53 protein-coding genes (2 of these 53 only partly in view) are annotated in these 55,309 nt (G+C 70.1%); 22 read left to right on the forward strand and 31 right to left on the reverse strand.

Going from position 1 to position 55,309, the window contains the following annotated elements:
• The 4 genes from KF892_04825 to KF892_04840 form a co-directional block, all read right to left on the reverse strand.
• Positions 1-329, reverse strand: the 5' portion of a protein-coding gene (locus tag KF892_04825; protein MBX3624316.1) for an AFG1 family ATPase. The gene continues 769 nt to the left of window position 1, outside the view; only the first 329 of its 1,098 coding nucleotides appear in the window; its start codon is at positions 327-329; its stop codon lies beyond the left edge, outside the window.
• Between the two features lie 10 nt (positions 330-339).
• The gene (lpdA, locus tag KF892_04830; protein ID MBX3624317.1) at positions 340-1,767 is read right to left on the reverse strand and encodes a dihydrolipoyl dehydrogenase; all 1,428 of its coding nucleotides are present in this window, start codon (positions 1,765-1,767) and stop codon (positions 340-342) included.
• Positions 1,768-1,777: 10 nt separating this feature from the next.
• Positions 1,778-3,046 (reverse strand): 2-oxoglutarate dehydrogenase complex dihydrolipoyllysine-residue succinyltransferase, encoded by a 1,269-nt coding sequence (gene odhB / locus KF892_04835; protein ID MBX3624318.1) that lies wholly within the window; start codon positions 3,044-3,046, stop codon positions 1,778-1,780.
• Between the two features lie 106 nt (positions 3,047-3,152).
• Positions 3,153-6,011, reverse strand: coding sequence for a 2-oxoglutarate dehydrogenase E1 component (locus KF892_04840; GenBank protein ID MBX3624319.1), 2,859 nt, complete (start codon positions 6,009-6,011; stop codon positions 3,153-3,155).
• A 231-nt stretch (positions 6,012-6,242) separates the two neighbouring features.
• Here KF892_04840 and KF892_04845 point away from each other — a divergent pair, with 231 nt between their 5' ends.
• Positions 6,243-6,554 (forward strand): hypothetical protein, encoded by a 312-nt coding sequence (locus tag KF892_04845; protein ID MBX3624320.1) that lies wholly within the window; start codon positions 6,243-6,245, stop codon positions 6,552-6,554.
• 14 nt (positions 6,555-6,568) lie between these two features.
• On the opposite strand, the gene KF892_04850 is transcribed toward KF892_04845, so the two are convergent.
• The 4 genes from KF892_04850 to KF892_04865 all read right to left on the reverse strand — a co-directional run bounded on the left by KF892_04850 (position 6,569) and on the right by KF892_04865 (position 11,207).
• On the reverse strand, positions 6,569-7,525 hold the full coding sequence (locus KF892_04850) for a nitronate monooxygenase (protein MBX3624321.1): 957 nt from the start codon (positions 7,523-7,525) through the stop codon (positions 6,569-6,571).
• A gap of 84 nt (positions 7,526-7,609) precedes the next feature.
• Positions 7,610-9,403 (reverse strand): acyl-CoA dehydrogenase, encoded by a 1,794-nt coding sequence (locus KF892_04855; protein MBX3624322.1) that lies wholly within the window; start codon positions 9,401-9,403, stop codon positions 7,610-7,612.
• Between the two features lie 88 nt (positions 9,404-9,491).
• On the reverse strand, positions 9,492-10,436 hold the full coding sequence (locus KF892_04860) for an FAD-binding protein (protein MBX3624323.1): 945 nt from the start codon (positions 10,434-10,436) through the stop codon (positions 9,492-9,494).
• Between the two features lie 21 nt (positions 10,437-10,457).
• Positions 10,458-11,207 (reverse strand): electron transfer flavoprotein subunit beta/FixA family protein, encoded by a 750-nt coding sequence (locus tag KF892_04865; GenBank protein MBX3624324.1) that lies wholly within the window; start codon positions 11,205-11,207, stop codon positions 10,458-10,460.
• A 163-nt stretch (positions 11,208-11,370) separates the two neighbouring features.
• Between KF892_04865 and murI the strand changes: the two genes are divergently transcribed.
• Complete coding sequence (gene murI / locus KF892_04870) at positions 11,371-12,171, forward strand: glutamate racemase (protein MBX3624325.1); 801 nt, start codon at positions 11,371-11,373, stop codon at positions 12,169-12,171.
• A 1-nt stretch (position 12,172) separates the two neighbouring features.
• Here murI and KF892_04875 read toward each other — a convergent pair whose 3' ends face one another.
• The 3 genes from KF892_04875 to KF892_04885 are packed head-to-tail and all read right to left on the reverse strand — an operon-like array spanning position 12,173 to position 14,548.
• Entirely contained in the window at positions 12,173-13,549 is a 1,377-nt protein-coding gene (locus tag KF892_04875) for a sensor histidine kinase (GenBank protein MBX3624326.1), read from the reverse strand.
• Positions 13,546-14,205, reverse strand: coding sequence for a response regulator transcription factor (locus tag KF892_04880; protein MBX3624327.1), 660 nt, complete (start codon positions 14,203-14,205; stop codon positions 13,546-13,548). The genes KF892_04875 and KF892_04880 overlap by 4 nt, the downstream gene beginning before the upstream one ends.
• Positions 14,206-14,218: 13 nt before the next feature.
• The gene (locus tag KF892_04885) at positions 14,219-14,548 is read right to left on the reverse strand and encodes a PepSY domain-containing protein (protein MBX3624328.1); all 330 of its coding nucleotides are present in this window, start codon (positions 14,546-14,548) and stop codon (positions 14,219-14,221) included.
• Positions 14,549-14,690: 142 nt separating this feature from the next.
• On the opposite strand from KF892_04885, the gene KF892_04890 reads away from it, so the two are divergent.
• From KF892_04890 to KF892_04920, 7 genes are all read left to right on the forward strand, one after another.
• Positions 14,691-15,074, forward strand: a complete 384-nt coding sequence (locus KF892_04890; GenBank protein MBX3624329.1) for a DUF1924 domain-containing protein — start codon at positions 14,691-14,693, stop codon at positions 15,072-15,074.
• Between the two features lie 15 nt (positions 15,075-15,089).
• Positions 15,090-15,599, forward strand: a complete 510-nt coding sequence (locus KF892_04895) for a diheme cytochrome c (protein MBX3624330.1) — start codon at positions 15,090-15,092, stop codon at positions 15,597-15,599.
• 29 nt (positions 15,600-15,628) lie between these two features.
• Positions 15,629-16,456 carry a cytochrome b/b6 domain-containing protein gene (locus tag KF892_04900; GenBank protein MBX3624331.1) on the forward strand — a complete coding sequence of 276 codons (828 nt, stop codon included), beginning with the start codon at positions 15,629-15,631 and terminating at the stop codon, positions 16,454-16,456.
• A complete protein-coding gene (locus tag KF892_04905; GenBank protein MBX3624332.1) occupies positions 16,453-17,055 on the forward strand; it encodes a hypothetical protein in 603 nt (200 codons plus the stop codon). The genes KF892_04900 and KF892_04905 overlap by 4 nt, the downstream gene beginning before the upstream one ends.
• A gap of 211 nt (positions 17,056-17,266) precedes the next feature.
• Positions 17,267-19,888: a diguanylate cyclase gene (locus tag KF892_04910; protein ID MBX3624333.1), complete on the forward strand. Its 2,622-nt coding sequence runs from the start codon at positions 17,267-17,269 to the stop codon at positions 19,886-19,888.
• Between the two features lie 80 nt (positions 19,889-19,968).
• Entirely contained in the window at positions 19,969-20,373 is a 405-nt protein-coding gene (locus KF892_04915; GenBank protein ID MBX3624334.1) for a DUF4148 domain-containing protein, read from the forward strand.
• 252 nt (positions 20,374-20,625) lie between these two features.
• On the forward strand, positions 20,626-21,345 hold the full coding sequence (locus KF892_04920; protein MBX3624335.1) for a universal stress protein: 720 nt from the start codon (positions 20,626-20,628) through the stop codon (positions 21,343-21,345).
• Here the strand turns inward: KF892_04920 and KF892_04925 are convergent.
• From KF892_04925 to KF892_04935, 3 genes are read right to left on the reverse strand one after another with little or no spacing between them, the layout of a single operon-like run.
• Positions 21,339-24,089: a response regulator gene (locus tag KF892_04925; GenBank protein MBX3624336.1), complete on the reverse strand. Its 2,751-nt coding sequence runs from the start codon at positions 24,087-24,089 to the stop codon at positions 21,339-21,341. The two genes, KF892_04920 and KF892_04925, sit on opposite strands and share 7 nt — an antisense overlap.
• 13 nt (positions 24,090-24,102) lie before the next feature.
• On the reverse strand, positions 24,103-24,759 hold the full coding sequence (locus KF892_04930; GenBank protein ID MBX3624337.1) for a response regulator transcription factor: 657 nt from the start codon (positions 24,757-24,759) through the stop codon (positions 24,103-24,105).
• A gap of 52 nt (positions 24,760-24,811) precedes the next feature.
• Entirely contained in the window at positions 24,812-25,513 is a 702-nt protein-coding gene (locus tag KF892_04935) for a hypothetical protein (protein ID MBX3624338.1), read from the reverse strand.
• Positions 25,514-25,664: 151 nt separating this feature from the next.
• Here KF892_04935 and KF892_04940 point away from each other — a divergent pair, with 151 nt between their 5' ends.
• The 4 genes from KF892_04940 (at position 25,665) to KF892_04955 (ending at position 28,135) form a co-directional block, all read left to right on the forward strand.
• Positions 25,665-26,201 (forward strand): hypothetical protein, encoded by a 537-nt coding sequence (locus KF892_04940; GenBank protein ID MBX3624339.1) that lies wholly within the window; start codon positions 25,665-25,667, stop codon positions 26,199-26,201.
• Between the two features lie 76 nt (positions 26,202-26,277).
• A complete protein-coding gene (locus tag KF892_04945) occupies positions 26,278-26,805 on the forward strand; it encodes a flavodoxin (GenBank protein MBX3624340.1) in 528 nt (175 codons plus the stop codon).
• Positions 26,806-26,819: 14 nt separating this feature from the next.
• Positions 26,820-27,293 carry a hypothetical protein gene (locus tag KF892_04950; protein ID MBX3624341.1) on the forward strand — a complete coding sequence of 158 codons (474 nt, stop codon included), beginning with the start codon at positions 26,820-26,822 and terminating at the stop codon, positions 27,291-27,293.
• A gap of 17 nt (positions 27,294-27,310) precedes the next feature.
• Positions 27,311-28,135: a universal stress protein gene (locus KF892_04955; protein MBX3624342.1), complete on the forward strand. Its 825-nt coding sequence runs from the start codon at positions 27,311-27,313 to the stop codon at positions 28,133-28,135.
• Between the two features lie 7 nt (positions 28,136-28,142).
• On the opposite strand, the gene KF892_04960 is transcribed toward KF892_04955, so the two are convergent.
• The gene (locus KF892_04960; protein MBX3624343.1) at positions 28,143-29,138 is read right to left on the reverse strand and encodes a patatin-like phospholipase family protein; all 996 of its coding nucleotides are present in this window, start codon (positions 29,136-29,138) and stop codon (positions 28,143-28,145) included.
• Positions 29,139-29,241: 103 nt separating this feature from the next.
• On the opposite strand from KF892_04960, the gene KF892_04965 reads away from it, so the two are divergent.
• Entirely contained in the window at positions 29,242-29,685 is a 444-nt protein-coding gene (locus tag KF892_04965; GenBank protein MBX3624344.1) for a universal stress protein, read from the forward strand.
• An 11-nt stretch (positions 29,686-29,696) separates the two neighbouring features.
• Here KF892_04965 and KF892_04970 read toward each other — a convergent pair whose 3' ends face one another.
• A complete protein-coding gene (locus tag KF892_04970) occupies positions 29,697-30,089 on the reverse strand; it encodes a TraR/DksA family transcriptional regulator (GenBank protein ID MBX3624345.1) in 393 nt (130 codons plus the stop codon).
• A 127-nt stretch (positions 30,090-30,216) separates the two neighbouring features.
• Between KF892_04970 and KF892_04975 the strand changes: the two genes are divergently transcribed.
• Positions 30,217-31,497 carry a DUF1298 domain-containing protein gene (locus KF892_04975; protein ID MBX3624346.1) on the forward strand — a complete coding sequence of 427 codons (1,281 nt, stop codon included), beginning with the start codon at positions 30,217-30,219 and terminating at the stop codon, positions 31,495-31,497.
• On the opposite strand, the gene KF892_04980 is transcribed toward KF892_04975, so the two are convergent.
• Entirely contained in the window at positions 31,480-33,093 is a 1,614-nt protein-coding gene (locus KF892_04980; protein MBX3624347.1) for an AAA family ATPase, read from the reverse strand. The genes KF892_04975 and KF892_04980 overlap by 18 nt on opposite strands.
• 154 nt (positions 33,094-33,247) lie before the next feature.
• On the opposite strand from KF892_04980, the gene KF892_04985 reads away from it, so the two are divergent.
• Positions 33,248-34,951 carry an AMP-binding protein gene (locus KF892_04985; GenBank protein MBX3624348.1) on the forward strand — a complete coding sequence of 568 codons (1,704 nt, stop codon included), beginning with the start codon at positions 33,248-33,250 and terminating at the stop codon, positions 34,949-34,951.
• 15 nt (positions 34,952-34,966) lie between these two features.
• Here the strand turns inward: KF892_04985 and KF892_04990 are convergent, their stop codons facing one another.
• On the reverse strand, positions 34,967-36,544 hold the full coding sequence (locus tag KF892_04990) for a diguanylate cyclase (protein MBX3624349.1): 1,578 nt from the start codon (positions 36,542-36,544) through the stop codon (positions 34,967-34,969).
• Between the two features lie 227 nt (positions 36,545-36,771).
• Here KF892_04990 and KF892_04995 point away from each other — a divergent pair, with 227 nt between their 5' ends.
• Entirely contained in the window at positions 36,772-37,233 is a 462-nt protein-coding gene (locus KF892_04995) for a host attachment protein (GenBank protein ID MBX3624350.1), read from the forward strand.
• On the opposite strand, the gene KF892_05000 is transcribed toward KF892_04995, so the two are convergent.
• The 3 genes from KF892_05000 to KF892_05010 form a co-directional block, all read right to left on the reverse strand.
• Complete coding sequence (locus tag KF892_05000) at positions 37,157-38,596, reverse strand: phenylacetate--CoA ligase family protein (GenBank protein MBX3624351.1); 1,440 nt, start codon at positions 38,594-38,596, stop codon at positions 37,157-37,159. The genes KF892_04995 and KF892_05000 overlap by 77 nt on opposite strands.
• A gap of 26 nt (positions 38,597-38,622) precedes the next feature.
• Positions 38,623-39,135: a CBS domain-containing protein gene (locus KF892_05005; GenBank protein ID MBX3624352.1), complete on the reverse strand. Its 513-nt coding sequence runs from the start codon at positions 39,133-39,135 to the stop codon at positions 38,623-38,625.
• 100 nt (positions 39,136-39,235) lie between these two features.
• Positions 39,236-40,954, reverse strand: coding sequence for a hypothetical protein (locus KF892_05010; protein MBX3624353.1), 1,719 nt, complete (start codon positions 40,952-40,954; stop codon positions 39,236-39,238).
• Between the two features lie 464 nt (positions 40,955-41,418).
• On the opposite strand from KF892_05010, the gene KF892_05015 reads away from it, so the two are divergent.
• Entirely contained in the window at positions 41,419-41,865 is a 447-nt protein-coding gene (locus KF892_05015; protein ID MBX3624354.1) for a universal stress protein, read from the forward strand.
• 22 nt (positions 41,866-41,887) lie between these two features.
• On the opposite strand, the gene KF892_05020 is transcribed toward KF892_05015, so the two are convergent.
• The 8 genes from KF892_05020 to KF892_05055 form a co-directional block, all read right to left on the reverse strand.
• Positions 41,888-42,079 (reverse strand): DUF2892 domain-containing protein, encoded by a 192-nt coding sequence (locus tag KF892_05020; protein ID MBX3624355.1) that lies wholly within the window; start codon positions 42,077-42,079, stop codon positions 41,888-41,890.
• An 86-nt stretch (positions 42,080-42,165) separates the two neighbouring features.
• Positions 42,166-43,527 carry a sensor histidine kinase N-terminal domain-containing protein gene (locus tag KF892_05025; GenBank protein MBX3624356.1) on the reverse strand — a complete coding sequence of 454 codons (1,362 nt, stop codon included), beginning with the start codon at positions 43,525-43,527 and terminating at the stop codon, positions 42,166-42,168.
• The gene (locus KF892_05030; GenBank protein ID MBX3624357.1) at positions 43,524-44,204 is read right to left on the reverse strand and encodes a response regulator; all 681 of its coding nucleotides are present in this window, start codon (positions 44,202-44,204) and stop codon (positions 43,524-43,526) included. The genes KF892_05025 and KF892_05030 overlap by 4 nt, the downstream gene beginning before the upstream one ends.
• 69 nt (positions 44,205-44,273) lie before the next feature.
• Positions 44,274-44,882, reverse strand: coding sequence for a hypothetical protein (locus KF892_05035; protein ID MBX3624358.1), 609 nt, complete (start codon positions 44,880-44,882; stop codon positions 44,274-44,276).
• Positions 44,883-44,944: 62 nt separating this feature from the next.
• Complete coding sequence (locus KF892_05040) at positions 44,945-45,754, reverse strand: SDR family oxidoreductase (GenBank protein ID MBX3624359.1); 810 nt, start codon at positions 45,752-45,754, stop codon at positions 44,945-44,947.
• A complete protein-coding gene (locus KF892_05045) occupies positions 45,751-46,419 on the reverse strand; it encodes an iron-containing redox enzyme family protein (protein MBX3624360.1) in 669 nt (222 codons plus the stop codon). Before KF892_05045 ends, KF892_05040 begins: the two co-directional genes overlap by 4 nt.
• Positions 46,416-47,846 (reverse strand): AMP-binding protein, encoded by a 1,431-nt coding sequence (locus KF892_05050; GenBank protein ID MBX3624361.1) that lies wholly within the window; start codon positions 47,844-47,846, stop codon positions 46,416-46,418. The genes KF892_05045 and KF892_05050 overlap by 4 nt, the downstream gene beginning before the upstream one ends.
• Positions 47,843-48,499 (reverse strand): thermostable hemolysin, encoded by a 657-nt coding sequence (locus tag KF892_05055; GenBank protein ID MBX3624362.1) that lies wholly within the window; start codon positions 48,497-48,499, stop codon positions 47,843-47,845. Before KF892_05055 ends, KF892_05050 begins: the two co-directional genes overlap by 4 nt.
• A 128-nt stretch (positions 48,500-48,627) precedes the next feature.
• Here KF892_05055 and mgtA point away from each other — a divergent pair, with 128 nt between their 5' ends.
• Complete coding sequence (gene mgtA, locus KF892_05060) at positions 48,628-51,192, forward strand: magnesium-translocating P-type ATPase (GenBank protein MBX3624363.1); 2,565 nt, start codon at positions 48,628-48,630, stop codon at positions 51,190-51,192.
• A gap of 7 nt (positions 51,193-51,199) precedes the next feature.
• Here mgtA and KF892_05065 read toward each other — a convergent pair whose 3' ends face one another.
• A complete protein-coding gene (locus KF892_05065) occupies positions 51,200-51,976 on the reverse strand; it encodes a L,D-transpeptidase (GenBank protein ID MBX3624364.1) in 777 nt (258 codons plus the stop codon).
• A gap of 184 nt (positions 51,977-52,160) precedes the next feature.
• Here KF892_05065 and KF892_05070 point away from each other — a divergent pair, with 184 nt between their 5' ends.
• The 3 genes from KF892_05070 (at position 52,161) to KF892_05080 (ending at position 54,124) form a co-directional block, all read left to right on the forward strand.
• A complete protein-coding gene (locus tag KF892_05070) occupies positions 52,161-52,580 on the forward strand; it encodes an Hsp20 family protein (protein ID MBX3624365.1) in 420 nt (139 codons plus the stop codon).
• Positions 52,581-52,596: 16 nt separating this feature from the next.
• The gene (locus tag KF892_05075; GenBank protein MBX3624366.1) at positions 52,597-53,583 is read left to right on the forward strand and encodes a zinc-dependent alcohol dehydrogenase family protein; all 987 of its coding nucleotides are present in this window, start codon (positions 52,597-52,599) and stop codon (positions 53,581-53,583) included.
• Positions 53,584-53,683: 100 nt separating this feature from the next.
• Positions 53,684-54,124, forward strand: a complete 441-nt coding sequence (locus KF892_05080) for a universal stress protein (GenBank protein ID MBX3624367.1) — start codon at positions 53,684-53,686, stop codon at positions 54,122-54,124.
• A 19-nt stretch (positions 54,125-54,143) separates the two neighbouring features.
• Here the strand turns inward: KF892_05080 and KF892_05085 are convergent, their stop codons facing one another.
• Positions 54,144-55,309 carry the 3' portion of a ubiquinone biosynthesis protein UbiB gene (locus KF892_05085; GenBank protein MBX3624368.1) on the reverse strand. The gene runs 520 nt beyond the window's last position, so 1,166 of the gene's 1,686 nt are visible here — the last part of the coding sequence; the start codon falls outside the window, past its right edge; its stop codon occupies positions 54,144-54,146.

The raw sequence follows: 55,309 nt of genomic DNA on the forward strand, positions 1-55,309 counted from the left end.
TTGACGGTGCCTTTCAGCTCGGCCAACTCGCGGTGCACCTCGCGCATGAACTCGTGGAAGTGCAGGCGCGTCTTGCGTGTGAGCGGCACGGCGTTGAAAAAGCAATCCATCAGGAAGCTCTTGCCGCGCCCCACACCGCCATACATGTAGACGCCGCGCGGGATGGGCGGCTTCACCACCAGCTTGGTGATCGCGTTGCTGCGGCGAGCCTTGTAGTCGGCCCACTCCCGCTCGCAGCGTTCGAGCGCATCGATCGCGCGAAGCTGGGCCGGATCGGGCTGGTACCCCCGCTCGGCCAGCGTCTGCTCGTAGAGCGCTCGAACTCCCAAGGTCACGCCGTCAGAAGTTCAGCGTGCGCTTGTCGACCGCGAGCGCGGCCTCCTTGGTCGCTTCGCTCAGGCTCGGGTGAGCGTGGCAGATGCGCGCAATGTCTTCGGCCGAGGCCTTGAACTCCATCGCCACCACGGCTTCCGAGATCAGCTCCGAGGCCATCGGGCCCACGATGTGCACGCCCAAGATCTCGTCGGTCTTGGCATCGGCCAGGAACTTCACCATGCCCGTCGTGTCGCCCAGCGCGCGCGCACGCCCGTTGGCGGTGAACGGGAAAGTGCCGGCCTTGTAGGCACGGCCCACGGCCTTGAGCTGCTGCTCGGTCTGGCCCACCCAAGCGATCTCGGGCGAGGTGTAGATCACCCACGGGATGGTGTTGAAGTTGACATGCCCGTGCTGGCCGGCGATGCGCTCGGCCACGGCCACGCCTTCTTCCTCAGCCTTGTGCGCGAGCATCGGGCCACGCACCACGTCACCGATGGCCCAGACGTTGGGCAGGTTGGTCTTGCAGTCGTCGTCGACCACGATGGCGCCGCGCTCGTCGAGCTTCAGGCCCACCGCTTCGCCGTTCAGGCCGATGGTGTTGGGCACGCGGCCGATCGAGACGATGAGCTTGTCGACTTCCAGCGTCTGCGCTTCGCCCTTGGCGTTGGCATACGACACCGTCACGCCCTTCTTGCCCGACTTCACTTCGCCGATCTTCACGCCGAGTTCGATCTTCAGGCCCTGCTTGTTGAACGCCTTGGCGGCTTCCTTGGCGATCTGCTCATCCACTGCACCCAGGAAGGTGGGCAGCGCTTCCAGCACCACCACTTCGGCCCCCAGGCGGCGCCACACCGAGCCCATCTCCAGGCCGATGACGCCGGCGCCGATCAGGCCCAGCTTCTTCGGCACCGAGGGGATGCGCAGTGCGCCGTCGTTGGAGAGGATGTTCTCTTCGTCGAAAGCCGCGCCGGGCAGCGCACGCGGGTTGGAACCCGTGGCGACGATCACGTGCTTGGCCGTGAGCGACTCTTCCGTCGCACCTGCCACCTTGATCTCGTAGCCACCCTCGGCCGCCTTCACGAACGAGCCGCGCCCATGGAAGAAGGACACCTTGTTCTTCTTGAAGAGGTACAGGATGCCGTCGTTGTTCTGCTTCACGACGGTGTCTTTCCGGGCGAGCATCTTGGCGACGTCGATGCTCAGGTCCTTCAGGCCGATGCCGTGATCGGCAAAGTGCTTGCCGGCGTGCTCGAAATGCTCGCTCGACTGCAGCAGCGCCTTCGAGGGAATGCAGCCCACGTTTGTGCAGGTGCCACCGGGGGCGGGGCCGCCCTTGCCGTTCTTCCATTCGTCGATGCAGGCGACGTTGAAACCCAGCTGCGCGGCGCGGATGGCGGCGATGTAGCCGCCAGGGCCGCCACCGATGACGACCACGTCAAAAGATTTGCTCATGGTCGCGTCCTCAGATGTCAAAGAGGAGGCGAGCCGGGTCTTCCAGCGCTTCCTTCATCGCCACGAGCGACAGCACGGCTTCGCGGCCGTCGATGATGCGGTGGTCGTAGCTCATCGCCAGGTAGTTCATCGGGCGGATGACGATCTGGCCGTTCTCCACCACAGCGCGGTCCTTGGTGGCGTGCACGCCGAGGATGGCCGACTGCGGCGGGTTGATGATGGGCGTGGACAGCATGGAGCCGAAGGTGCCGCCGTTCGAGATGGAGAAGGTGCCGCCCGTCAGGTCGTCGAGCGAGAGCTTGCCTTCCTTGGCCTTGTTGCCGAACTCGGCGATCTTCTTCTCGATCTCGGCAAAGGTCATCTGGTCGGCGTTGCGCAGGATGGGCACCACCAGACCCCGCGGCGAGCCCACCGCGATGCCGATGTCGAAGTAGCCGTGGTAGACGATGTCGTTGCCGTCGACCGAGGCGTTGACGACCGGGTAGCGCTTGAGCGCCGCCACGGCGGCCTTCACGAAGAAGCTCATGAAGCCGAGCTTCACGCCGTGCTCCTTCTCGAACTTCTCCTGGAACTTCTTGCGCATCTCCATCACCGGGGCCATGTTCACTTCGTTGAACGTGGTCAGGATGGCGTTGGTCGATTGCGACTGCACCAGGCGCTCGGCGACGCGAGCGCGCAGGCGGCTCATCGGCACGCGCTGCTCGGGGCGGTCGCCGAGGTTCATCGCCACCGGGGCCGCCACGGCCGGCAGCGGCTTGGCGACGGCGGCGTTGACGGGCGCGCTCACGGGCGCAGACACGGCAGCAGGCTTCGCGCCACCGGCGATGGCGCCCAGCACGTCGCCCTTGGTCACGCGGCCGTCCTTGCCGGTGCCCGCGACGGCGCTCGCGGTGAGGTTGTTGTCGGCCAGCAGCTTGGCCGCGGCCGGCATGGCCACATCGCCCTTGCTGCCTCCGGCGGCTGAAGCCGCAGCGGCGGGTGCCGGAGCGGGCGCAGCTGCAGCAGGAGCCGCCGCGGGTGCTGCCGCGCTGGCCTTGCCATCGGTGTCGATCTTGGCGATGACTTCGTCGCTCACGACGCTCGAACCATCACCCTTGACGATCTCACCCATCACGCCGGCCGAGGGCGCAGGCACTTCCAGCACGACCTTGTCGGTCTCGATCTCGATGAGGATTTCATCGATCGCCACGGCTTCGCCGGGCTTCTTCTTCCACTGCAGCAGCGTCGCCTCGGCGACGGATTCGGAGAGCTGCGGAACCTTGACTTCTACGATTGCCATTTCAATTCTTTCTGTCGTTCATCACCCCGCGCGAGTGGCCGTCTTGGTGCGGCCGAGCGCACGAAACGACGGCGGCGCAGGGCGGCCGCCGTCGCTCTCGTGAACATCACTTGGTCAGGACAAAACCTTTGAGCTTGCCGAACGCCTGATCCAGCAGCGCCTTCTGCTGCTCCTGGTGCAGGTGCGAGTAACCCACGGCCGGCGAGGCCGAGGCCGGACGGCCGGCGTAGCCAAGCTTCTGGCCTTCGGTCATGTTCTCGTGGATGTAGTGCTGCACGAAGAACCAGGCACCCTGGTTCTGCGGCTCGTCCTGGCACCACACCACTTCGGTCGCGTTCGGGAACTTCTTCAGTTCGGCAGCAAACGCCTTGTGCGGGAACGGGTAGAGCTGCTCAACGCGCAGGATCACGGTGTCGAACGATTTCTTCTCGTCGCGGCGCTTCATCAGGTCATAAGCCACCTTGCCCGAGCAGGCAATGATGCGCTTGACCTTCTGCGGGTCGATCTCGGGATTGCTCGGGCCGATGACCGTGCGGAACTCGCCCTTGGTGAACTCGGCCAGCGGCGAGGAGGCATCCTTGGCGCGCAGCAGCGACTTGGGCGTCATGATGACCAAGGGCTTGCGGAACATGCGCACCATCTGCCGGCGCAGCAGGTGGAAGATCTGGCTGGCCGTGGTCGGCTGCACGATCTGCATGTTGTTGTCGGCGGCCAGCTGCATGAAGCGCTCGAGGCGCGCCGACGAGTGCTCCGGGCCCTGCCCTTCATACCCGTGCGGCAGCATCAGCACGAGGCCATTGGCACGGCCCCACTTCACCTCACCGGACGCGAGGAACTGGTCGATCACGACCTGCGCGCCGTTCACGAAGTCGCCGAACTGGGCTTCCCAGATCACGAGCGTGTTGGGGTCGGCCGACGCGTAGCCATACTCGAAACCGAGCACCGCTTCTTCCGACAGCAGCGAGTCGATGACGACGAACGGGGCCTGGTTGTCGGCAATGTGTTGCAGCGGCGTCCAGGTGCCTTCGTCCCACTTCTCACGGTTCTGGTCGTGCAGCACGGCGTGACGGTGCGTGAACGTGCCACGGCCGCAGTCTTCGCCCGACAGGCGCACCGGGTAGCCGCTGGCCACGAGCGAGGCATACGCGAAGTGCTCGGCCATGCCCCAGTCGACGTTGATCTCGCCACGGCCCATCGCGGCGCGGTCGGCGAGCACCTTTTCCACCAGCGGGTGCGGCTTGAAATTGACCGGGATGGAGGTGATGCGCTCGGCCAAGCGCTTGATCTCGGTGAGCGGCAACGCGGTGTCGGCCGAGTCGGTCCACTTCTTGTTAAGGAAGGGCGACCAGTCGACGGCGTACTTGCTCTTGTAGTTGGTGAGCACCGGGTCGACGGTGTGCTTGCCGGCGTCCATCGCGGCGCGGTAGGCCTTGACCATGTCGTCCGGGCCCTCGGCCGGCAACACGCCCTGGGCCACGAGCTTGTCGCCGTAGAGCTTGCGGGTGCCGGGGTGCTGGCCGATCTTCTTGTACATCAGCGGCTGGGTGAGCGACGGGGTGTCCTGCTCGTTGTGGCCCAGCTTGCGGAAGCAGACGATGTCGACGACGACGTCTTTGTTGAACTCCTGGCGGTAGTCGAGCGCGAGCTGGGTACAGAGCACCACGGCTTCGGGGTCGTCGCCGTTCACGTGCAGCACCGGGGCCTCGATCATCTTGACGACGTCGGTGCAATACAGCGTGGAGCGCGTGTCGCGCGGGTCGCTGGTGGTGAAACCGATCTGGTTGTTGATGACCAGGTGCAGCGTGCCACCGGTGTAGTAGCCGCGGGTCTGCGCCAGCGCCAACGTTTCCATCACCACGCCCTGGCCGGCGAAGGCCGCGTCGCCGTGCACCAGCACGGGCAGCACGGTGTCGCCTTCCTTGTCGCCGCGGCGGTCGAGGCGGGCTTTCACCGAACCTTCCACCACCGGGTTCACGATCTCCAGGTGCGACGGGTTGAACGACAGGCTCAGGTGCACCGGGCCACCGTCGGTCGACACGTCGCTCGAGAAACCCTGGTGGTACTTCACGTCACCGGACGGCAGGTTCTCGGGGGCGGTGTGGTCGAACTCGGCAAACAGGTCCTTGGGCATCTTGCCCAGCGTGTTCACCAGCACGTTGAGGCGGCCGCGGTGGGCCATGCCGATCACGATCTCCTGCACGCCCTTCACGCCCGAGCGCTGCACCACTTCATCCATCGAGGCGATGAAGCTTTCGCCGCCTTCGAGCGAGAAGCGCTTCTGGCCAACATATTTGGTGTGGAGGTAGCGCTCCAGGCCTTCGGCGGCCGTGAGCTTCTCGAGGATGTTCTTCTTCTCGTCGGCCGTGAAGTTGGGCTTCGCACGGATCGACTCGAGCTTCTGCTGCCACCAGCGCTTCTCGGTCGGCTCGGTGATGTGCATGAACTCGGCGCCGATGGAGCCGCAATACGTTTCACGCAGTGCCTGCAGGATCTCGCGCAGCGTCTGCTGCTCGGCGGTGGTGAAGTAGGTGTTCGTGGCGCTGAACGTGATGTCCATGTCGGACTCGCTCAGGTCGTAGAACGCCGGCTCCAGCTCGGGGATCTTGGGGCGCTCCTGGCGCTTCAACGGATCGAGGTCGGCCCAGCGGGCGCCGAGCGAACGGTAGGCCGCGATCAGCGACTGGACGTGGACCTGCTTGCGCGCAACGGCGAGCTCGGTGCTGCTGGTCTTGACGGCGAAGGCGTTGGCCTTGGCGCGTTGAGCGAATGATTCGACCACCGGCGCGTGGGCCACGTCGCGGGCCTCGGTGCCATCGGTCGCAGGGACGTTCTGGAGGGCGTCGAAGTACGCACGCCAGTTGTCGGGCACGGAGCCCGGGTTGTCGAGGTAGGCCTCGTACATCTCTTCGACGTAGGGCGCATTGCCTCCGAACAGGTACGAGTTCGACCTGTATTCCTGCATCATTTCGCTCACCTTTCGCTCCGGTTTCCGGGGCTGTAGTGGGTTGATAAACCTTCCGCGACACGGCTTAACCGACTGGCGGATTGCGACCCGCCTTGACAAGCATCAAGGGGACGGGAAGGACCTGAAAAGTCTGGGCGCGACTGTAACACCGGCTTGGAATCGCTGTCACTTCGAAGCATTGGACTCTCAGCCGCTACTTACGATGGCGACAGGGACAAATCTCACAGTCGCATGCACCGCGTCATCCACCTCCAGCCTGAAGCGCCGGTGAAACCGGCGCTGGGCGAGGCCTGCAATGGTTGCGGGGTGTGTTGCACGGCCGTGCCATGCCCGGTGGGCATGGTGGTGAGCCGCCGGCGCCGTGGTGCCTGCGACGCGCTGGTGTGGGTGGACAGCGCGCGGCAGTACCGCTGCGGCGTGGTGAGCGAGCCGCAGCGTTACGTCAAGGGACGTTGGCTGGCCCAGTTGCTGGGCCGGGCCGCGCGGCGGCTGATCGCCGCGGGCAAAGGCTGCGACTGCAGCCTGTCAGTCGAGACTATTTGAAGAAAGCGGCCTGATCAGGCGATCGCCGCCAGGCGCTCCCGCGCGGCGGTGTACTCGCTGGCCAGGCGCGCCACGAGTTCACGCGTCGGCAGCACCTTCTTGACGGCGCCGATCCCCTGGCCCGAACCCCAGATGTCCTTCCAGGGCTTCACGCGGTTGCTGCCGAAGCTCATGGCGCTGGCGTCGCTGGTGGGCAGGTTGTCGGGGTCGAGGCCGGCATTGCGGATCGACGGGGCGAGGTAGTTGCCGTGCACGCCGGTGAAGAGGTTGCTGTAGACGATGTCGTCGGAGGTGCCATCGACGATCGACTGCTTGTAGCGCTCGTCCGCACGAGCCTCTTCGGTCGCGATGAAGGCGGTGCCGATGTAGGCGAAGTCGGCGCCCATCGCTTGCGCCGCGAGCACGGCGGCGCCGTTGGCGATGGAGCCGCTCAGGGCCAGCGGGCCGTCGAACCACTCGCGGATTTCCTGGATCAGCGCAAACGGGCTCTTCACCCCCGCATGGCCGCCGGCCCCGGCCGCCACGGCGATCAGGCCATCGGCGCCCTTCTCGATCGCCTTGTGGGCGAACTTGTTGTTGATGATGTCGTGCAGCACCACGCCGCCCCAGCCATGCACCGCCTGGTTCACGTCTTCACGCGCGCCGAGCGAGGTGATGATGATGGGCACCTTGTACTTGGCGCACAGCGCCATGTCGTGCTCCAGCCGATCGTTGCTCTTGTGCACGATCTGGTTGATGGCGAACGGCGCAGCGGGCTTGTCCGGGTTGGCCTTGTTGTAGGCCGCCAACGTCTCGGTGATCTCGGCCAGCCATTCGTCGAGCAGCTCTGCGGGGCGCGCATTGAGTGCGGGCATCGACCCCACCACGCCAGCCTTGCACTGCTCGATCACGAGCTTGGGGTTGCTGATGATGAACAGCGGCGAGCCGATGATCGGCAGGGGCAGGTTCTGCAGGATGGGAGGCAGGGCCACGGGGGGTCTCCGGATGATGTGGTCGTGAAGGCCGAGTGTGGAGCCCACACCTCGGCCATTGCAATCACTCGCGTGACAGAGCGATCAGAACGATTCGAGCGCCAGGGCCGTCACGCTCTCGGCACCGTCGACGATCGCATCGCGCTGGCCCGGCACGCGGCTCAGGATGTGCTCGGCGTAGAACTGCGCCGTGATCACCTTGGCCTGCAGGAAGGCGGCATCGCCCTCGCCTGCCTTGAGCTGCGACTCGGCCACCAGCAGCGCACGGCCGAGCTGCCAGCCGGCCATCACGTTGCCGGCGAGCATGAGGTACGGCACCGAGCCCGCGAACACGGCGTTCGGGTTGCCCTTGGTGCCACCGGCCACGAAGTCGACCACCTGCTCGAAGGCCACGCGGGCTGCACTCAGGCGCTTCAGCACCGCACGTGCGGCCACGCTGTCGCGCTTGCCGAGTTCGGCTTCGGTCTTGGCGATCTGCTGCGCGATGGCCTTGGCCGTTTGACCGCCGTCACGCGCGGTCTTGCGGCCCACGAGGTCATTGGCCTGGATGGCGGTCGTGCCTTCGTAGATGGTGAGGATCTTCGCGTCGCGGTAGTACTGGGCCGCGCCGGTCTCTTCGATGAAGCCCATGCCGCCGTGCACCTGCACGCCCAGGCTCGTGACTTCCAGGCTCATCTCGGTGCTGTAGCCCTTCACCAGCGGCACCATGAATTCGTAGAAGGCCTGGTTCTGCTTGCGGACCTCGGCGTCGGGGTGCGCATGCGCGGCGTCGTAGGCCGCAGCGGCGGTGATGGCCATCGCCCGGCAGCCTTCGATCAGCGAGCGCATCGTCATCAGCATGCGCTTCACGTCGGGGTGGTGAATGATGGGCGCGCTCTTGTTGATGGAGCCATCGACCGGGCGCGACTGGATGCGGTCTTTCGCATAAGCCACCGCCTTCTGGTACGCCCGCTCGGCCACCGCGATGCCCTGGATGCCCACCGCATAACGCGCGGCGTTCATCATGATGAACATGTATTCGAGGCCACGGTTCTCCTGGCCGACGAGGTAGCCGATCGCGCCGCCGTGGTCGCCGAACTGCAGCACGGCGGTCGGACTCGCCTTGATGCCCATCTTGTGCTCGATGCTCACGCAATGCGCATCGTTGCGCGCGCCGAGCGAGCCGTCGGCGTTGACCATGAACTTCGGCACGACGAAGAGGCTGATGCCCTTCACGCCTTCCGGCGCACCGGCCACGCGGGCCAGCACGAGGTGGACGATGTTCTCGGCCATGTCGTGCTCACCGTAGGTGATGAAGATCTTGGTGCCGAAGATCTTGTAGGTGCCGTCGGGCTGCGGCTCGGCGCGCGTGCGCACGAGCGCGAGGTCGGAGCCGGCCTGCGGCTCGGTGAGGTTCATCGTGCCGGTCCACTTGCCCGAGATCATGTTGGGCAGGTAGGTCGACTGCAGCTCGGGCGAGCCGGCGGTGAGCAGCGCTTCGATCGCGCCATCGGTGAGCAGCGGGCACAGCGCGAAGCTCATGTTGGCGCTGTTGAGCATCTCGATGCAGGCCGCGCCGATGGTCTTGGGCAAGCCCTGGCCGCCGAACTCGGCGGGGTGCTGCAGGCCTTGCCAGCCGCCTTCGCCCAATTGGCGGAACGCATCCTTGAAACCCGGCGTGGTGAAGACCTTGCCGTCTTTCCAGTACGAGGGGTTCTTGTCGCCTTCGAAGTTGAGCGGCGCCAGCACGTCCTGGTTGAACTTGGCCGATTCTTCGAGCACGGCTTGTGCGGTCTCCAGGCCGGCTTCTTCGAAGCCCGGCAGCTTGGCGACTTCTTCCAGACCGGCCAGCTCCTTCATGCAGAACAGCATGTCTTTCACGGGGGCGAGGTAGCTCATGGCATCTCCTTCGATATTGGTATGGGGCAAGAAAAAGCCCGTCGGCCTGGGTCGGGCGAACGGGCTTGCTGTCGTCGTTGTGTTGTGATCAGAGCGCCTTCACCAGCTCGGGCACGGCGGTGAAGAGATCGGCCTCGAGACTGTAGTCAGCGACCGAGAAGATCGGCGCCTCGGGGTCTTTGTTGATGGCCACGATCACCTTGCTGTCCTTCATGCCGGCCAGGTGCTGGATGGCCCCCGAGATGCCGGCGGCGATGTACAGCTGCGGCGCCACGATCTTGCCGGTCTGGCCGACCTGCAGGTCGTTGGGAGCGTAGCCCGCATCCACTGCGGCGCGGCTGGCCCCGATGGCGGCACCGAGCTTGTCAGCCAGAGGCGTCATCACCTCGACGAACTTCTCGCTGGAGCCCAGCGCCCGGCCACCGGAGACGATGATCTTGGCGGCGGTCAGCTCCGGGCGGTCGTTCTTGGCGATCTCGCTGCCCTGGAAGCTGCTCTTGCCGGAGTCGGCGGCAGCAGCGGCGGTTTCGATGGCGGCGCTGCCACCGGTGGCCGCTGCGGCATCGAAGCCGGTGGTGCGGACGGTGATGACCTTGACCTTGTCGGCACTCTGCACGGTGGCAATGGCGTTGCCGGCGTAGATCGGGCGCTCGAAGGTGTCGGCGCTGACGACCTTGGTGATGTCGCTGATCTGGCCGACGTCGAGCTTGGCGGCCACGCGCGGGGCGACGTTCTTGCCGCCGGCGGTGGCGGGGAAGAGGATGTGGCTGTAGTTGCCGGCCCCATTACCAACAAGCGCGAGCACCTGGGCCGCGACGTTCTCGGCCAGGCCGTGGTCGAGCTGGGCGCCGTCGGCGTGGATCACCTTGGCGACGCCGGCGATGGCGGCAGCGGCCTTGGCGGCTTCACCGGCGTTGGCACCGGCGACGAGCACGTGCACATCACCACCAATGGCCGCCGCGGCGGTGACGGTGTTCAGGGTCGCGCCCTTGACGGACTTGTTGTCGTGTTCAGCGATGACGAGGGTGGTCATGTTCTGTTCCTTCCCGTGTTCTTAGATGACCTTGGAGACGTTCTTGAGCTTGTCGACCAGCGTGGCGACATCGGGCACCTTGATGCCGGCGCTGCGCTTGGGGGGCTCGGCGACCTTCAGGGTCTTGATGCGCGGGGCGACGTCCACACCGAGGGCGTCGGGCTTGACGGTCTCCAGCGGCTTCTTCTTGGCCTTCATGATGTTGGGCAGCGTCACGTAACGCGGCTCGTTCAGGCGCAGGTCGGTGGTGACGACGGCGGGCAGCGTGAGCTTCAGGGTCTCGAGGCCGCCGTCGACTTCACGGGTCACGGTGGCCGAATCGGCGGCGAGCTCGACCTTGCTGGCGAAGGTGGCTTGCGGCAGGTCGGCCAAGGCCGCCAGCATCTGGCCGGTCTGGTTGCAGTCGTCGTCGATGGCTTGCTTGCCGAGGATCACGAGGCCGGGCTGTTCCTTGTCGACCAGGGCCTTGAGCAGCTTGGCGACGGCCAAGGGCTGCAACTCGGCATCGGTCTCGACCAGGATGCCGCGGTCGGCACCAATCGCCATCGCGGTGCGCAGGGTCTCCTGGCACTGGGCCGGGCCGGCCGACACGGCGATCACTTCGGTGACCACGCCTTTTTCCTTCAGACGCACGGCTTCTTCCACCGCAATCTCGTCGAAGGGGTTCATGCTCATCTTGACGTTGGCGATGTCCACACCGCTGCCGTCACTCTTCACACGCACCTTCACGTTGTAGTCCACCACTCGCTTGACGGCTACCAGCACTTTCATCGCACGTATCTCCTAGAGACATTGAAGACGGGGGCTTCGTTTTTTTGCCGCTCTCTTCTTTGAATCGGCGAAAAAACGAACGATCGTTCGCTTTCTGGATTGTCTCACGATCTCGCGCTGCCGCAAACGTGCATTCCTCTCGCGCTGCTAGACTGCGCGCCCCATGAACCCCACCCGGACCCCACTTGTCGGCGTGTTCGATTCCGGGGTAGGCGGCCTGTCGGTGTTGAAGGCCCTACACGCCCAGCTGCCCTCGCACGATCTTCTGTATGTCGCCGACTCGGCCCATGCGCCCTACGGCGAGCGCAGCGACGACTACATCAGCCAGCGCACCCACCGCATCGCGAGCCACTTGCTCGCCGAAGGCGCGAGCCTGCTCGTCATCGCCTGCAACACCGCCACCGCGGTGGCCGCGGCGAGCCTGCGCGAGCGGTGGCCGCAGGTGCCCATCGTCGCAGTCGAGCCTGGCGTGAAGCCAGCCGTCGCGCTCACCCACAACGGCCACATCGGCGTGATGGCCACGCCGGCCACGCTGCGCAGCGAGAAGTTCAAGCACCTGCTGAGCGCCCACGGCGCGGGCATCGCGGTGCACCTGCAGCCCTGCCCGGGCCTCGCGGGCCAGATCGAAAAGGGCATTCACGACGACCCGGCGCTGCTCGCGCTGATCGAACAGTTCACCGCGCCACTCAAGGAAGCGCACGTCGACACCGTGGTGCTCGGCTGCACGCACTACCCGTTCGTGCATGCGCAGATCCAGGCCGCGTTGGGCAAGAACGTCACGCTCGTCGACACCGCCGAAGCCGTTGCACGCCAAGCCGCTCGTCTGCTGCATGAGCCCGAGCCGACCTCGTCCCGCCCTCGCCAAGTGCACCTGCAAACCACGGGCGATGCCTCGCGCCTGAAGACCTTGGCGGCGCGGTGGTTGACGTTCGACTGCGACGTGGCGCACGCGCCGGGTCTCTGAGTCACCCCGCCGCGGGCAGCGAGAGGCGCGCACTCAGCCCCCCTGAAGGTGCACTGCCGAGCGTGAGGTCGCCGCCGTAGAGGCGAGCCAGGTCGACCACGATCGCCAGCCCCAGCCCGCTGCCGGGCAGGCGCTCGTCGAGCCGCACGCCGCGTTGCAGCACCGCCGCGCGCTGCTCGGGCACGATGCCGGGGCCATCGTCGTCGACGGTGATCTGCAGCCACGGCCCTTCGCGCAGCGCCCGCACGGCCACCGCGGTGCGGGCGCTGCGGCAGGCGTTGTCGAGCAGGTTGCCGAGCATCTCCTGCAGGTCCTGCTCCTCGCCCGCGAAGGCGAGATCGGGCGGCACGCCCTCGGCCCCGAGGTCGAGGTGGCGATCGGCGTGCAGCCGGTCCATCACGCGCAGCAGGCCGGCGAGCACCGGCCCGAGCACGGTGCGCTGGCCCGGCACGTGCTGCGTGGCCGCCGCGCGGGCGCGGGCCAGGTGCCACTGCAGCTGGCGCTCGGCCAGCCCGACCTGCTCGCCCACGAGCGCCGTGAAGTCCGACGGCGGCGCCTCGCGCGCCGCCTGCCCGAGCACGGCCAGCGGCGTCTTCAGGGCATGCGCGAGGTTGCCCGTCTGGGCACGGGCGCGCTGCACCACCTCGGCATTGCGGTCGAGCACGCCGTTGAACTCGTCGATGAGCGGCTGCACCTCGGCGGGAAAGCGCCCTGCCAGCCGCTGCTCGCGGCCGTCACGCACGCGCTGCAGGCCGCGCTGCATGGCCTTGAGCGGCGCCAGGCCCACCGCCACCTGCGCCAGCGCCGCGAGTGCGAGCAGCACCCCGAGCCCCACGAGCGAGGCAGCCAGCACGCCGCTGAAACGGTCGATCGCCGCCGAGGCCTCCTGCAGGTCGCCGGCGACGATCAAGCGCCATCGCGACCCGGCCGGCTGCTGCGCCTGCACCGAGCGCTCGGCTGCGCGCAGCGCCTCCGCGCGCGGGCCGGCCAGCTCGTGCCGGTGGATCGCACCGTCGGCGAGCGCATCGTCGGGCAGTTGCAGCTCGGCGTCCCACAGCGAGCGCGAGCGCAGGGCCGCACGGCGTTCGCCCGCGGCGGGCGGCAGGCGCTCCACCTGCCAGTAGAGGCCGGAATACGGCTTCTCGAAACGGGGGTCGCTCATGCCCCGCAGGGCGATGACGGGCCGGCCCTCGGCATCGAACTCGAGGCGCGCGGTGAGCTGGTCGAGCTGCTGCGACAAGGCGGTGTCGAACTGCTGCCGCACGTGCTCGCGAAAGAGCCCCGCCAGCCACCCGTGCGCGCCGGCCAGCGCCAGCACGAGCGTGGCGAGCGTGGCGCCCAGCAGCCGCAGGCGCAGCGAGCTGCCGCGCGCGCTCACGACTCCGCCAGGCGGTAACCCTGGCCGCGCACGGTCTCGATGAGCCCCGGCGGCAGCTTCTTGCGCAGCCGCCCGACGAAAACCTCGATGGTGTTGGAGTCGCGGTCGAAGTCCTGGGCGTAGATGTGTTCGGTGAGTTCGGTGCGCGACACCACCGCACCGGGCCGATGCATGAGGTAGTCGAGCAGCTTGAACTCGTGGCTCGTGAGCGTGATGGCCTGGCCCGCGAGCGTGACCTTGCCGCTGCGGGTGTCGAGCGCGAGCTCGCCGCAGCGCAAGACGGGCGAGGCCTGGCCCGCCGCACGGCGGATCAGGCCGCGCAGGCGGGCGAGCAGCTCTTCCATGTGGAAGGGCTTGGTGAGGTAGTCGTCGGCGCCGGCATCGATGCCGGCCACCTTCTCGCTCCAGTTGTCGCGCGCGGTGAGGATGAGCACCGGCATGGCCCGCCCCGCTTCGCGCCAGCGCTTGAGCACGCTCAGCCCGTCGAGCAGCGGCAGGCCGAGGTCGAGCACGACGGCGTCGTAGCTGCCGGTGTCACCGAGGAAATGCGCCTGCCGCCCATCGCCCGCCTCGTCGACCACGTAGCCGGCCTCTTCCAGGCCGGTGCGCACCTGGGCGCGCAGTGTGGGGTCGTCTTCGACGAGGAGCAGCTTCACGGCGACGAGGGTATCAGTGCGGCTTTCGCGGGCGCTGCTTGCTTCGCAGCACCTCGCCGGTCGCGGCATCGACCTCGAGCTTGACGAGCCTGCCGCCCGCCTGCAGGAGCTTGATCTCGTAGACCCAGCGGCCGTCTTCGGACTCGAGCTCGACCTCCAGCACCTCGCCGGGGTGGCTGCGCGCCACGCGCTCCAGCACCGTCTTGAGCGGCAGCACCTCGCCGGCCTGCACGGCTGCGCGTGCACGGTCGTGGTCGCCGTCGGCCCGTGCCGGGGCGCTGGCCAGCAGCGTGGCCGCCAGCACCAAGAGGGCGGCGGGCAATCGCGAGCGAGAGGTGTTCACGTGCGCATTCTGCAAGGCCGAAGCTGAACGGCCGATGAACGCCGGCTTCAGCTTCCGTTCAAGCACGGCTTCGCACACTGGCCCGCATCAAACGCCCCGGAGCCTCGTCTTGAAGCCCACCTCGTTCCACCCCTTGATCGTCATGGCCGCGCTGGCCGCCAGCCTGTGCCTGCCCGCACTCGCGGCCGACACCAGCATCGCCCAGCAGCTCTCGCACTGGAGCACACAAGCCGGCCAGCCCGGCAACGCCCAGCGCGGGCAGGCGTTCTTCGACAACCGGCATGGCGGCGAATGGTCGTGCAGCTCATGCCACGGCACGCCGCCCACCGCCGCGGGTCGGCACGCGAGCACCGGCAAGGCGATCGACCCGCTCGCGCCAGCCGCCAACCCGCGGGCCTTCACCGAATCGGCACGCGTGGAGAAGTGGTTCCGCCGCAATTGCAAAGACGTGCTCGCGCGCGAGTGCAGCCCGGCCGAGAAGGCCGACGTGCTGGCCTACCTCATGAGCCTCAAGCCACCGTTCTGAACCAGGAGCCCCACCATGAATGCCCTTCTGCCCCGTGCCCTGCTGGTGGCCAGCGTCGCGCTCGCCGCCGCGCACCCGGTGCTGGCCGATGGCGGCCGATCGATGCCGCGCAGCGTGTTGCCCGCCTACACGCAGGAATGCGCGTCCTGCCACCTGGCCTATCCGCCCGGCATGCTGCCCGCGCGCTCATGGCAGCGCGTGATGAACGGGCTCGACCGCCACTACGGCACCGACGCCTCGCTCGATGCCGCCACGGTGCAACAGCTCAGCACCTGGCTGCAGGCCTACGCCGGCACCTACAAGCGCGTGGCCGAAGAGCCGCCGCAAGACCGCATCACCCGCTCCGCCTGGTTCGAGCGCAAGCACCGCAAGGTGGAGCCCGTGGTGTGGCAACTACCGAGCGTGAAGAGCGCCGCCAACTGCGCGGCCTGCCACGCCGGTGCCGAGCAGGGCCGCTTCGACGACGACGACCTGCGCCTGCCCGCGGGGCTCACCGCCCGCCAGCGCCAGGCCTGGGCCGATTGACCCAACGCACCCGCCACCAGGAGATGACGATGCAAACCTCCCCCTCGACGACCGGCCCGGCCGGCACCACCCCACGGGCCACCCCGGCGCCCAGCCGCCGCGTGGTCGACGCCCCCACCCGCATGTTCCACTGGCTCTTCGCGCTGAGCTTCCTCGGCGCCTACGTCACCGCCGAGAGCGAACACTGGCGGGTGCTGCATGTGACCCTGGGCTACACCTTCGGCGGGCTGCTCGCTTTCCGTGTGCTGTACGGCCTGATCGGGCCCCGCCACGCGCGCCTCAGCCTGCTGTGGCGGCGGCTCGCGGGCGCACCGGCCTGGCTGCGCAGCCTGCGCACCGAACGCCTCTCCCGCGTGAACTGGCGCCAGGGCCAGAACGTGAGCGTGGCACTGGCCATCGTGCTGATGCTGGTGCTGGTGCTGCCGCTCGTGATCAGCGGCTACGGCACCTACCAGGAGTGGGGCGACACACTCGGCGGCGACTGGCTGGAAGAGGTGCACGAGTTCTTCGGCAACACCTTCCTCGCCGTGGTGCTCGCGCACCTGGCGCTGATCGCCGGGCTCAGCGCCTTGCGCCGCCAGAACCAGGCCCTACCCATGCTCACCGGCCGGCTGAGCGGCAGCGGCCCGAGCCTCGTGCAGCACAACCGCGCATGGCTCGCCAGCCTGCTGCTGATGGCGGTGCTGGGCTTCGGTGTATGGCAGTGGCACGATGCTCCACGCGAGCTGCCACCAGCGCGCGAGAGCCGGCACTCCGAGTTGCGAGCGCGAACCCCCGCTATTCCCTCGATCGCCACAGCGCACAGGGGCGACCATCCCACAGCGACCCTCCCGGGTCGACCGAGGAGCACCGATTGAATTTCTCTGCGCTGGGCAGCGGCAACGCCATGTCGTCCTATGTGAACTCGCTGCTGGCCAAGGCCAAAGGCCCGGACACCTCCGGCGTCGAAGCCGGCTCGCAGGGCGACAAGCTCATGAAGGCCGCCTCCGACGCGGCCCTCGCCAATGCCGCCAAGGGCGTGAAGGCCGCGGCCGGCCAGCGCCAGCTCGAAGCGAAGGCCACGGCGCTCGCCACCGAGCTTCAGGCAGCCCTCAAGCAGGCCGGCGTGAAGCTGGGCGGGCCGGTCGAGTTTTCCGTCGCGGCCGACGGGCAGCTGGCGATCAAGGGCACCCAGAAAGACGCCGATGCGGCAAGGTCGTTTCTCAAGAACGACCCTCGCGAGCCCAGCTTTGCGTCGCGCCTGGGCGCCCTCGCGAAAGAGACCGACGCCCACTCGCAAACGCTGCGCCAGCACGCCGCCATCTCGCAGGCCGCGCGCTATGCGGCCAATGCGAGCGGCGTGATGTCGCTCTATGGTTCGCTGCTGCAGCGGCAAGACACGAGCGCCGCCGTCTTCACCCTGAGCCCGTCGGGCGGCTCGCTCAGCTACCCCGGCATGCTGCAGTCGAAGGCTTGAACGCGACGCGCGTGGGTCGCGTCAACGCCTGATGCGCTGGAAGCTTACCGGGCGCTGACGCCACCTGGCCTGCGGCATCCGTCACGCCGGGCGAGCCGCCGTGCACGCACTGTGCGTTGGCGCACACCCGGACAGGCGGTGGATTGACCACAATGCCTTCCGGAGAATTCAACGAGCCGCGCATCAGAGCGGCCAGCCCCAGCGCCGCCCGATGAACCGCTCGAAAATCCTGAATCGCCGGCTGGCCCTCGTCACCTTGCTGGCCGTGAACGTGGCCATCGCAGCGCTGCTGGCCGGCACGGTGTGGCTCGTCGCGCGCACCAGCCACCAGGCCTATGACGCGCGGGCCCGAGACACCGCGGCCCATCTCGTGTCCATCGCGCAGTCGAGCGTGGCCGCCGAGATCGGCCGCGTCGACACCCTCATGCTGTCGACGCTGCGCGAGCTGGAGGCTCAGACCCTGGCGCACCCAGGCGACGACGCCGCACTCAACCGCGCGCTGGAAGCGCACCGCCGCCTGCAGCCCGCGCTCGAAGGCTTGCGCCTCACAGATGCCGAGGGCCGCGTGCGCTGGGGCAACAACCTCCCGCCCGGGCCACCCACCCAGCTTCCGCTGGGCGACTACTTCGCCCGTGTGCCCGAGATGCCCGACAGCCCGCCTCTGCTCTTCGGCCCGGTGAAGACGATTGCGACCGGCGTCTGGGTGGTGGCGGTCGTGCAGCAGTTCCATGTCGGCAGTCGTTTTCGCGGCCTCCTGTACGCCACCATCTCGCTCGACCATTTCCAGAAGCTCTTCCTCGGCTACGAGCTCGGCCGCCACGACGCCATCACCCTGCGCACGAGCCCCAAGCTCCAGCTGCTGGTGCGCCACGCGCCCGGCGTGAAGAGCGAGTCCGCGCCGGGAAGCACCACCGTCTCGGCGGAGTTCTCGGCCGCGTTCCGGAACGACCCGTCGCAGGGCACCTTCGTGTCGCACACCGCGATCGACGGCGTGCAGCGAACCAACGCCTACCGCCACGTCGACGGCTGGCCGCTCGTAGTGATCGCCGGCCTCGACAACGAGCGCATCTTCCAACCCTGGCGCGAGCAGACCCGCCAGATCGCCGTGCTGGCCGGGCTTGCCTGGCTGCTCGTGGCCGGCGTCACCGCGGCCATCTACTTCGCGCTGCAACGCCTGGCCCGAACGCTCCGGGCCCTGTCGGCCGAGACGCGCCGGGTGCAGGCCCTGCTCAAGGTGACGGCCGACGGCGTGCACATCCTCGACCGCAAGGGCCACCTCGTGGCGATGAGCGACTCGTTTGCCCGCATGCTCGGCACCACCCCCGAGGCGCTCATCGGCCAGCACGTGAGCACGTGGGATGCGAAGAAGAACAAGGCCGAACTCGCCGAGTGGTTTGCCAACGCGAAAGACGGCGACAGCGGGCGCTGGGAGATCCAGCACCGCCGCGCCGACGGAACCCTCATCGACGTGGAGCTGCAGCTGAGCGTGGCCGACATCGCCGGCGAGTTCCTCGTCTTCGCCTCCACCCGCGACATCACCGAGAAGCGCCGCCTGCTGGCCTCGCTGGAGACGTCGTCGGCCCGCATCCGCGACCTCTACGACAAGGCGCCCTGCGGCTACTACTCGCTCGACGGCGACGGCGTGTTCGTGCATGCCAACGCCACCATGCTCGGCTGGCTCGGCATGACCGAAGCCACCCTCATCGGCAAGGCGCGGCTCATCGACTTCCTCGACGCCCCGAGCCAGGCCCGCTTCGCGCAACACTTCCCGCGCCTGAAGTCGGGCGAGCCGCTCGACGGCGTGGAGCTGCGGCTCGTGCCGCCCGGCGCGCCGTCTCGCTACGTGCAGGCGAGCGTCACCGCCGTGCTCGACGCACAGGGTGCGTTCGAGATGAGCCGCAGCGTCGCGCTCGACATCACGGCACAGCACGAGGCGCAGGAAGAAGCCGCACGCCTGCTGCGCGACCAGGCCGCCATGCTCGACAACGACATCGTGGGCATGGTGAAGCTGCGCAACCGTGTGGCCGTGTGGCGCAACCGGGCGCTCGAGCGCATGTTCGGCTACGAGGCCGGCGAACTCGACGGCCACGCCGCCCGCATGCTGTACCCCGACGACGCGTCGTTCAAGGCGCTCGGCCAGCAGGCCTACCCTGCGCTCGACGCCGGCCAGAACTTCCGCACCCAGATCCAGCTGCGCCACAAGGACGGCCACCTGCTGTGGATCGACCTGAGCGGCGTGAAGCTCTCCGACGACCTCACCTTCTGGATGATGGTCGACATCACCGCGATGAAGGAATCGCAGGCCAACATCGAGCACATCGCCTTCCACGATGCGCTCACCCAGCTGCCCAACCGGCTGCTGCTGCAAGACCGCCTCAAGCAGGCCCTGGCGATGAGCGAGCGCACCGCCACCTACGTGGCGGTGTGCTTCCTCGACCTCGACGGCTTCAAGAGCGTGAACGACGAACACGGCCACGACGCGGGCGACGCACTCCTGCTGGAGATGGCGCGCCGCCTCGAAACCAGCTTGCGCGCCAACGACACCGCGGCCCGCCTCGGTGGTGACGAGTTCGTGCTGGTGATGGCCATGCTGCAGACGCCCGACGAATGGCGGCCGATCCTCGAGCGGGCGCTGGCCGCGATTCGAACGCCGGTGGTGCTGAAGGGCGGCATCACCGTGCAGGTCGACACCAGCGTGGGCATCGCCCTCTGCCCGAGCGACAGCACCGACCCCCAGACCCTGCTCGAGCTGGCCGACCATGCCATGTTGCGCGCCAAACGTGCGGGCAAGGGGCGCATCGAGATGGCGAGGCCGCGCCGCCTGGAGGCTTGATTTTTCGCAACAGGCTGCCCGTGTCGGCTTCTCACAATGGCTTGGCAACACGCCAACAACCGAAGCCACAGGAGCCAGACATGAACCGAAGAATCACCCTGCTCGCCCTCGCCGTGCTCGCGAGCGTTGCCGCAAGTGCCACGTTGGCGCAGGACAAGACCCGCGAAGAGGTCAAGGCCGAAGCCAAAGCCACCGCGAAGAGCAGCACGATGCCCACCGACGCGGCCGACCAGGGCTTGGCCGAACGCAAGGCGAAGAAGCCGGCCACCCCGAAGAAGAAGCTGGGCGAAGCCCGCGCCAAGGAACGCGCGGAGGCCAAGGCGGCGGTGAAGGCCGGCGATATCCCGAAAGACTCCGACGCCCAGGGCAACGCCAAGGCCAAGCCCAGCAGCAAGACGCGCGCCGAAGTGCGCGAGGAGACCAAGGCTGCGGTCAAGGCCGGTGAGATCCCGAAGGGCGAAGTGCCCGACATGACCAAGAAGTAAAACATCTCAGCACGCCACCCATTCCGTTCGGGCTGAGCCTGTCGAAGCCCTGCGCTGCACTTCGACACGCTCAGTGCGAACGGAGCGTGGCTCAGTTTCATTGCCAATCGGAGGCCCGCCACGAACTACCGCAGCCTGCTCGTCCACCTCGACAGCGACAAGCACTGCGCGGCGCGTGTCGACCTCGCCATCCGCCTCGCCCGCCAGCACGAGAGCCACCTCGTCGGCGTGGCGTGCACCGGCGCTGTCTACATGCCCGTGGGCAGCGAGGCCACCGTGGCGCACGCGGAACTCGAAGCCCTGGTGCAGGACGCCCTGCGCGACCGCGTCGAAGCTGCCGCGCAGCTGTTTCGCGATGCCTGCGGCGCGGCGAACTTCAAGGCCTACGAAGTGGTGGTCGACGAGCGCGACAAGGCCGGCGCCCTGGTGGAGCGCGCCCATTGCAGCGACCTCGTGATCCTCACGCAGGAGCTGCCGATGGCCGTGCGAACGCCCATGCTGTCGAGCATGGTCGAGCAGGTGGTGATGGACAGTGCCCGCCCCACGCTCGTCATCCCGCACGCGGGGCAGTTCGGCGACTTCTCCAAGCCCGCGCTGGTGGCCTGGGACGACAGCCGCGAGGCGGCGCGGGCCGTCTTCGACGCCTTGCCGCTGCTGCGCCAGTGCGAAGAAGTGCAGCTCGTCACCTGGGACGAACACCGCCCCGGCCACCACGCGCCGAGCGCCCCGATGCAGGAGCGGCTCGAAGCCCTGCGGCGCTGGCTGCTGTGGCACGGCGTCACGGCCGAGGCCCGCGTCGAGACCACCGCCACGCCCATCGCCGAGGCCATGCTGTCGCGGGCCGCCGACCTGGGCAGCGGGCTCATCGTGATGGGGGCCTACGGCCACACGCGCCTCGCCGAGCGGGTGCTCGGCGGCGCCACCCGCGGCCTGCTGCAGTCGATGACGGTGCCGGTGCTCATGTCTCACTGACGGGCGACAGGGCAGCCCTCACTCGCCTCCAGCGGCACGACGAGCGTCGCCTCGGTACCGTCGCCGGGCACGCTGCGGATGTCGAGGCTGCCGCCGATGTGCGAGAGCCGCTCGCGTGCGCTCACGAGGCCCATGCCCCCGCCGGCATTCACCGCGCCGTCGGCCGGGATGAAGCCCACCCCGGCGTCGCCCACGCGCACACGCAGCCACGCGCCTTCGCGCGTCAGGGTCGCGGTGGCGTGGTCCACGCCGGCATGCTTGGCCACGTTGATGAGCAGCTCGCGCGTTGCCCGGTACACGAGCGAGCGCACTTCCTGCGACAAGGGCTTGGGCTCGCCGTCGTCGCACACGTCGGTCTTGAGGCCGAAGTGCAGGGCCAGCTCGTCGGCCAGCCATTCCAGTGCCGGCAGCAGGCCCAGCTCGTACAGCACGGCGGGCGCCAGCTGCGCGGCGAGCGAGCGGGTGGACCGGTTCGCTTGCTCCACCAGGTCGGACACCTCCAGCGCACGGCGCCGCACGTCGTCGCGGTCGTCCTTGCACAGCGACGCCAGCCGGATGCGCGCCGCCGCCAGCACCTGCCCGAGGTCGTCGTGCAGGTCGCGTGCGATCTGCCGCCGCTCGCGGCTCTCGGCCAGCTCGAGATCGGCCGCCATGCGGCGCAGCTGCTCGGTGCGCGCGGTCACGCGGCGCTCCAGCTCCTCGTGCATCGCCTCGGCGGCGCGCTCGCGCCGGTGGCGTTGGGTGGCGTCGCGGAAAAAGGCGATGCAACGCCCGTCCGAGAGGTTGCGCACCGCCACGTCGACGTGCACCGTGCCGCCATCGGGGCGCTGGAGCGTCCACTCGCGGCTGAGTGGCTGGCCGTTGTGCAGGTCGGCCAGCAGCCGCGCGTTGCCTTCGGCGGCGCCCGACACCAGCCAGTCGCGCGGCTCGGTGCCCACGAGCTGCTCGCGCGTGCGGCCGAAGAGCGTGCAGGCCGCGGCGTTCGCCTCCACGATGCTGCACTGCGCATCGCCGATGAGGATGCCGTCGGAGGCTTCCGAGAACATCTCGCGCCAGTACTCCTGGCTTCGCCGCATGGCGGCCATCGCCTGCACCCGCTCGAGCTGGGTGGCCACGCGGGCGCGCAGCTCCTCGGTGGCAAACGGCTTGAGCAGGTAGTCTTGCGCGCCTTCGCGCAAGAGCTTGATGCGCAGGTCTTCGTCGGCCCGCGCGCTGAGCACCACCACGGGCGTCTCGTCGAAATCGGGCCGGCGACGCAGCTCGCCCACCAGCGCCTCGCCGCCGGTGCCGGGCATCATGATGTCGGTGACGATCAGGTCGGGCTGCAGCGCCAGCGCCTGCTCCAGGCCCTGCGCGCCATCGAAGGCCGCCGCCACGCGGCAGTCGGGTGCGAGCGTGCTGCAGATGAAGCTGCTCATGTCGGCGCTGTCTTCCACCACCAGCACCAGCGGCTCGGGCCCCGGCCGGGGCGGCACCGGCATGGCCGGGGGCCGCGCCGACGCGGCGGCCATCGCCGGCCCGGCGACCCCGCGCGCCACGGCCTGGCCGGCCGGGTGGACGGTCGCGCCAGGCGGTGCAGCGCGCGGCAACTCCACCACGAAAAGTGCCCCACCTTCCGGCGCTTCCGCCACGTCGATGCTGCCGCCATGCAGGTGCACGAACTCGCGCGCGATCGCGAGGCCCAGGCCGGTGCCGGGGTGCCGCCGCTCGCCGTGCCCGTGCAGCTGGCGGAAGCGCTCGAAGATCGCCTCGCGCCACTGCGGCGGAATGCCGGGCCCGCCGTCGGCCACCTCGATGCGCAGCCGCTCGCCGCGCGGCTCGACGCTCAGGCGCACATGCGAGCCGGCCGGCGTGAACTTGAAGGCGTTCGACAGCAGGTTGAACAGCACCCGCTGCAGCATCTGCGGGTCGAGCTGCGCGTCAAGCGACTCGGGCAGCAGCACCCGCCACTGCACGTCGAGCTCCTGCGCCACCGAATTGAAATGCGCCGCCACGAGCCGCGCCAGCGCCGGCACATCGGTGTGCTCGTAGGCGGGGGCCATCGTCGCCTCTTCGAGCCTCGACACGTCGAGCAGGTCGTCGACGTGGCGCAGCAGGGTGCGTGCATTGCGCTCGATCACCTCCAGCGCCTCCCGGTCGACCGCCTGCGCCGCCGGGGCCGCCAGCAGGCGCTGCACCGGCCCGAGGATGAGCGTGAGCGGCGTGCGCAACTCGTGGCTCACGTTGGCGAAGAACTCCGTCTTGAGCCGGTCGAGCTCGCGGGTCTTGTCGTAGCGCGTGGAGATCTCGGCGGCCGTGCGTTCGTGCTCCTCTCCGCGCTGCGCCAGCCGCACGAAGTCGGTCACGTCTTCTACGCGGTGGATGAGGTAGGCGAGCGTGCCGTCCCGTGCCATCACGGGCGAATTGACGGGGCTCCACCAGCGCTCCTCGAAGCCACCGCCCTGCTCGGCGGGGCGGCGCACGTTGTACTTCTGGATCGGCATCGCATCGTGCGCGGCCCCGGCCCGCACGCGGTCGAGCGAGGCGCGCAGGTTGCGCTCGCCGTTGGCCTGCGGGTCGTCGGGGTTGTCGGGGAACATCTCGAAGAGGCCGCGCCCGAGCAGGTCGTCGCGCCGCGTCATCGTGGCGCTCGTGTACGCCGTGCTCGCGGCCACGATGGTGTAGCGCGGCGCATCCGCCAGCAGCGCCAGGTAGAGCCCCGGCGCCGACTCGAAGAGCAGCCTGAAGTCGGGGTCGGCCGTCATGCCGCAGCCCGCCTCACGGCTGGACGATCCCTTCGCGGACCGCATAGCGCGTCAGCTCCGCGACCGTGTGCAGGCCCAGCTTTCGCATGATGTTGCGGCGGTGCACCTCGACGGTGGCGGCCGAGATGTGCAGCGCCTCGGCGATGGCCGCCGAACGCTCGCCCTCGGCGATTAGGCGCAGCACCTCGCGCTCGCGGCGGCCGAGGCGCGCCTGCCCATCGGGCTCGGCCCCCCGCACCTCGGCCACCAGCGCGCCTGCCACGTCGGGGCTGAGGTAGCTGCCGCCGGCGGCCACGGCGCGGATCGCCACCACCAGCTCGGTGCCGGCCGCGCTCTTGCTCACGTAGGCCGCGGCACCCGCGCGCAGCATCTCGGTCACGAAGCGTTTGTCGGAATAGGCCGAGAGCGCCACGATGCGCGTGTGAAGGTGCAGCGCCTGCACACGCGCGGCCACCTCGATGCCGTTGAGGTCGGGCAGGCCGATGTCGAGCACCGCCACGTCGGGCTGCAGGCTGCGCACGCTCTCGATCGCCGCCGCGCCCTCGCCCACCTCGGCCACCACGCGGATGTCGGCCTCCTGGGCGAGCGCCGAGCGCAGGGCTTCGCGCACGAGCCGATGGTCGTCGGCCAGCAGCACGGTGATCTGCCGCGTGTCGGGTGGAAGGCTCATGGTGTGAGGATCCCCGGTGTCGACACGCGCCCCCTTGATCTCGCGCAAGCCCTCAGGCGCGCCGCCGTGCGGCCGGTGCCCGGCGTGCCGCCGCGATCTCGTCGACGCCTTCGGCCATGCCGGCCATCACCTGCCGCACCGCCTCGCCGGCCGCCACGCTCAGGTCGGCGGCGGCGGCCAGGGCCGACTTGATCGCCTCGCGGGTGTGCACGAGGGCATCGCCGCGGCTGTCGGAGGCGCCCTTCACGATGCCGTCTGCGGCGCAGCGCGCCACCGCGCCCACGTCGGCGCCCACCTGGTTGGCCTGGCTCACCGCCACGCGCAGGATCTCCTTCGCAGCCTTGGCCACGTTGCCCTGCACGTCTTGCACGCCGGCCATCGCGCCGCGGGCCACGCCGCGCATGCTGCCCGACAGGTCGCTGCGTGCCAGGGTGGCGGCCTCCACCGAGCCCCGCACCACGTCGCGCAGCACGCCGCTCAGGTCTTGTGCCGCCGCGTTGCTCGCGCTCATGGTGTCGGCCACGGTGCGCCGCACCAGCGCGGCGATCTCGGTCTCGATGCGCTCCAGCTCGTGCAGGCTCCTCGCCACGCCGTCGCGGGCGGCCTGCCCGGCCGGCCCGAGCTCAGGCGCACGGCGGCGCTTCGCGGCGGCGGGCGTGGCCCGGGTGCGGGGCGCCGCGACGGCGGTCGAGCGGGTGGCGGGCGTGGCGCGGCGTGCGGTGCTGCTGCGCTGGGTGGCGGGCGAGGTGGCCATGAGCATCTCTCCTGGAGACGAAGGTTGAAGTTGAGCTTCGACCCTAGGGCCGATGCCGGGGGGCGACCTTGACAAAGATCACAGGCCGGTCGGGCCGCACAACATGCGCTGCGTCAAAGCCGCACTCGCAAGGTGTGCCAAGAATGGCTCCATGATTGAGTCGCACGTCCACCTCGCCTATGCACCGCACGGTGCGGGGCTGCTCTACGCCGTGATGTGGTTCGCCCAGCGCGGCGACGTCTACGGCTGGTACGTCGGCATGCGCGACGGTGTCGACGAGTGCAGCTATTTCATGCTGCCCGCCAACGACCCGCAAGACGGCAGCGAGGTGCTCTACCGCACGCTCGACGATGACGTGCACGGCGGCTGGGTGGCCGTGAATGCGCAGGGGCAGACCGACCTCGCGCACTCGCCCGTGCCGCAGGCGCTGTGCCCCGAGCTCTCGCGCCTGCAGTCGCAGTTCATCTCGGGCTGGCTCTTCTTCAGCGGCGACCCCGGCAGCGAGGCCGAAGCGCAGGCGCTCAACGACAAGGGCCTGCCGGTGCGCCACGTGAACATCCGCGCCGCGCGCATCGGCAAGCTCACGACGGGCCCGGTGCTGTGGCACTACGACACCCCCGGCGTCGAGCCCGGCGTGCTGGTGCGCTTGTCGAGCCTCTGGCCGCTCGACGAACGCGTGCGCCCCTGATGCCGCTGGCTTGACGAAACGCAAGGCCCTCGGCGGCGGCGTTTCTAAAGTGAGGCATGCAACTTCGGAGCATGCGATGAAAAAGGTCCTGGTCGTCACGTATTCCTACACCGGCACCTCGCTGCAGGTGGCCAAGCGCCTGTGCGCGCTGCAGGGGTGGTCGCTCGGCCAGATCGAAGAGGTGCACCCCCGCCGTGGTGTGCTCGGCACCTGGCGCTGCGTGCTCGACTCGCTGCTGCACCGCCAGCCGGCCATCGACTACTTCGGCCCGTTGCCCGCAAGCTTCGACACCGTGGTGCTGGTGGCCCCGGTCTGGATGCTCCGGCTGGCCGGCCCGATGCGCAGCTTCGTGGCGCGCTACAAGGCGCAGCTGAAGAACTTCGGCCTGATCTCGGTGATGGGCAGCCGCGGTGCACCCAACGCGGTGGCCGAGATCGGCACGCTCACCGGCCGCTCGCCGGTGCTGAGCACCGCCTTCACCGCACGCGAGGTCGACGACGGCAGCTACGCGCTGCGGCTGCGCACCTTCGCGCGAGCCCTCGCCGAAGCCACGGAATCGCCCGACGACACGCGGCAGGCCGAGTGGTCGCCCCGCGCCGCTTGAGACGAGGATGTGCCATGCGCTCGCTGCTCGTCTTCATCACTGCGGCCCTCGCCCTGCCCGCCGTCGCAGCCGACACCTCGTATGACTTCACCGTCTGCACCCACGGCCAGCACACGATGGTCGAGGCCAGTGCCGACCTGGTGGCACTCGGCATCGAGAACTGGGGCGTGGTGGCCAGCAGCACCACGAAGGAATGGGAAGGTGCTACCACCCATTGCACCGGCTACGTGCGGGTGATCGGCGGCAAGCCGGTCGGCAAGGGCGTGTGCAAATGGTTTCTTGCGGCCGGCGAGACGGCGATCGGCGAATTCGAATACCCGCCGGCCGGAGAACCGAGCTTCACCTGGCTCGCCGGCACAGGCCGGTTGAAGAACCTCGTGGGCGGCGGGTCGTTCCGCGAGCTTTTCGATGGCAAGCCGGCCAGCCCCGGCACCGCCCAAGGCTGCCGCCGCGACTGGGGCCGCTATTCCACCCCCGGCGCGAAGTGACGCGCGAAGGAGCCACCATGACCACCCCCAAGACCCTGCTGCTGCACGTCGACGACAGCGATGCCGCCACCCAGCATGCGCGCGTCGTGCAGCGCCTGGCCGAGCGTTTCGACGCGCATGCCGATGCGCTCTATTCGGTGCTGCCGTTCTTGTCGCGCTTCCCCGCGTCCATCGCACTCGATGGCGCGTGGGCCGCGGCCTCCCAGCTCAGCGAGCTTGACGAGCAGCAGCGCGCCTTGACGAAGATCCGCTTCGTCACCACGCAGAAAAGCCTGCCGCGGGTGCACTGGTGCGAGATGGGCCAGGTGTCGCCATGGGACTTTGCGCGCCACGCGATGTACGCCGACCTGGTGGTCATGCGCGGCGGGCCCTCGGCGCAAGGCGAGTTGCCGGTCGACTTTGCACCCACGGTCGCCATCGAAAGCGGGCGGCCGGTGCTGGTGCTGCCCGAGCAGCCGCCCGCCGAGATCGGCAGCCGCGTGCTGCTCGCCTGGAAGCCCACCCGCGAAGCGACACTTGCCATCGCCGCCGCATTGCCCTGGCTGCAACGGGCCGCGCAGGTGCACGTCGTCACGGCAGAGACGCTCGACGACAGCGGCCCGGCCAGCGTGGTGAGCCTCACCCGCTACCTCGCCGCCCAAGGCGTCGACTGCATCCGCTGCGCACCGCTTCCCGACACGCTCGACGCCGCCCCCGCACTGCAGGCCCTGGCCACCGAGACCGGGGCCGACCTGCTGGTGATGGGTTGCTACGGCCACAGCCGCACCCGCGAGTGGCTGCTCGGTGGCACGACGAAATCGATGACGCGCGAGCCCAAGCTGCCGGTGCTGATGGCGCACTGAGCGCGGCTCAGGCGAGGAAGCTCGCGCCGATCCACCGCAGGTCGGCCTCACGCAGCGTGCGGCGGGCCATCGAGCGCAGCAGCCGGCGCGCCTGCGGCGTGGCGACGTCGATGCCGAGCCCGCCCTCGGGGGGCCAGTCGGCATCGAGCCGCACGTAGCGTTCGCCCAGGCGGTCTTCGACCATCGCCTGCACGTGCTGCTGCTGCACCGAGATCAGCGTGAGCACGAGACGGCCTTCGTTGAGCCAGCCGACCGCGCCGGCGTCGTCGCGCACGCCTTCGGCGGGCCGGTACTGCGCCGCGCCGGTGCCGATGGACAGCATCGAGACCCGCCCGAGGTCGACGCCCATGAAGTGCTCGATCTCGTGCAGCGCCACCTGGTCGGGCGCCACGGCGAAGAGGCCGCCGTCGGCGTAGAGACGCTCGCCGATGCGCTGCGCCGGGAAATAGGCGGGCGCGGCGCTGGTGGCCATCGCCACGTCGACCGCGCGCAGGTCGCCGTCACCCGTCGACGCGGCCGCATGCGGTGTCTTGAAGATCTTGGTGCGGCAGCGGTTCACCTCGACCGCCGGGATCACGAGCGGGTGCAGCGCCTGCGACAGCGTGCGGTCGCCGAGCTCGGCTTCGAGCAGCTGGCGCAGCGCATCGCCCGTGTACTTGGGGCCGAGCACCGAGCGGGTGAGGTCGATGAGCTTGGACATCGGCCCGACGGGCAGCGCCCGCGTGGAGAAGACCTCGGTGCCGTGCTCGTCGAAGAAGCGGACCAGCCGGCTCATCGGCACCTCGAAGGCGAGCGCAAGCCCCAGGATGCCGCCGATCGAGGTGCCGGCGATGAGGTCGAAGCAGCGTGCGAGCGGGCGGCCGGCGCGTGCTTCGAGCGCTTCCAGCACACACGCGGTGTACAGCCCGAGAAAGCCGCCACCGGCCAGCGAGAGCACCTTGAAGGTCTCGCGCCGCGGGGGCTGGGCAGTGGCAGAGGATGGGGGCGGAGAACTCGCGTTCACGGCGCGATCGTGCAGCGCACCTCGCGCCGTGGGCTTGCGCTGCCTCAAGCCGGCGCGCGCGCGGCTGCCCAGAATGGGTTCATCGGATGACGCAACCCCCTCGATGTACACCCATCTCCTCGTGCCGGTCGACGGCAGCAAGACCTCGGAAGCCGGAGTGCGCGAAGCCCTCGCACTCGCCGAAGACCAGGGCGCGGCCCTGCGCGTGCTTCACGTGCTCGACCCGGCAGTGGCCGCCGTCGACATGCTCACCGCCGCCGAATGCGGCAGCGTGCTCGACGACCTGCAGGTGCAAGGCAAGGCGCTGCTCGCCCGGGTCGTCCGGCGCGCTCGCCGCCGCGGGATCTCGTGCGACGCGGTGCTGCGCGAGCGTGGCGACGGCGGCGTGGCCGGCGTCATCCTCGAAGAGGCCGGCAACTGGTCATGCGACCTCGTGGTGATGGGCACGCACGGCCGGCGCGGCCTGCCGCACCTGCTGGGCAGCACGGCGCAGGCGGTGCTGCGGCACACACCGGTGCCGGTGCTGCTGGTGAGACCGCAGCGCTGAAGCGTGCCGGCTCAGGCGCGGTGCGCCGGTGCCCCGGGCCGATGCTCGAATGCCACCTGGCAGTTGGCGCAACGCAGCGCCGCCGGCTGCGCCATCAGCCGCTGCAGCGCGATCGGCTCGCCACAGTCGGCGCAATCGCCGTACACCCCTTGATCGAGCCGCGCGAGTGCGGCGTCGACCTGCGCCAGCTCGTCGCGGTCACGCTGCTCCTGCGCGGCGTCGACCTCGGCCTGCGCAAACTGCGCGGCCCCTTCGGCATGGGTGGTCACCTCGGTGGCCGGCGACGACGACACCGCCGCCTGGCGAGATTGCTCGGCCGCGTGCACGTCGCTCGTCAGCTCGCGGCGGCGGTAGAGCAGCAGGTCGCGCAGGGTGGTGAGATGCGCCTGGGTGGGGACGTCCATGTCGGCTCCTTCAAGTGAATGCCGTCACTGTAGGAAGCACCGGCAGGCAGCACCTTGCGCCCGATCAAGGCACGCGGCGCGGTGCTTCCTACGATGGCCCCGACACGGCACCGAAGGCTCCGACCCGATGAACCCGCTCGACCCGGTAGACGCCGCCTGGCTGCACATGGACGGGCCGGCCAACCCCGCCATCGTGACGATGGTGGCCGTCACCGCCAAGCCGCTGTCTCACGCCCGCGTGCGCAGCGTGCTCGAGCAGCGGCTGCTGTACTTCGAGCGCTTCCGGCAGCGGGTGGCCGAGGGCAGCTGGCCCCTTGCCTCGCCGGTGTGGGAAGACGTGCCCGACTTCGACATCGAGCGCCACCTGCACCGCGCCGCCCTGCCCGCGCCGCACGACGAAGCGGCGCTGCTCGCCTTCGTGAGCCAGCTCGCCAGCCAGCCGCTCGACCACGCCCTGCCACTGTGGCAGGCGCACGTGGTCGACCACGTGGGGCGCGGCAGCGCCTTCGTGTTCCGCTACCACCATTGCATCGGCGATGGCCTGGCCATGATGAGCGTGGCCTCGCGCGTGTTCGCGATGCCGCGGCGCCGCGCGGTGCAGCCCGTGCCGCGGCCGATGGGCGTGCTCGACCTCGTGCTGCAGAGTGCCGCGGCGGTGTCGTCGCTGGCCGGCGTGCTGCTCAAGACGCCCGACCCGCCCTCGCCCTTCAAGGGAACGTTCAGCAGCGGCCAGCAGGTGGCGTGGTCGCGCGGGGTGTCGATCGCCGACGCCAAGGCCATCGCCGCGCCGGCCGGCGCCAAGGTGAACGACGTGCTCGTGGCCGCCGTGGCCGGCGCCCTGCGCCACTACCTGCGGCGCTGCGGCACCGACGTGCAGCAGACGACGCTGCGCGCGATGGTGCCGGTCAACCTGCGCCCACCTTCTCGCATGGGCCTGCTCGGCAACGCCTTCGGCCTGGTGGCGCTCGACCTCCCCGTGTCGGCCGCCACCGCCACGCGCCGCCTCGCGCTCACCAAGGCCCGCATGGACGCGCTCAAGCGCTCGCCGCAGGCGCTCGCCATGCAGGCCCTCTTCGACCTCTTCGGCCGCGGGCCCAAGGCGCTGGAAGACGTGGCAAGCCTCATCTTCGGCAGCAAGGCGAGCGTGGTGCTGACCAACGTGGCCGGCCCGCGCCTGCCGGTGCGCCTGGCGGGGGTGCCGGTCGAACGCATGGTGTTCTGCGTGCCCCACCCGGGCGAAGAGCTGGGCCTGGGCCTGAGCCTCTTCAGCTACCGCGGCCAGGCCTCGCTGACGGTGATGGCCGATGCACGGCTGGTGCCCGACCCGCAGGCCATCACGCAGGCGTTCGAACGCGAGTTCGCCGCGCTGCTGCGCCGCGCGCGCGTGCGCTCAGGCCGCAGCGCCTGAGTGGCCGGGCGCCGGCCGTGAGGCCTGCAGCCGCGCCACCTGGGCGCGCCAGCGGGCGAGCACCTCGGCCACGCCCGCGCCGCGGGCCAGGTGGGTGGTGTCGACGGCGAGCGTCCACGCGGCCTCGTCGGCCGCGGGCGGCTCCTGGCGCAGCAGGTGGCGCTCGAGCACCTCGAGCGTGGCCTCCGACGGGTCGTGGCCGGTGGCCGCGCGCTGCGCCACCCGCTCGCGCAGGCAGCCGAGGTCGGCCGTGCAGTGGACGAGGGTGAAGGGCACGCGCAGCTCGTCGGCCAGGCGGTGGAACATCTCGCGCTGCGCGCGCTCCAGGAACGCCGCATCGACGATCACGCCATAGCCGGCACGCAGCGCCTGCCGGGTGAGGTCGCGCAGGCGGTCGAAGGTCTGCTGGGTCGCGTCGGCCGTGTAGAGGTCGAGGCCGGCCTGGCGCGAGGCCTGCAGCGGCGCGAGGCCGAAGAGCCGCTTGCGCTCGACGTCGGAGCGCAGCCGCACGGCAGGCGCCGCCTCCAGCAGCTCGCCCGCCAGCCATGACTTGCCCGAGCCCGACACGCCGCACATGATGGCCAGACCGAGCGGCGCGGCCGGCTCGAAGGCGAGGCGGCGCGCGCAGGCGAGGTAGTCCACGCCCTCCACCGACGCGTCGGCCGAAGCAGGCGTGAGCCGCGTCACGAGGGCTCGCACCAGCGCGCGGCCCACCTCGTAGAAGCGCAGCACCTCGAGCCCCGCGTGGTCGCCGCGCTGCTGCAGGTAGACGTCGAGCAGCCGCCAGGCGAGGTCGTCGCGGCGGTGCGCCTTGAGGTCCATGGTGGTGAAGGCGATGTCGTCCATCACGTCGATCCAGCGCAGCGCGGGGTCGAACTCGAGGCAATCGAAGGCGGTGACCTCGCCATCGTCGAGCAGCAGCAGGTTGGCAAGGTGCAGGTCGCCATGCCCCTCGCGGATCGCCTGCGCGGCCCGGCGCTGCTCGAAGGCCACCGCGAGCGCCGCGCCCTGCTTCGCCACCCATTCGGCCAGGTCGTGCACCTCGGCGCCGCCGTCGTGCAGCTGCGCGAGCACAGATTGCACGCGGCTGAGCACGGCGGCGGGCGCCCCGAAGCCGGAGCCCGGCACGGCACTCGGCGCCGCCGCATGGAAGGCGGCCAGCCGCCGCGCGAGGCGGTCGACGTGCTCGGGCATCAGGCGGCCTTGGGCGAGCCGCTGCGACCAGAGCGCATCGGCCGGGAAGCGGCGCAGGCACACGGCATGGTCGATGGCCCGGCCCGCACCGCCGAGCACGGGCGCCGCCAGGGTGCCACCCACCGGCACCACGCCGAAATACAGCTCGGGCGCGAGGCGGCGGTTGAGCCGCAGCTCCTCGCGGCAGAAGTGCTCGCGCCGCTGCGGCGTGCTGAAGTCGGCGAATGGGAGGCGCAGCGGCTTCTTGAACTTGTAGACCGTCTGCCGCGTGAGCAGCAGGTCGGAGAGGTGCGTCTCGATGTGCTCGACCGGCGCGCCATCCACCCGCGCCAGCGCCGCCTGCAAGGCCTGGATGTAGGCACGGTGGGCCCTCGCGCGGGCCTGGGCGGTGTCGTCACGCATGGCCCGAGTCTGCTGCGTGCCGGCGGGCCTTGCTTGACATCGCTCAAGCGCCCACCAGAAGAGCGCTTTGCGGCCGGAGATTGAGCAGGCGCAAAGCGCCGCGGCCACACGGCGCTACGGTTGAAACGATCACCACGACCAAGGAGACAGCGCCATGGACAAGCCCTGGATCAAGCACTACCCGCCCGGCGTGCCGGCCGAGATCGACCCGCACCCCTTCCCTTCGCTGGGCGATTTCTTCGACGACTGCTGCCGGCGTTTCGGCACGCGGCAGGCCTTCGTCAACCTGGGCTCGGGCCTGAGCTACGACGAAGCCGGCGAGCTGGTGCTGCGCTTCGCCGGCTACCTGCAAGGGCTCGGCCTGCCCAAGGGCGCGCGGGTGGCGGTGATGATGCCCAACTCGCTGCAGTACCCGATCGCGGTGTTCGGCGCGCTGCGGGCCGGGCTCACGGTGGTCAACGTGAACCCGATGTACACGGCGAGCGAGCTGGCGGTGCAGCTCGGCAACGCGCAGGCGAGCGCCATCGTGGTCTTCGAGAACTTCGCGCACACGCTGCAGCTCGCGCTGCCCCAGCTGCCGACCTTGAAGCACGTGATCGTCACGCAGATCGGCGACCTCTTCCACCAGCCCCGCCGCTGGGTCACCAACTTCGTGGTGCGCGACGTGAAGGGCATGGTGCCGGCGTGGACGATCCCCGGCGCCACGCCGCTGCGCGATGCGCTCGCCATCGGCCACCAGCGCGGCTTCACGCCGGTGCCGGTGACGCCGGGCGACCTCGCGTTCATCCAGTACACCGGCGGCACCACAGGCCGGCCAAAGGGCGCTGCGCTCACGCACGGCAACCTGATGGCCAACGTCGAGCAGACCACCGCCTGGCTGGCCGGCGCGCTGAAGCCCGGCGAAGAGACGGTGATCACCGCCCTGCCCCTGTACCACGTGTTCGCGCTGACGGCGAACCTGATGATGTTCTTGAAGCTCGGCGGCACCAACGTGCTGGTGAGCGACCCGCGCGACATCCCGCACTTCGTGGAGCTGCTGCACAAGACCCGCTTCACCGTGATCACCGGCGTCAACACGCTCTTCAACGCGCTGCTGAACGCCCCGCACTTCGACGCCGTGATCAAGGCCAACGAGGGCGTGCTCAAGCTCAGCGTGGCCGGCGGCATGGCCGTGCAGCGCCCGGTGGCCGAGCGCTGGCAGCAGGCGATGGGCGTGCCCATCGTCGAGGGCTATGGCCTGAGCGAGACCTCGCCCATCGTCTGCGCCAACCCGGTCAACGCGCCCGCCTTCACCGGCAAGCTGGGCCTGCCCATTCCCTCGACCGAAGTGGCCATCATGGATGAGTACAGCCGCCCGTTGCCGATCGGCGAGGCCGGCGAGATCTGCGTGCGCGGCCCGCAGGTGATGCGCGGCTACTGGGGCGCACCCGAGGAGACCGCCAAGGTGTTCCTCGACGGCGGCTGGCTGCGCACCGGCGACATCGGCCGCATGGACGAGAACGGCTACGTGCAGTTCGTCGACCGCGCGAAGGACCTGGTCGTGGTCTCGGGCTTCAAGGCCTACCCCGCCGAGATCGAGGAGGTGGTGCGCAGCTGCCCCGGCGTGGCCGACTGCGGCGTGGTCGGCGTGCCCGACGCGGCCGCCGGCGAAGCGGTGGCGCTCGTGGTGGTGCGCAGCGACCCCGGTCTCACCGAAGAGACCGTGCGCGAGCACTGCCGCCAGCACCTCACCCGCTACAAGCAGCCGTCGATCGTGGTCTTCCGCGACGAGCTGCCGCGCACCTCGTTCGGCAAGGTGCTGCGCCGGCAGCTGCGCGACGACCTGATCCAGCACAGCACCGAAGCGGTGCTGCGCTGAGGCGGCCTTTGTCGCTCAGCGTGCGCTGGCCGAGGCCTCGCGCACGTAGCGGCGCAGCGCCGGCAGGTCGGGGATCTCGATGTTGCGGCGGTTGCCCGAGGCGAAGCGGATCAGGTGCCCCCGCTCCAGCGCCGCCATCGCACGGCTCACCGATTCGAGACGCAGGCCCACGTGGCCGCCGATCTCGGCGCGGGTGGTGGGCAGGGTGATGTGGTCGTTGCGCATGCCGCAGTGGTCGAGGTCGTCGGCCCAGCGGCAGAGGAAGGCGGCCACCCGGCCATCGGCGGGCAGGCTGTGCATGGTGACGACGGCCTCGCGCTCGCGGGCGCTCTGGCGCGCCATCGCGGCGTGCATCGCGCCCAGCAGCTCGGGATGCCGCGCGGCGGCGAGGATCAGGGCGTCGTAGCGCACCGTCCACACCTCGCCGGTGTCGGCGGCCACGGCACTGCAACCGTGGCGGCCGTCGGCGAGGCCGTCGAAGCCGAGCCAGTCGCCCTTGAAGACCATGCTGCTCAGCTCCTCGTGCCCTTCGGCGGTGACGCTCATCAGCTTGCACAGGCCGAAGCGCAGGATGTGCAGGTCGCGGAACCGGTCGCCCGCACGGTAGAGGGTGTCGCCCGCGCGCAGGCGGCGGTTCAAGAGGGGCACCTTGCCATCGAGCAGGCGCAAGGCATCGATGGCCGCGAGTTCGCTCGCGGTGGCCTTCGCCACCCGCGGCGCATCGCCCGCGGCCCAGCGGTAGCGGTCGCCACCCTCGTGCTTGGCTTCGTACATCGCGCGGTCGGCAGCCTCCAGCAGGCTCGCCGCGCTGTGGCCGCCGGCGCGGAAGCGGCAGGCCCCCAGGCTCAGGCGCACCGTGCCGCCACAGGCGGCCGGTGCGCGGCCGGCTTCGACGATCGCGTTCATCACCCGGTCGGTGTCGCCCGCATCGCGCAGCAGCAGCGCAAACTCGTCGCCCCCCCAGCGCGCCACGGTGTCGGCCTCGCGCACGCAGCCGGCCAGGCGTTGCGCGATGTCTTTCAGCGCCTCGTCACCGGCGACGTGGCCGTGGCAGTCGTTGATGTGCTTGAAACCATCGAGGTCGACCATCGCCACGGTGAACGATTCGCCGCTGCGCTCGGCCTGGGCGATGGCGCGTTCGAGGCGGTCGGTGAAGAGCGTGCGGTTGGGCAAGCCGGTCAGGGCGTCGTGCGTGGCCTGGTGCTGCAGCAGGTCTTGCCGCTGCAGCCACTCGCTGACGTTGCGCCCGCATGAGAGGTAGTGGGCGATGCGGCCCGCTTCGTCGAAGAGCGGGCGGATCGACTTCTCTTCGTGGAAGAGGCTGCCGTCGCGGCGGCGGTTCACCAGCACGCCGCGGAACTCCTGCCCGGCGTGCAGGGTGCTCCACATGTCGCGGTAGAACGCATCGGGCTGCACGCCCGATTTAACGATGGCCGGCGTGCGGCCGATGGCCTCGTCTTCACCGAAGCCGGTCATCGTCTCGAAGGCGGGGTTGACGTATTCGATGGTGCCGCCGGGGTCGGTGATGTAGGCCGATTCGCCACTGTTTTCGAGGAGCCAGCTGGCCCGCTCGACGATGTTGTCCTTGCCCATTTCAGTTCTCCTGGCGGTGGCGTTGACGTTTCGCAATCCACTGTAGGAAATGCCGTGCTGCGGAGAAATCCACAAACGATGCAGATGCAGGTACCGGCAAACCGGTATCAGGCCCGCGGCTTGACCTGCGTCAACGCCCGCCGGCACCCGTCGTCGATTGACTTCGCGCAAGGCAGGCGCGCGCGCCCTTCCTAGAGTTGGGTCAGCTTGCAACCTGGAGATGCACGATGAAACACGAACTCACGCTGGTGGCCAACGCCAGCGAAGCCCACCTCTTCTCGCGCGAGTCGCGACATGACCCCCTGATGCCGCTTGCGCTGATGAAGCACGCCGAAAGCCGCGCACGGAGTTCGGAGCTGGAGCCCGACCGCGCCGGCCACGGCAGCAGCGACCGACACCCAGGCGGCGTGGCCTTCGCCCCGCGCATGAGCCGCAAGCGCAAGGAGCACCTGCAGTTCGCCGACGAGATCGCGCAGCGTGTCGACGCCGAACTCGCGAGCGGCCGCTACGGCAGCGTGGTGCTCTTCGCGTCGTGCCCGTTCCTCGGCGAGTTGAGGAGCCGGCTCAGCCCCGCGGCCAAACGAGCCTTGCACGCCTCGGTCGACCTCGACCTCACCTCGTATGGGGTCGACGAACTGGAGCGTCGTGTGGCCGAGGCCTTGCTGCACCACGCCGAGTCGGCGCACTGAGCGCCACCACGCGCTGGATTTTTCCGCCCGGCCCGAGGTGGCGGCGCTGCCCGATGCGGCAGGCCACGCGCACGCCGGGGGCGCCCACGCGTTCGACAAAACCGGCCAGCGCCTGCGACGCCCGCTCGGCCAACGCCGGTGGCACACCCTCGCCGACCAGGATCTCCAGCTCGGCCGGCGCGCGCTGCACCACCTGGAAGTCGACGAGGCCGGCCTCTTCCTCGAGCACCGTGCACACCGCCAACGGCAGCACGCTCACCCGCCGCCCTTTCGAGGCGAGGTGCAGCGTGTCGTCGCGCCGGCCCTGCACGTCGATCAGCGGCAGCGGCGAGCCACAGGTGCAGCGCTCGGCGTGGAGCGCGACGCGGTCGCCCAGGTCGTAGCGGATCAAGGGCTGCACGCGGTTCGCGAGGTGGGTGAGCAGCGTGGTAGCGCCGAGTTCGCCCGCGGGCACCGGGCGGCCGTGCGCGTCGACCGATTCGAGGATCACCCAGTCGCTGTTGAGGTGCAGGCGACCGGCTCTGCACTGCGAGGCGAGCACCAGGAACTCGGACGCGCCGTAACTCTCGACGACGCTGCAGCCGAAGGCCTGCTCCACATGCGACCGCATCGCACGCGACAGCGATTCGCCGCCCGTCCACACCTCGCGCGGCGCCACCGTCAGGCGGCCGGCGCGGTGCTCCTCGGCCAGCAGCAGCGCCGCACTCGGATACGTGGCGACGATGGTCGGCGCGAAGGCGTTCAGCTGCGCCACCAGCTCGGCGGTGGGCTGCAGGAACGACAGGTCGCGGTAGTGGCCGGCCAGCGCGGCGTTGAGCCTTCGCAGGCGGCGGATGGACGCGATGCCGGCGAAGTGCCCGTTGGTCGCACCGACGAACACGATGCGCTCGCCGGTGCACCAGGGGTCGACAAGGCGGCGGGCCGACCACGGCCGGCGTTGCGCTTCCAGCGCGTCATAGACCGCGAGCGCCATGTCGTCCTGCACGAACACACCCGGCTCGCCCGAGCTGCCGGAGCTTTGCCAGACCCTGTAGCCCTGCGGGCCGGGTTCGCCGATGCGGTCAAGGTCGGCCATGAAACGCTGCACCTCGGAGAGGCGCAGGCGCGGGTCGGTGACCCAGTCGTCGAACTGCGCCATGAGGTCACGCTTGTGGGTGACCGGCAGCTCGTGCAGGCTCGCGCGCTCGGGGTCGATGCCCGCGAGCAGGCGGCGGTAGAGCGGAGATGCCGCCTTCGCATGCACCAGCAGGCTGCGCAGCCGCAGCGCCTGTAGCGCGGCCAGCGCCTCGGGGCCGGCCAGCGAGGCCGCCATCACCTGGCTGGCGACGCTGCCCCACAGCCAGGGGTCGATGGGGGGCCACATGCCCGGGGCCACCGCCGTGGTGAGCGTCAGGCGCCCGGCATGCCCGGCGTGCCGTAGGGCAGGAACACCGGCCGCCGTTGCCCGATGCGCGCCTGCCGCTGCGCCGTCTCGCGCACCACGCCCTGGCGCATGGTCATCGCAAGCCCCGCGAGCTGCGCCACCAGAGATTCGAGCAGGTCGTCGAGCGAGACGATGCCGGTGACTTCACCCTGCGATCCCGTCACGAGCAGCCGGCGCACGCCGTGCTTGTTCATCGTGGCGATGGCTTCGGCCAGGTCGGCCTCGCCGCGCACCGACACCAGCGTGCGGCTCGCCACGTCGCCGGCCGTGAGCCCGTCGCTCGCGAGATGCCGGCCCAGCACCTCGACGACGAGGTCGCGGTCGGTCAGCATGCCGATCGCGCGCTCGCCTTCGCCGTCGGCCGCGGTCACCACCAGCGCGCCGACGTGGTGATCGCGCATCAGCGCGGCGGCATCGGCCACCGGCGTGGCGCTGTCGATCGCCAGCACGTCCTGGCGGGAAATGTCTGCAATGCTCATGGGCTCCCCTTCGTCTCTATCTGCGTACAGTCGATCTGCGTTCAGTCGATCCGCAGGTGCGCAAGCATGCGCCCTGCGGGCTGCGCGTGCGTGACGAAGATCAAGAACGGGGCGCGATCGCCGGGCCGAGGGGCACGCGCATCGTGGCGTCGGTGCCACCACCTTCGATCGCACGGATCTCGAACGTGCCCCCGAGGTGCGCGAGGCGCTCCTTCACGGCCAGCAGCCCCAGCCCGCCCTCGTCGCCCATCGGCGTCTCGATGCCGCGCCCGCCGTCCTGCACATGGATGGCCAGGGCCTGGCCGTCTTCCACCAGCAGCGCCACCGACGCTTCCTTCGACTGCGCGTGCTTGGCCACATTGATGAGCAGCTCGCGCACGCAGCGGAAGAGCACCGAGGCCACCTCGTCGGAAAGCGGCTTCGGCTCGCCATCGTCGTGCACCTCGACGGCGAGCTCGTAGTCGTTGAAGAGTTGTTGCGCCAGCCACTCGAGCGCGGGCACCAGGCCCAGCTCGTAGAGCACGGGCGGCGAGAGCTGTGCGGCCAGGGAGCGCGTCGACTGGTCGGCACGGCCCACGAGCCCGGCCAGCTCGGCCGCCATGCGGGCGACCTCGGGGTCGGGGTGGGATTGCAGCCGCGCCAGGCGGATCATGGCGGCCGAGAGCGTCTGCGCCAGGTCGTCGTGCAGGTCGCGGGCGATCTGCTGCCGCTCGCGGATCTCGGCCGCTTCCAGCTCCGCGGCCATGCGCCGCGCATGCTCGGCCAGCCGGTCGCGCTCGCGCGTGGCCTCGCCGGCGAACTGCAAGGCCGTGGTCAGCGTGGCGATCTCGGCGATGCGCGACGAGGCGGGTTGCGGCAGCTCGGCCGGGTGGCCCAGCGCAATGCCCTGGGCCGCCGCCGCCAGGCGTTTGATCGGCTGCGTGATGCGCCGGCTCAGCACGATGGCCACGGCGCCCGCCAGCCCGAGGACCGACAGGCTGACGAAGGCCGAGGCCCACAGCGCGCGGCGCATCGGGCGTTCCACCTCGGACGCCAGCACGCCCATGCCGACCGTCCACCCGCTCTCGGGCAGGCGGCGATGCGCGGCATAGACGCCGTCGCCTTCGAGCGTGGTGGTCCGTGAGAGGCCCTCCGGGGCCGAGGTCACCGAGTCGATGTAGTCCTGGCGAGCCCGCTGCCCGACCCATTTCGAAGGTTCGCGGTTGCGCGCAACGATGAGGAAGTCATGCCCGATGACCGACGCCGTGGCCGACCTGAAGTCCTTGTCAACCGACGAGAGGATGTCGCCGAAGGTCGCTGGCCACAGGGCGGCGCCGACCAGGTAGGTGGACTTTCCGCTGCTCCTGCGAGGCACCACGACGGTCACGTTGGGCATGCCGGAGTAGCGGCCGACGATGATGCTCGACACCGCCGGCTTGCCGCTCACCAACGCCTGCCTCACATGCGGCCGGTCGCCGATGTCGGGAAGCGTCGTGCCAAGAGGGGCCAGCAGGTTCATGAGCTGGTGGCCTTGGTCATCGGTCAGCCAGACGGTGAGCCAAGGCATCTGGCCCATCGAGGCGCGCGCCTCCTCGTAGAACTCCGCGACGTCACCCGCGTCGAGCCGGGGAGACGCCGCCAGCACGCTCAGCGCGGCGATGCTGCGGCTCAGCTCGTGATCGACGGCGGTGGCCAGGGTCTTCGATGTGTCGACCAGCCTGGCTTCCACGGCCACCCGTTGCCGCCTGGCGCTGCCCACCGCCTGCACCGTGGCCAATACAGCAAGCGGCAACACGGCCCCCACGACGAGGGTCAGCAGGTAGGTACGAAGAGGGCGCATCGGACATCGCAAGAAACCACCGACATTGGGCCGCGGAGCAACCCACTTCGGGTTGCGCCCTGTCAAGCCGGAAGATGACGGCGATCACGGATTTGATGGATCGCAAAGCGCGCGACGCCTATGGGGCCACAGTGGCTGCACCGACAAGGGCTGCGCGACGCGCGGCACTCGAGCACCGAAAGGGAACGCCATGCGCCCAGTCACGAACATCGCCACCACCGGCCACGCCGGATGAAGGCTCCCCACATGCTGCGCTGGGTGATGCTGGCAGGCGGCCTGCTCGTCGTCGTCGCGCTGCTCGCGGCCTGGGCCATCGTGCTGTTCCTGGCCTCTCGCGATTGAAGGCGCCCACCGCCTTCCATGCGAATTCGCAAGACGCCACGCCACGACACCGAAAGAATCCACGAGCCCCCATGCCGAGGCCGGGCGGGGGCCCATCGTTGCCTGGCCGCACGGAGGTTCACATGTACGACAAGATCCTGGTTCCCATCGACGGCAGCGCCACCTCCAAGCGGGGCCTGAGCGAGGCGATCGAGCTCGCCCGGCAGCTCAAGTCGAAGCTGGTGCTGCTGACAGTGGTGGACGACTTCCCGATGACGGTGGAGATGGCGTCGGTCTCGGCCTTCAACGAGACCCGGGCGATCCTGGTCGAGCACGGCAAGACGGTGCTCGAAGAGGCGCGCAAGACCGTGGGCGATGCAGGCCTCGCGTGCGAGACGGTGCTGAGCGAGGTGATGTCGCAGCGCCCCGCCGATTCGATCGTGCAGGAAGCGGGCAAGCGCGGCTGCAACCTGATCGTGATGGGCACGCATGGGCGGCGCGGCTTCAACCGCCTGGCGCTCGGCAGCGATGCCGAGCTGGTGCTGCGCGAAGCGCCGGTGCCGGTGCTGCTGGTGCGCAGCACGCGCTGAACAGCCCTGCGGGCGCGAAGCCCTACTTCCCGAGGCTGCAGGTGTTGATGCCGAGCACGCGGTAGAGCGGGCACCAGCCCATGGCCGCCGTGACCAGCGGCACCACGCCGATCCAGCCCCAGGGGCCGATGGCACCGGCCAGGGTGGCGCCGATGAGTGCCACGCCAGCGATGGCACGCACGGCGCGGTCGAGGTTTCCTTCGTTGCGGGTCATGGGGATCTCCTTGCGTCGCGAATGGTCAGATGCCGAGCATGCGCTTGGCGAGGCCAGCACGCATGACGCAGATCAAGGTCGCGCGCTCAGGCGGCGAAGCGCACCCGGGCGCTGAAGCCCCTGCCACCCTGCTGCGGCCCCACGCTCACGGCCAGGCCATGCAGGGCCGCGATGCGGCTGGCGATCGAGATGCCGAGCCCGCTGCCTGACTCGGCTTGACCCTCGATGCGGTGGAAACGCTCGCCGAGCCGCGCGAAGTGCTCGGGCGGAATCGCGGGCGATTCGTTGTCGACGGTGAGGCCGGTCTCGGTGAAACGGATGCTCACCGTGGAGTGCTCGGTGGCGTAGCGCACTGCGTTGTCGAGCAGGTTGCGCAGCATCACTGCCAGCAGCGGCATGTTGCCGAGCATGGGCAGCGCGCGCCGGTCGTCGGGCGGCCACTCGCAGGCGATCTCGATGTGGCGCCGCTCGGCGAGCGGCAGGCAGTCGGCCACCACCTCTTCGACGATGCTGCGCCAGTTGATCTCGTCCTTCGCAGGCGCGGCACTGCCGGGGCGCACCGACTCCACCCGCGCGAGCATCAGCAGCTGGGCCACGAGCCGGTCCATGCGGTCGAGCCCCGAGGCCAGCCGCTCCTCGGCATGTGCACGCGCCGGGCCGGGCGTGGCGCGGCGCACCACGTCCCACTGCGCCCGCAGCGCTGCGAGCGGCGTGCGCAGCTCGTGCGCGGCGTCGCCGGTGAAGCGCCGCTCGCGCGCGAGCACGTCGGCCACGCGCTTGAAGAGGCCGTTCATCGCGGCGAGCAGCGGCAGCAGCTCGCCGGGCTGGCGCTCGGTGGCGATGGGCGTGAGGTCGTCGGCGCCACGGTGGCCGATCTGGTGCGCCAGGTGCTGCATGGGCGCGAGCGCCCGCCGCACCGCCCACGCCATTGCACCGATCAGCACCGGCAGCATCACGATCCATGGGAAGAGCTGGCTCAGCGTCACGTCGTACACCAGCTCGTCGCGCTCATGGTCGAGCTGGCCCGCGGCCACGTGCCACGCGCCCGAGGCGGAGCTCAGGTAGTACACGCGCCACACCTCGCCGCCGTGGGTCTCGTCGACGAAGCCGTTGCGGCCGGGCTTGTATTCGAGGCCGTTGCCGTCGTGGTCGAGCACGCGGCGGCCGTTGCGGTCCCACACGGCGATGGCGAAGTCGTTCAGCTCGGCGGCGCCGCCGCTGGCGTCGCCCGTCTTCGGCATCTTGGGCAGCTCGCCGAACGAGACGCGGCTCGCATCGCCATCGGCCGGCAGCAAGGCATGCACCTGCCGCACCAGGCGGATGAGTTCGGTGTCGAAGAGTTCATCGACCTCTTCGCGTGCCCGGTCGAACGAGATCGCAAACGCCACCACCCACACGAGCGGTGCGCACAGCATCAGGTAGACGAGCAGGCGGCGCTGCAGCGTCATGGCGCTTCGGGCTCGGCCGTGCCGAGGGCATAGCCCACGCCGCGCACCGTGCGCACGACCGAGGGCCCGAGCTTGCGCCGCAGGTGGTGGATGTGCACCTCCAGCGAGTTGCCCTCGGGTTCGTTGCGCGACCAGTCGTAGAGCTTTTCCAGCATCGCCGCCTTCGACAGTACCCGGTGCGGGTTCGACATCAGCACCTCCAGCACCGCGGTCTCGCGCGCAGTGAGCTCGACCGGCCGGCCGCACCACTCGACGGCACGCGACGACGCGTTGAACGAGAGCGCGCCGTGCTGCCACACCGATTGCGCGCGCCCACCGGCGGCACGGCGGCCGAGTGCGCGCAGCCGGGCGCCGAGTTCGTCGATGGTGATGGGCTTGACGAGGTAGTCGTCGGCGCCGGTGTCCAGGCCTTCGATGCGCTGCTCGACCGCGTCGCGCGCGGTCAGCACGAGCACCGGCACGGCGATGGCGCGCCGCCGCCACTCGGCCAGCCACGACAGGCCGTCGCGCCCGGGCAGGCCGAGGTCGAGCACGACGGCGTCATAAGGCGCCACGCCAAGGGCGTTGTCGGCCTCGGCGCCGGTGGTGAACCAGTCGACCGCATGGCCGAGCTGGCGCAGGCCCTCGGCCAGCGCCTCGCCCAGCGGGCCGTCATCTTCCACCACCAGCACACGCATGCTCACCTCGCAGAGAGTCTTCGCGAGGCGCAGTGTAAGCAGAGCCCCGCGCCGAGCGGGCCTCGTGCGTCAATGCGCACGGGCGCGTTCGAGCAGCTCGCGGGCCTCGGCACGGCGGCCCTCGTCGGCCACCTGGCGGCCCGGGCGTGCGGGTGCGGCCAGAGCACGCTCGAGGTAGGCCACGGCATCGCCGCGGCGGCCGGTCTCGACGAGGTACTCGCCATAGAAGTAGTTGGCGTCGATGCCGTTCGGGCTGATCGCGAGCGCCTTCTGCAGCAGCTCGCGCGCCTTGGCCTTGTCGCCGAAGCCGATGGGCCAGCCGGGCACCTTGTAGTAGAGGACGCCCAGGCTGTTGTAGGCCGAACCTTCGAGCACGCTGCCTTCGATGCGGATCGCGTCTTCGTACAGCGACTTGGCCTTCTTCACCAGGCCGAGCGCACCCAGGCCGCCCTTCTCGCCGGCCAGCGAGCTGACCACGATGCCTTCCCACACCAGCGGCTCGCTGCGCTGCGGCTGCGCTTCGCTCAGGCGGTGGGCCTTGGCGGCCAGGTCTTCGAAGAGGCGCACGCGCTCGGCGGCCGGGCGCTGGTAGCGGATCTGCGCCCACTCGCGCTGGATCTCGGCCACGCCGTCTTCCACCGGCCCGGCCGTGGCGGCGCGGGTCGGGGCGATCGTCATCAGGAGGCACAGGGCGAAGGCGCCCATCGCGCCGAAGGTCAGTTTGTCCATCGGGTCACTCTCTATCGGTTGCGGGGTTGGAGGCTGTCGCGGTGCTTGCGGAAAGCACCGTCGAGCCAGGAACTCGCGAGGCCGTTCAGGCGCACCGCGATCACTTCGGGGAAGCCGACGTAGCGCTCGGCCCGCTCGCTCTCCAGGAGCGCGAGCAACGCGTCGGCCACACGCTCGGGCGTGTCGAACTTGGCGCCGGTGTCATGCATGTAGGCCTCGGCGCGGGCGTCGTTGAAATTCGTCTGCGTGCTGCGCGGGCCGAGGTACTGCACGCGCACCGGCGTGCCGGCCAGCTCTCGGCGCAGCGCTTCGGCGAAGCCGCGCAGGCCGAACTTGGTGGCGCTGTAGGCCGCGAAGCCCGGCAGGCCGAGGCGGCCGAGCGCCGAGCCGATGCAGATCACCTGCGCCTTCGCGCGGGTGCGCAGGTGCGGCAGCAGCGCCTGCGTGAGCTGCATGGGCGCGATGAGGTTGGTCGCCACGAGCGTGTTGAGGCGCGTGGCCTCCAGCTCGGCGATGGGGCCGAAGGCGGGCACGCCCGCGCCGTGCACGAGCACGTTGCAGCGCCATTGGGCGGCGTCGTCGGCCAGCTGCGCCAGGGCCTTGGGGTCGGTGAGGTCGGCCACACGCCAGGCGAGGCGTTTCTCGTCGGTGGGGTCGGCGCCCACCGAAGCGGCGAGTTCACGCGCGAGGCTCGCGAGCCTCGCGGCCGAGCGGCCCACCAGCATCACCGAGGCGCCCGAGCGCACGAGCCGCGCGGCCACGGCCCGGCCGATGCCGCCGGCAGCCCCCGTGAGCAGCACGCGGGCCTCGCCGGCCTTCATGCCACCACCTCGGCGCGCGGCATGGGCAGGCTGCGGAACACGTCGCCGTAGAGCTTGAAGAACACATTGGCTGCGTGCAACACAGCCGCGCGGTCGGCTTCATCGTCGAGGCCGTCGACCAGCATCGCGTAGTGGTCCACGTGCTCGCGGTCGAGCGTGCCGTGCGAGCGCAGGTAGCTGAAGGCGCTGTCGGGCAGGCCGAGCGCCTGCTGGATCTGGTCGGCCGCGGCGAGCGCGAGCGACACGCTGGTGCCTTCGAGCACGTAGACCATGCCGAGGAACATGAGCGGGTGGCGGCGCGCGATGGCGTCGTAGGCGTAGGCCACCATCACCTCGGTGGCCTGGCCCGGCTGCCCGTGGCGCACCGCTTCGGCATCGCCGCCCGCGGCGCGGATGTCGTCGAGGATCCACTCGTCGTGGCCGGCCTCTTCGGCGATGTACTCGTCGAAGGCGGCGCGCATCCAGTCGAGCCGCGGCGGCAGCGCGGCGCGGCAGGCTTGGAGCAGCGGCACGGTGTGCCGCACGTGGTGGTAGGCCTGGGTGAGGAAGGCGAGGTAGCTGGGCAGCGACACCTCGGCCTTCAGGCAGCCCTGGATGATGGGCGCGGCCAGCAGCGTGTTGCGGGCGGCGGCCGTGTCGGCGGCGAGTCGTTCGTAGAAGCTCATGTCGGTTCGTTTGAAAGCTGTGAAGAAGAGGCGTGGCGCTGCTCGATCGCATCGCGCCGCGGGCGGCCGTTGGCGGTGGCGAAACCAGAAGCGGCATCGAAAGGCGCGGCGCCGCGCACCCAGCGGCCGATGCGCGCGTAGTCGGGCAGCGTGGCGTTGGCGGCGGCCACGGCGCGCTCGAGCGTGGCGTCGTCGGCGCGCGGGTCGACCGGCCACAGCACGGCCCACAGCTGCGGCTCGCCCTCGCCGAAGACCACCGCCTGCAGCACCGCGGGCTCGTCGCGCAGCACCGTCTCCACCCACTCGGGCGACACGTTGCGCCCGAAGGCCGTGATGAGCACATGCTTGCGGCGCCCCTGCAGGTGCAGAAAGCCGTCGGCGTCGATCGAGCCGAGGTCGCCGGTCGCAACCCAGGCCTCGGTCATGGCGGGCCCGCCCACGTAGCCGAGGTAGAGCGAGCCCGCAACCTCGACCTCGCCGCCCGCGCCGATGCGCAGTTGCGCATGCGGCAGCGGCCGGCCGGCGCTGCCGGGTTTGTCGGCACCGGGGAGGTTGAGCGTCTGCACCGAGGCCGCTTCCGAGAGGCCGTAGCCTTCGTAGGCCGGCAGGCCCACGGCCCGCGCCATCGCCAGCAGCTTCGGGCCGACGGCCGCACCGCCCACCGCGACGAAGCGCAACGCTTCCGGCGCGCGCTGGCGCGTGGCGTGCAGCCAGCCGGCCCAGGCGCGCAGCATCTGCGGCAGCAGCACCAGGCTGTGCGGCTGGTGCAGGCGCACCGCGCGGTCGAAGGCGCCGGGGTCGAAGCTCGACGAGCCGGTCAGGCCCAGCTCGCGCAGCGGCCTCACGATGCAGGTCGCGCCCGCGGCAAACGGGGCGAGCACGCCGGCGATGTTTTCCAGCAGCACCGGCAGCGGCAAGGCGCACAGGTGGCGCGTGATGCCGAGCGGCTGCAGGCGCTCGGCCAAGCCCAGGCCCACGCGCTGCATGGCGGTTTCGCTCAGGCACACGCCCTTCGGCGTGCCGGTGGTGCCCGACGTGAAGGTGATCTTCGCGGTGCCGGCCGGGAGCGGCACCGCCGCCGCGGCGTGGCGCGCGAGGCGCAGGGGGCGGCCGGCCACGGTGAAGGTGTCGGCAGCCTCTGCCCCCACCTCGGTGACGAGCGTGCCCACGCCTGCGGCCATGAGCGCGTGCTGCACCTGATCGGGCGTGAAGAAGGCCGGCAGCGGCACGTGCACGAGCCCGGCGCGCACGCAGGCGCGGTCGAGCACCACCCACGCAGCCGAGTTGTCGAGCAGCGTCGCGAGTCGCCCTTCGATGCCGCGCGACTGCAACTGCGCGGCACAGGCGGCGACGGCTTCGTCGAGCTGCGCGCCCGTCCAGCGCACGCGGTCGTCTTCAAGCGCCCAGTGATCGGCACCCACGTTCATGGCTGGCCCTCCGGCGTAAAAAACGGCAGCGGCTCGTCGGGGGTGCGGCGCTGGAGCGCGCCGTCGAGCCGGCTGATCGCCTGCGGCAGGTGGCCGGCGAGGATCACCGGCTCGTGCTCGTAATAGCGGCCCCAGTGGTGGCGCTCGTCACCGAGCTTGTGCGGGTCGGCTGCACCGAGCGCGAGCGGCGTGATGCCCAGGCGCAGGAAGAGCGCCCGCAACTCGCGCGTGACGGTGCTCACCACCCAGGTGTAGCCCTCGTCCACCAGGTGCTGGGTGAGGCAGTGGATGAGGCGGCGCCCTTCTCCGGCGCGCGTGGCGGCAAGGTGGCCCACTTCCACGATCTGCGCGCGGGGCACGGGCTCGCCGGCCGTCTGGGGCAGGCAGTGTTCGATGGGGCGGCCGAGGTAGCGTTCGAGGAAGAGCGGCTCGTCGCGTGCGGCGCGGTAGCCGGCCGCGGCGACCACGCCACGCGGGTCGGACAGGCTCGCGAGCACCGGCGTGAAGGCCGGGGGCTGCGCGCCGTAGCGGTGGTCGTAGACGTTGCGGATCAGGGCCTCGACCGCCGCGCGTCGCGGTGAAGCCGGTGCGTGCAGTTCCAGACGGCAGGTGTGCGTCTCGGTTGAAGCGTGGTGTAAGCGTCGCGCATGCATGATGGGGGGTCGGTGGCACAAGGGATCACCTTGCTGACCGGCATGGTCGGCCGGCTCGTTTAACGGCCGCTTAAGTGGCCGCCCGGGCCGGCGCGCCGCTTGTGCCCGAACGTGACATGCGACAACAAATGCATCCGCACGCGAACCCATCAGCACCGCCGACCGCCGAGCAGCCCGACTGGAGCCTGCCGGCCGACGAGCTGCTGCAGCGCCACGCCAGCCGCCGCACCGGCCTGGCCACCGCCGACGCACAGGCCCGCCTGCAGCAGCACGGGCCCAACGCCATCGACGAACGCACGAGCGTCGCGCTCTGGCGGCTGGCCTTGCGCCAGGTGTCGAGCCCGCTGGTGCTGATCCTCGTGATCGGCGGTGTGATCTCGGCGCTGCTCACGAGCTGGGCCGACGCGGCCACCATCCTCGCCATCGTGAGCGGCAGTGCGGCGCTCGGGTTCTGGCAGGAGCTGCGAGCCTCGCAGGCGGTGGAGAGCCTGCGCCAGCGCCTTGCGCTCACCGCACGCACCTGGCGCGACGGCGCCCCCGCGCGCTTGCCCGCACGCGAGCTGGTGGCCGGCGACGTGGTGGAGCTGAGCGCCGGCAACCTGGTGCCGGCCGATGGTGTGGTGCTAGACGCGCGCGACTTCCTCGTCACCGAGGCCAGCCTCACCGGCGAGACCTTTCCGGTGGAGAAACACGCCGGCCCGATCGACGCTCGTGCCGCCTTGCGCGAACGGACCAACAGCGTCTTCCTCGGCAGCTCGGTGCGCAGCGGCTCGGCCACGGTGCTGATCACACAGACCGGCGAGCGCACGGTGCTCGGCGAGCTGGCCTCGGGCCTGCGGCTGCGCGAGCCCGAGACCCGCTTCGCGCTCGGCACGCGCCGCTTCGGCGAGATGCTGCTGCGGGTGATGTTCGTGGTGGTGATCGCGGTGCTGGCGATGAACCAGTGGCTCGGCCGCCCGCTGATCGACTCGCTGCTCTTCGCGGTGGCGCTGGCGGTGGGGCTCTCGCCCGAGCTGCTGCCGGCCATCGTGAGCGTGATGCTCGCGCGCGGCACGCGCAAGCTTGCCGCGCAAGGCGTGCTCGTGCGCCGGCTGGAGGCGATCGAAGACCTGGGCGGCATGAACGTGCTGTGCACCGACAAGACCGGCACCCTCACCCAGGGCGAGATGACGCTCGACGCGGCTGTCGACCCGCAAGGCGCCGCCTCGCCGCAGGTGCTGCAGTGGGCCTACCTCAACGCCGCCTTCGAGACCGGCATCGAGAACCCGCTCGATGCCGCACTCGTGCGGGCCGGCGAGGCGCGCTCGCTCGGCACCACCGGCTGGCGCAAGGTCGACGAGATCCCTTACGACTTCGTGCGCAAGCGTCTCACCATCGTGGCCTGCGACGAGCGCGACAGCACGCGCTGGATGGTGGTGAAAGGCGCGGTGGCCCAGGTGCTCGACTGCTGCAGCCATGTGGCGGCAGCCGAAGGCGCGGTGGCGCTCGATGCCGCCTGGCGCGCCCGGCTCGATGGCTTCGTGCAGGCTCAGGGCGAAAGCGGCCTGCGCGTGCTCGCCCTGGCCACCCGCCGCATCGAGCAAGACAAGGTGACCCTGGCCGACGAGCAGGGCCTCACGCTGCAAGGCTTCCTCAGCTTTGCGGACCCGCCCAAGCCGAGCGCGGCGCAGGCGCTGCAGCAGCTGCGCCGCCACGGCGTGCAGGTGAAGATGATCACCGGCGACAACCGCCACGTGGCGGCCCACGTGGCGGAGCAGGTCGGGCTCGACCCCAAAGCCATGCTCACCGGCGAGGCCATCGCCGGCCTGCGCGACGAGTCACTCTGGCACCTCGCGCCGCGCACCGATCTTTTCGTGGAAGTCGACCCGTCGCAGAAGGAGCGCATCGTGCGCGCCTTGCAGCGCACGCGGCATGCGGTGGGCTTCCTCGGCGATGGCATCAACGACGCGCCGGCCCTGCACGCGGCCGACGTGGGCATCTCGGTCGACCAGGCGGTGGATGTGGCGCGCGAGAGTGCCGACATCGTGCTGCTGCAGCCGGATCTCGGCGTGCTCTGCCGCGGCGTCGAAGAAGGCCGGCGCACCTTCGCCAACACGCTGAAGTACATCTCGCTCACGATCAGCGCGAACTTCGGCAACATGGTCAGCATGGCGCTGGCCACGCCCTTCCTGCCCTTCCTGCCGCTCACCGCCACGCAGATCCTGCTCAACAACTTCCTGTCGGACCTGCCGGCGATGGCCCTGTCGACCGACCGCGTCGAAGCCTCTCAGCTGCGCCGCCCCCGCGCCTGGAAGATGGCCTCGCTTCGGCGCTTCATGCTCGTCTTCGGGCTCACGAGTTCGGTGTTCGACATGATCACCTTCGCGGTGCTGCTGTGGGTGCTGGCGGCCGACGAGGCGGTGTTCCGCACGGCGTGGTTTCAGGTGTCGCTGCTCACCGAGCTGGCGGTGGTGCTGGTGTTGCGCTCGCGCGAGCCGGCGTGGAAGAGCCCGCCCGCGCCGATGCTCGGCGGCGCGCTGCTCGCCGTGGCGCTGGTGGCGCTCGCCCTGCCCTACAGCGGGCCGCTCGCGGCGTGGCTCGGCTTCGTGCCGCTGCCGCTGGGCACCTCGGCCGCCGTCGCAGCGATCGTGCTGGCGTATGCGGCCAGCACCGAACTCGTGAAGCGCTTCGGGCTCGCCAAGGTGCCGCCCTGAGGCGCGCTCAGCGTGGTGTGGCCCAGGCCGGCCGCGCCAGCGCTTCGGAGTCGATCACTACCAGCCAGCGGCCGGCTGCGGCGTGGCGGCGCCGGTCGGCTCGCAGCACCCACAGCGTGCGGCCGGCGTCGAGCGCCTCGTCGTAGTCGGCGTCGAGCAGGCCGTTGAGGTCGAGGAACTCGTTGAGCGTGGCCGGGATGCGGATGCAGCCTTTCGACTGCGCCGTGCCGAGGCGCGGCTCCAGCACGTCGGGGTCGGTGGCGTGCACCTGCAGGCGCATCACGCTCCAGGCACGGTCGCCCCAGCCCTTGGGCGCGGCCACCCAGCCGAAGTCGAAGATGCGCATGCCGCGCCGGCCGTAGCCGCGGATGCCCAGCTCGTTGCGCGTGCCCTCGGCGCGGAAGTCGGGGTTGGCGAGCGAGTGCTCGAAGACGCCCAGCGGCGTCGTGAAATGCTCGAAGCGCCCCGGCAGCCCGGTCGAGACCGGCGCCGCGCCGACGAGCGACCACCCCGTGGTGCTGGAGCCCCACAGCACGAGCACCGCCTGCACGGCGGGCGAGCGGTCGACCAGCAGCACGAATTGCTCACGCAGCAGCACGAGGTCGTGCGTGGCGAGCGCGTCGTCGAGCAGCACGCCGTAGGTGGCGACCACGATCTCGGGCGGGTCGAGTGCCTTCGGCACCGACGCGGCGAACTCGCGGCGAAGCGGGGCTTCTTCGGCAGCGGCCCCAAGCGTGAGCGCCAAGAACACAACTGCCAGGCAGGAAGACAAGGTGGGTCGCATGGGGGCCACTGTCGCGCAGGCCCGTGACGCTCCGCTTGCCCGGCATCAAGCCCATGCACACGACCGACCGGCTTGCGCCACCTTGACGAAGCGCAACTTCCTGCCGCGCGAGTTGCCGAAAGATTGTGGTTCCGCAGGGCGCCGCACGCCCGCGCGGCTCACCCATTCAACCCAGGAGAGCGAGATGAATGCACTGACCCGCTTCGAGCGAATGAACGATTTCTTCCCCGACTTCTTCCGCGGCTTCCCGCGCGCCCTGCGCCTGGCCGAGGGCATGCCCAACGACATCCGCATCGACGTCTCCGAGACCGACAAGCAATACGAAGTGCGCGCCGAGATTCCCGGTGCGCGCAAGGAAGACATCAAGGTCAACGTCAACCACAACTTCGTGTCCATCAGCGCCGAGATCAAGCGCGAGAAGGAAGAGAAGCAAGGCAAGCGCGTGTTGCTGACCGAGACCTACACCGGCATGGTGTCGCGCGGCTTCACGCTGGAGCACGAAGTCGACGCGAAGGAGGTCTCGGCCAAGTTCGAAGACGGCGTGCTCAAGCTCACGCTGCCCAAGCTCGAAGGCAGCGGCAGCCGCACCATCGCCGTCAAATGAGTCTTCCCGCATGACGATGCGCGCCATGCGCTGGCGCGGCAGCGGCCGGCCGCTCGAACTGGTCGAAAGCCCGCTGCCCCGCCCGGGGCGCGGCGAGTTGCTGCTCAAGGTGCTGGCCTGCGGCGTGTGCCGCACCGACCTGCACATCGCCGACGGCGAGCTGGCCACGCCGTGCGCCTGCGTCGTGCCGGGCCACGAGATCGTGGCCACGGTCGCGGCGCTGGGCGACGGCGTGACGGGCTGGCAGGCCGGCGACCGTGTGGGCGTGCCCTGGCTCGGCTGGGCCTGCGGCGAGTGCGACGACTGCCGGCGTGGCCACGAGAACCTCTGCGCGCATGCCGTCTTCACCGGCCACGGCCGCGATGGCGGCTACGCCTCGCACGTGCTGGCGCAGGCCGGCTTCTGCATCCGGCTGCCCGCCGACGCCGACCCGGTCGACACCGCACCGCTGCTGTGCGCCGGGTTGATCGGCTGGCGTGCACTGAAAGCGGCAGGCGACGACGCGCGCGTGATCGGGCTCTACGGCTTCGGCGCGTCGGCGCACCTGATCGCGCAGGTCGCCAAGGCGCAGGGCCGTCGTGTACTTGCACTGACACGCCCCGGCGACACCGCACGCCAGGCCTTCGCCCGCTCGCTCGGCGCCGACTGGGCCGGCGGCACCGATGGCAGGCTGCCCGAGCCGCTCGACGCCGCCATCCTCTTCGCGCCCGACGGCGCGCTGGTGCCGCTCGCGCTCTCGCACCTGCGGCGCGGCGGGCGGGTCGTGTGCGCGGGCATCCACATGAGCGACATCCCGGCCTTCCCGTATGCGCTGCTCTGGGGCGAGCGCGAGATCCGTTCGGTGGCCAACCTCACGCGCGCCGACGCGACGGAATTCTTCGACTTCGTGCGAGCGCACCCGGTGCGCTCGCACACCACGGCGTACCCGCTCGACATGGCCAACGAGGCGCTCGATGCGCTGCGCCGCGGCACGCTCGAAGGCGCGGCGGTGCTCGTGCCCTGAGAAACCGTCGCATCTGTCGAGCTTTGCGCCGCATCAAGCCCACGCGCCGAAAGTCGGCCTACCTTCCAGACTGGTTCTTCTCGCAACGGAGGCGCAGCCCATGAACATCCTGCTCGCTGTCGACGACAGCTCCTTCAGCCGCCACATGCTGGCCTGGCTCGGTGCCCACCCGGAGTGGCTGTCGCCGCAACACCGCTTCGCGGTGCTGCACGCGCAGACCCCGCTGCCCAACGGGCTGCGCCTGCTGCTCGACGACAAGCAGATCGAGATGCGCTACACCACCGAAGCCAACGAGGTGTTCCGCCCGGTGCGCACCTTCCTCGATCACCATGGCATCCATGCCGAGTACCTGCACCGCGAAGGGCCGGCGGCCGCGTTGGTCATTGAGGAGACCACGCGCTGGCGTGCCGACCTGATCGTCATGGGCTCGCGTGGCCGCAGCCCGGCCGGCCAGCTGGCCCTCGGCTCGGTGGTGGCACGGGTGCTGGCGAGCACCACGGTCCCGGTGCTGGTGGTGCCGCCGCCGCGCGAACCGTCTTGACCTTCTCGCGGGGCGGTGCCTACTTGTCGTGGCGCCCGCTGCGCGAGATGGAGCGCAGCAGCCACACCGCGCCCGCGCACGCGCCCACGAATCCGATGAGGCCGAAGGCCGGCAGGCCGAAGAGCTTCGGGCCGCCCTGCACCGTCATCACGATGGACGAGCCGACGATCAGCGCCGCCACCACCAGCCCCACGGTGAGGCGGCTGGCCGCGCGGTCGAGCTGGTCGCCCACACGCTCCAGGTGCTTGACCTCGATGTGCACCTGCACGCCACCATGCCGCACGTTGCGCAGCAGCCGTGCCAGGTCGTCGGGCATGGCTGCGAGCAGGCTGGCCAGCCGGTTGATCGACTGCCAGCTGCGCCGCACGATGGCCTGCGGGCGGTAGCGCGCGCGCAGCGCCCGCTTGAGCAGCGGCAGCGCCTCGGCCGCCATGTGGAAGTCGGGGTCGAGACCGCGCCCCATGCCTTCCACCGTCACGAAGGCCTTGATGAGCAGCGCCAGGTCCGACGGCAGGCCGAGCCGGTGCCGGCGCAGGATGCCGGTCACGTCGGCGAGCATGTCGGCCAGGCTGAGCCGCGCGAGCGGCACGCCGTGATAGGCATCGACGAAGGCTTCGATGTCGCCGTTCAGCTGCGTTTCTTCTTCGGCACTGCCGTCGGCCCATTCGAGCAGCACGTCGCTCACGGCCGCGGCGTCTCGCTGCACCAGGCCGAGCATGAGTTTCAGCAGCTCGTCGCGGCGCTGCGCCGAGAGCCGACCCACCATCCCGAAGTCGATGAAGGCGATGCGGTTGCCGCTCAGGTAGAAGACGTTGCCGGGGTGCGGGTCGGCGTGGAAGAGGCCGTCTTCCACCACCATCTTCATCACCGCCTGCGCGCCGCGCTTGGCGAGCAGCTTGCGGTCGAGGCCCTCGCCATCGGCGCGTTCCAGCGCGTCGCCGGGCAGGCCGTCGATCAGCTGCTGCACGTTGACGCGCTCGTGCGTCCACTCCCAGTAGACCTTGGGGATCACGATCTCGGGCCGCTCGGTGAAGTTGGCGGCGATGCGCTCGGCCTGCCGGCATTCGTTGGCGAGGTCGAGCTCGCGGCGCAGCGAGCGGCCGAACTCCTGCACCAGCGCCACCGGCCGATAGGGCTGCAGGTCGGGCCAGCGGCTGGCCGCGATCGACGCGAGCCGCTCCAGCA

The sequence above is a fragment of the Rhizobacter sp. genome, from assembly GCA_019635355.1.
Taxonomy (GTDB): Bacteria; Pseudomonadota; Gammaproteobacteria; order Burkholderiales; family Burkholderiaceae_C; genus Rhizobacter.

What these genes read in the sequence shown, in the direction of transcription:
- KF892_05025 (MBX3624356.1), bottom strand. Translation starts at nt 43,527, where the DNA reads ATGACGCTGCAGCGCCGCCTGCTCGTCTACCTGATGCTGTGCGCACCG.
- lpdA (MBX3624317.1), bottom strand. Translation starts at nt 1,767, where the DNA reads ATGAGCAAATCTTTTGACGTGGTCGTCATCGGTGGCGGCCCTGGCGGC.
- KF892_05080 (MBX3624367.1), top strand. Translation starts at nt 53,684, where the DNA reads ATGAACATCCTGCTCGCTGTCGACGACAGCTCCTTCAGCCGCCACATG.
- KF892_05045 (MBX3624360.1), bottom strand. Translation starts at nt 46,419, where the DNA reads ATGAGCTTCTACGAACGACTCGCCGCCGACACGGCCGCCGCCCGCAAC.
- KF892_04945 (MBX3624340.1), top strand. Translation starts at nt 26,278, where the DNA reads ATGAAAAAGGTCCTGGTCGTCACGTATTCCTACACCGGCACCTCGCTG.
- KF892_05070 (MBX3624365.1), top strand. Translation starts at nt 52,161, where the DNA reads ATGAATGCACTGACCCGCTTCGAGCGAATGAACGATTTCTTCCCCGAC.
- KF892_04930 (MBX3624337.1), bottom strand. Translation starts at nt 24,759, where the DNA reads ATGAGCCTTCCACCCGACACGCGGCAGATCACCGTGCTGCTGGCCGAC.
- KF892_05010 (MBX3624353.1), bottom strand. Translation starts at nt 40,954, where the DNA reads ATGCGCCCTCTTCGTACCTACCTGCTGACCCTCGTCGTGGGGGCCGTG.
- KF892_04865 (MBX3624324.1), bottom strand. Translation starts at nt 11,207, where the DNA reads ATGAAAGTGCTGGTAGCCGTCAAGCGAGTGGTGGACTACAACGTGAAG.
- KF892_04910 (MBX3624333.1), top strand. Translation starts at nt 17,267, where the DNA reads ATGAACCGCTCGAAAATCCTGAATCGCCGGCTGGCCCTCGTCACCTTG.
- mgtA (MBX3624363.1), top strand. Translation starts at nt 48,628, where the DNA reads ATGCATCCGCACGCGAACCCATCAGCACCGCCGACCGCCGAGCAGCCC.
- KF892_05075 (MBX3624366.1), top strand. Translation starts at nt 52,597, where the DNA reads ATGCGCGCCATGCGCTGGCGCGGCAGCGGCCGGCCGCTCGAACTGGTC.
- KF892_05040 (MBX3624359.1), bottom strand. Translation starts at nt 45,754, where the DNA reads ATGAAGGCCGGCGAGGCCCGCGTGCTGCTCACGGGGGCTGCCGGCGGC.
- KF892_04990 (MBX3624349.1), bottom strand. Translation starts at nt 36,544, where the DNA reads ATGGGCAAGGACAACATCGTCGAGCGGGCCAGCTGGCTCCTCGAAAAC.
- KF892_04955 (MBX3624342.1), top strand. Translation starts at nt 27,311, where the DNA reads ATGACCACCCCCAAGACCCTGCTGCTGCACGTCGACGACAGCGATGCC.
- KF892_04980 (MBX3624347.1), bottom strand. Translation starts at nt 33,093, where the DNA reads ATGCGTGACGACACCGCCCAGGCCCGCGCGAGGGCCCACCGTGCCTAC.
- KF892_05035 (MBX3624358.1), bottom strand. Translation starts at nt 44,882, where the DNA reads ATGACGATCGCCCCGACCCGCGCCGCCACGGCCGGGCCGGTGGAAGAC.
- KF892_05005 (MBX3624352.1), bottom strand. Translation starts at nt 39,135, where the DNA reads ATGAGCATTGCAGACATTTCCCGCCAGGACGTGCTGGCGATCGACAGC.
- KF892_04920 (MBX3624335.1), top strand. Translation starts at nt 20,626, where the DNA reads ATGCCCGTGGGCAGCGAGGCCACCGTGGCGCACGCGGAACTCGAAGCC.
- KF892_05015 (MBX3624354.1), top strand. Translation starts at nt 41,419, where the DNA reads ATGTACGACAAGATCCTGGTTCCCATCGACGGCAGCGCCACCTCCAAG.
- murI (MBX3624325.1), top strand. Translation starts at nt 11,371, where the DNA reads ATGAACCCCACCCGGACCCCACTTGTCGGCGTGTTCGATTCCGGGGTA.
- KF892_05000 (MBX3624351.1), bottom strand. Translation starts at nt 38,596, where the DNA reads ATGTGGCCCCCCATCGACCCCTGGCTGTGGGGCAGCGTCGCCAGCCAG.
- KF892_05050 (MBX3624361.1), bottom strand. Translation starts at nt 47,846, where the DNA reads ATGAACGTGGGTGCCGATCACTGGGCGCTTGAAGACGACCGCGTGCGC.
- KF892_04855 (MBX3624322.1), bottom strand. Translation starts at nt 9,403, where the DNA reads ATGAGCTACCTCGCCCCCGTGAAAGACATGCTGTTCTGCATGAAGGAG.
- KF892_04895 (MBX3624330.1), top strand. Translation starts at nt 15,090, where the DNA reads ATGAATGCCCTTCTGCCCCGTGCCCTGCTGGTGGCCAGCGTCGCGCTC.
- KF892_04900 (MBX3624331.1), top strand. Translation starts at nt 15,629, where the DNA reads ATGCAAACCTCCCCCTCGACGACCGGCCCGGCCGGCACCACCCCACGG.
- KF892_04965 (MBX3624344.1), top strand. Translation starts at nt 29,242, where the DNA reads ATGTACACCCATCTCCTCGTGCCGGTCGACGGCAGCAAGACCTCGGAA.
- KF892_04840 (MBX3624319.1), bottom strand. Translation starts at nt 6,011, where the DNA reads ATGATGCAGGAATACAGGTCGAACTCGTACCTGTTCGGAGGCAATGCG.
- KF892_04925 (MBX3624336.1), bottom strand. Translation starts at nt 24,089, where the DNA reads ATGACGGCCGACCCCGACTTCAGGCTGCTCTTCGAGTCGGCGCCGGGG.
- KF892_04935 (MBX3624338.1), bottom strand. Translation starts at nt 25,513, where the DNA reads ATGGCCACCTCGCCCGCCACCCAGCGCAGCAGCACCGCACGCCGCGCC.
- KF892_04950 (MBX3624341.1), top strand. Translation starts at nt 26,820, where the DNA reads ATGCGCTCGCTGCTCGTCTTCATCACTGCGGCCCTCGCCCTGCCCGCC.
- KF892_04940 (MBX3624339.1), top strand. Translation starts at nt 25,665, where the DNA reads ATGATTGAGTCGCACGTCCACCTCGCCTATGCACCGCACGGTGCGGGG.
- odhB (MBX3624318.1), bottom strand. Translation starts at nt 3,046, where the DNA reads ATGGCAATCGTAGAAGTCAAGGTTCCGCAGCTCTCCGAATCCGTCGCC.
- KF892_04890 (MBX3624329.1), top strand. Translation starts at nt 14,691, where the DNA reads ATGGCCGCGCTGGCCGCCAGCCTGTGCCTGCCCGCACTCGCGGCCGAC.
- KF892_05065 (MBX3624364.1), bottom strand. Translation starts at nt 51,976, where the DNA reads ATGCGACCCACCTTGTCTTCCTGCCTGGCAGTTGTGTTCTTGGCGCTC.
- KF892_04915 (MBX3624334.1), top strand. Translation starts at nt 19,969, where the DNA reads ATGAACCGAAGAATCACCCTGCTCGCCCTCGCCGTGCTCGCGAGCGTT.
- KF892_05055 (MBX3624362.1), bottom strand. Translation starts at nt 48,499, where the DNA reads ATGCATGCGCGACGCTTACACCACGCTTCAACCGAGACGCACACCTGC.
- KF892_05030 (MBX3624357.1), bottom strand. Translation starts at nt 44,204, where the DNA reads ATGCGTGTGCTGGTGGTGGAAGATGACGGCCCGCTGGGCGAGGCGCTG.
- KF892_04995 (MBX3624350.1), top strand. Translation starts at nt 36,772, where the DNA reads ATGAAACACGAACTCACGCTGGTGGCCAACGCCAGCGAAGCCCACCTC.
- KF892_04970 (MBX3624345.1), bottom strand. Translation starts at nt 30,089, where the DNA reads ATGGACGTCCCCACCCAGGCGCATCTCACCACCCTGCGCGACCTGCTG.
- KF892_04985 (MBX3624348.1), top strand. Translation starts at nt 33,248, where the DNA reads ATGGACAAGCCCTGGATCAAGCACTACCCGCCCGGCGTGCCGGCCGAG.
- KF892_04975 (MBX3624346.1), top strand. Translation starts at nt 30,217, where the DNA reads ATGAACCCGCTCGACCCGGTAGACGCCGCCTGGCTGCACATGGACGGG.
- KF892_05020 (MBX3624355.1), bottom strand. Translation starts at nt 42,079, where the DNA reads ATGACCCGCAACGAAGGAAACCTCGACCGCGCCGTGCGTGCCATCGCT.
- KF892_04845 (MBX3624320.1), top strand. Translation starts at nt 6,243, where the DNA reads ATGCACCGCGTCATCCACCTCCAGCCTGAAGCGCCGGTGAAACCGGCG.
- KF892_04860 (MBX3624323.1), bottom strand. Translation starts at nt 10,436, where the DNA reads ATGACCACCCTCGTCATCGCTGAACACGACAACAAGTCCGTCAAGGGC.